General features: G+C 41.7%; 65 protein-coding genes (1 of these 65 running past the window's edge). 22 read left to right on the forward strand and 43 right to left on the reverse strand.

Going from position 1 to position 57,182, the window contains the following annotated elements; all coding sequences use genetic code 11:
- The 3 genes from thrS to G4P69_RS17800 all read left to right on the forward strand — a co-directional run.
- Positions 1-1,799 (forward strand): threonine--tRNA ligase (gene thrS, locus G4P69_RS17790; RefSeq protein WP_208350686.1); only part of this gene is annotated, 1,799 nt, incomplete at its 5' end.
- Positions 1,800-2,224: 425 nt separating this feature from the next.
- Positions 2,225-2,413: a hypothetical protein gene (locus tag G4P69_RS17795; protein ID WP_208345767.1), complete on the forward strand. Its 189-nt coding sequence runs from the start codon at positions 2,225-2,227 to the stop codon at positions 2,411-2,413.
- Entirely contained in the window at positions 2,398-2,700 is a 303-nt protein-coding gene (locus G4P69_RS17800; protein WP_208345765.1) for a type II toxin-antitoxin system RelE/ParE family toxin, read from the forward strand. Before G4P69_RS17795 ends, G4P69_RS17800 begins: the two co-directional genes overlap by 16 nt.
- A gap of 235 nt (positions 2,701-2,935) precedes the next feature.
- Here G4P69_RS17800 and G4P69_RS17805 read toward each other — a convergent pair whose 3' ends face one another.
- The 5 genes from G4P69_RS17805 to G4P69_RS17825 all read right to left on the reverse strand — a co-directional run bounded on the left by G4P69_RS17805 (position 2,936) and on the right by G4P69_RS17825 (position 8,558).
- On the reverse strand, positions 2,936-4,549 hold the full coding sequence (locus G4P69_RS17805) for an NAD(P)H-quinone oxidoreductase subunit 4 (RefSeq protein WP_208350790.1): 1,614 nt from the start codon (positions 4,547-4,549) through the stop codon (positions 2,936-2,938).
- 491 nt (positions 4,550-5,040) lie between these two features.
- Positions 5,041-5,973, reverse strand: a complete 933-nt coding sequence (gene thrB / locus G4P69_RS17810; RefSeq protein WP_208350688.1) for a homoserine kinase — start codon at positions 5,971-5,973, stop codon at positions 5,041-5,043.
- A 139-nt stretch (positions 5,974-6,112) separates the two neighbouring features.
- Entirely contained in the window at positions 6,113-6,463 is a 351-nt protein-coding gene (locus tag G4P69_RS17815; RefSeq protein WP_208350690.1) for a DUF1257 domain-containing protein, read from the reverse strand.
- A gap of 136 nt (positions 6,464-6,599) precedes the next feature.
- Positions 6,600-8,111: a stress-responsive protein Ycf46 gene (ycf46, locus tag G4P69_RS17820; RefSeq protein WP_208350693.1), complete on the reverse strand. Its 1,512-nt coding sequence runs from the start codon at positions 8,109-8,111 to the stop codon at positions 6,600-6,602.
- 93 nt (positions 8,112-8,204) lie between these two features.
- Positions 8,205-8,558 carry a hypothetical protein gene (locus G4P69_RS17825; protein ID WP_208350792.1) on the reverse strand — a complete coding sequence of 118 codons (354 nt, stop codon included), beginning with the start codon at positions 8,556-8,558 and terminating at the stop codon, positions 8,205-8,207.
- Between the two features lie 268 nt (positions 8,559-8,826).
- Here G4P69_RS17825 and G4P69_RS17830 point away from each other — a divergent pair, with 268 nt between their 5' ends.
- The 4 genes from G4P69_RS17830 (at position 8,827) to G4P69_RS17845 (ending at position 14,555) form a co-directional block, all read left to right on the forward strand.
- Positions 8,827-9,981, forward strand: a complete 1,155-nt coding sequence (locus G4P69_RS17830; RefSeq protein ID WP_208350696.1) for an NAD-dependent epimerase/dehydratase family protein — start codon at positions 8,827-8,829, stop codon at positions 9,979-9,981.
- Positions 9,982-9,993: 12 nt separating this feature from the next.
- Complete coding sequence (locus tag G4P69_RS17835; RefSeq protein WP_208350699.1) at positions 9,994-10,638, forward strand: DUF4291 domain-containing protein; 645 nt, start codon at positions 9,994-9,996, stop codon at positions 10,636-10,638.
- A gap of 5 nt (positions 10,639-10,643) precedes the next feature.
- Positions 10,644-11,780: a glycosyltransferase family 4 protein gene (locus tag G4P69_RS17840; protein WP_208350701.1), complete on the forward strand. Its 1,137-nt coding sequence runs from the start codon at positions 10,644-10,646 to the stop codon at positions 11,778-11,780.
- A 201-nt stretch (positions 11,781-11,981) separates the two neighbouring features.
- The gene (locus G4P69_RS17845) at positions 11,982-14,555 is read left to right on the forward strand and encodes an adenylate/guanylate cyclase domain-containing protein (RefSeq protein ID WP_208350704.1); all 2,574 of its coding nucleotides are present in this window, start codon (positions 11,982-11,984) and stop codon (positions 14,553-14,555) included.
- Between the two features lie 50 nt (positions 14,556-14,605).
- Here the strand turns inward: G4P69_RS17845 and G4P69_RS17850 are convergent, their stop codons facing one another.
- The gene (locus G4P69_RS17850) at positions 14,606-14,857 is read right to left on the reverse strand and encodes a DUF7219 family protein (RefSeq protein ID WP_208350708.1); all 252 of its coding nucleotides are present in this window, start codon (positions 14,855-14,857) and stop codon (positions 14,606-14,608) included.
- 413 nt (positions 14,858-15,270) lie between these two features.
- Between G4P69_RS17850 and purC the strand changes: the two genes are divergently transcribed.
- The 8 genes from purC (at position 15,271) to G4P69_RS17890 (ending at position 24,711) form a co-directional block, all read left to right on the forward strand.
- Positions 15,271-16,011 carry a phosphoribosylaminoimidazolesuccinocarboxamide synthase gene (gene purC, locus G4P69_RS17855; protein WP_208350710.1) on the forward strand — a complete coding sequence of 247 codons (741 nt, stop codon included), beginning with the start codon at positions 15,271-15,273 and terminating at the stop codon, positions 16,009-16,011.
- A 142-nt stretch (positions 16,012-16,153) separates the two neighbouring features.
- Positions 16,154-18,559: a BamA/TamA family outer membrane protein gene (locus G4P69_RS17860; RefSeq protein WP_208350796.1), complete on the forward strand. Its 2,406-nt coding sequence runs from the start codon at positions 16,154-16,156 to the stop codon at positions 18,557-18,559.
- 146 nt (positions 18,560-18,705) lie between these two features.
- Complete coding sequence (gene lpxC / locus G4P69_RS17865; RefSeq protein WP_208350713.1) at positions 18,706-19,566, forward strand: UDP-3-O-acyl-N-acetylglucosamine deacetylase; 861 nt, start codon at positions 18,706-18,708, stop codon at positions 19,564-19,566.
- 375 nt (positions 19,567-19,941) lie between these two features.
- Positions 19,942-20,472 (forward strand): 3-hydroxyacyl-ACP dehydratase FabZ, encoded by a 531-nt coding sequence (gene fabZ, locus G4P69_RS17870; protein WP_208350717.1) that lies wholly within the window; start codon positions 19,942-19,944, stop codon positions 20,470-20,472.
- 173 nt (positions 20,473-20,645) lie between these two features.
- On the forward strand, positions 20,646-21,464 hold the full coding sequence (gene lpxA, locus G4P69_RS17875; RefSeq protein ID WP_208350718.1) for an acyl-ACP--UDP-N-acetylglucosamine O-acyltransferase: 819 nt from the start codon (positions 20,646-20,648) through the stop codon (positions 21,462-21,464).
- A 119-nt stretch (positions 21,465-21,583) separates the two neighbouring features.
- Positions 21,584-22,741 carry a lipid-A-disaccharide synthase gene (gene lpxB / locus G4P69_RS17880; protein WP_208350720.1) on the forward strand — a complete coding sequence of 386 codons (1,158 nt, stop codon included), beginning with the start codon at positions 21,584-21,586 and terminating at the stop codon, positions 22,739-22,741.
- A gap of 63 nt (positions 22,742-22,804) precedes the next feature.
- Positions 22,805-24,166 carry a DNA cytosine methyltransferase gene (locus tag G4P69_RS17885; protein ID WP_208350722.1) on the forward strand — a complete coding sequence of 454 codons (1,362 nt, stop codon included), beginning with the start codon at positions 22,805-22,807 and terminating at the stop codon, positions 24,164-24,166.
- Entirely contained in the window at positions 24,163-24,711 is a 549-nt protein-coding gene (locus tag G4P69_RS17890) for a sugar O-acetyltransferase (protein ID WP_208350724.1), read from the forward strand. The genes G4P69_RS17885 and G4P69_RS17890 overlap by 4 nt, the downstream gene beginning before the upstream one ends.
- Positions 24,712-25,246: 535 nt before the next feature.
- Here the strand turns inward: G4P69_RS17890 and G4P69_RS17895 are convergent.
- Positions 25,247-27,739, reverse strand: a complete 2,493-nt coding sequence (locus G4P69_RS17895) for a UvrD-helicase domain-containing protein (RefSeq protein ID WP_208350726.1) — start codon at positions 27,737-27,739, stop codon at positions 25,247-25,249.
- 41 nt (positions 27,740-27,780) lie between these two features.
- Between G4P69_RS17895 and G4P69_RS17900 the strand changes: the two genes are divergently transcribed.
- On the forward strand, positions 27,781-28,752 hold the full coding sequence (locus tag G4P69_RS17900) for an SPL family radical SAM protein (protein ID WP_208350728.1): 972 nt from the start codon (positions 27,781-27,783) through the stop codon (positions 28,750-28,752).
- Positions 28,753-28,821: 69 nt separating this feature from the next.
- On the opposite strand, the gene G4P69_RS17905 is transcribed toward G4P69_RS17900, so the two are convergent.
- Complete coding sequence (locus tag G4P69_RS17905; protein ID WP_243902748.1) at positions 28,822-29,424, reverse strand: AAA family ATPase; 603 nt, start codon at positions 29,422-29,424, stop codon at positions 28,822-28,824.
- A gap of 216 nt (positions 29,425-29,640) precedes the next feature.
- Here G4P69_RS17905 and G4P69_RS17910 point away from each other — a divergent pair, with 216 nt between their 5' ends.
- Positions 29,641-29,931 carry a type II toxin-antitoxin system Phd/YefM family antitoxin gene (locus G4P69_RS17910; protein WP_208345928.1) on the forward strand — a complete coding sequence of 97 codons (291 nt, stop codon included), beginning with the start codon at positions 29,641-29,643 and terminating at the stop codon, positions 29,929-29,931.
- 47 nt (positions 29,932-29,978) lie between these two features.
- Positions 29,979-30,170 carry a hypothetical protein gene (locus tag G4P69_RS17915; RefSeq protein ID WP_243902979.1) on the forward strand — a complete coding sequence of 64 codons (192 nt, stop codon included), beginning with the start codon at positions 29,979-29,981 and terminating at the stop codon, positions 30,168-30,170.
- A gap of 82 nt (positions 30,171-30,252) precedes the next feature.
- Here the strand turns inward: G4P69_RS17915 and G4P69_RS17920 are convergent, their stop codons facing one another.
- The 32 genes from G4P69_RS17920 to rplC all read right to left on the reverse strand — a co-directional run bounded on the left by G4P69_RS17920 (position 30,253) and on the right by rplC (position 50,021).
- Positions 30,253-31,218, reverse strand: coding sequence for an aldo/keto reductase (locus G4P69_RS17920; RefSeq protein WP_208350730.1), 966 nt, complete (start codon positions 31,216-31,218; stop codon positions 30,253-30,255).
- Between the two features lie 181 nt (positions 31,219-31,399).
- Positions 31,400-32,500: a peptide chain release factor 1 gene (gene prfA, locus G4P69_RS17925; protein ID WP_208350732.1), complete on the reverse strand. Its 1,101-nt coding sequence runs from the start codon at positions 32,498-32,500 to the stop codon at positions 31,400-31,402.
- A 104-nt stretch (positions 32,501-32,604) separates the two neighbouring features.
- Entirely contained in the window at positions 32,605-32,847 is a 243-nt protein-coding gene (gene rpmE, locus G4P69_RS17930) for a 50S ribosomal protein L31 (protein ID WP_208350734.1), read from the reverse strand.
- Positions 32,848-33,000: 153 nt separating this feature from the next.
- Positions 33,001-33,417 (reverse strand): 30S ribosomal protein S9, encoded by a 417-nt coding sequence (rpsI, locus tag G4P69_RS17935; protein ID WP_208346482.1) that lies wholly within the window; start codon positions 33,415-33,417, stop codon positions 33,001-33,003.
- A gap of 5 nt (positions 33,418-33,422) precedes the next feature.
- Positions 33,423-33,872 (reverse strand): 50S ribosomal protein L13, encoded by a 450-nt coding sequence (gene rplM, locus G4P69_RS17940; protein WP_208346477.1) that lies wholly within the window; start codon positions 33,870-33,872, stop codon positions 33,423-33,425.
- A gap of 35 nt (positions 33,873-33,907) precedes the next feature.
- Positions 33,908-34,732: a tRNA pseudouridine(38-40) synthase TruA gene (gene truA / locus G4P69_RS17945; protein WP_208350736.1), complete on the reverse strand. Its 825-nt coding sequence runs from the start codon at positions 34,730-34,732 to the stop codon at positions 33,908-33,910.
- A gap of 120 nt (positions 34,733-34,852) precedes the next feature.
- A complete protein-coding gene (rplQ, locus tag G4P69_RS17950; RefSeq protein WP_208350738.1) occupies positions 34,853-35,203 on the reverse strand; it encodes a 50S ribosomal protein L17 in 351 nt (116 codons plus the stop codon).
- Positions 35,204-35,375: 172 nt separating this feature from the next.
- Complete coding sequence (locus tag G4P69_RS17955; protein ID WP_208350740.1) at positions 35,376-36,320, reverse strand: DNA-directed RNA polymerase subunit alpha; 945 nt, start codon at positions 36,318-36,320, stop codon at positions 35,376-35,378.
- Positions 36,321-36,684: 364 nt separating this feature from the next.
- Complete coding sequence (gene rpsK / locus G4P69_RS17960; protein WP_208346169.1) at positions 36,685-37,080, reverse strand: 30S ribosomal protein S11; 396 nt, start codon at positions 37,078-37,080, stop codon at positions 36,685-36,687.
- Positions 37,081-37,424: 344 nt separating this feature from the next.
- Positions 37,425-37,805 carry a 30S ribosomal protein S13 gene (gene rpsM / locus G4P69_RS17965; RefSeq protein WP_208350746.1) on the reverse strand — a complete coding sequence of 127 codons (381 nt, stop codon included), beginning with the start codon at positions 37,803-37,805 and terminating at the stop codon, positions 37,425-37,427.
- A gap of 80 nt (positions 37,806-37,885) precedes the next feature.
- Positions 37,886-37,999 (reverse strand): 50S ribosomal protein L36, encoded by a 114-nt coding sequence (gene rpmJ, locus G4P69_RS17970; protein WP_190567462.1) that lies wholly within the window; start codon positions 37,997-37,999, stop codon positions 37,886-37,888.
- 331 nt (positions 38,000-38,330) lie between these two features.
- Positions 38,331-38,555, reverse strand: a complete 225-nt coding sequence (gene infA, locus G4P69_RS17975) for a translation initiation factor IF-1 (RefSeq protein WP_006276978.1) — start codon at positions 38,553-38,555, stop codon at positions 38,331-38,333.
- A 183-nt stretch (positions 38,556-38,738) separates the two neighbouring features.
- Positions 38,739-39,293 (reverse strand): adenylate kinase, encoded by a 555-nt coding sequence (locus G4P69_RS17980; RefSeq protein ID WP_208346579.1) that lies wholly within the window; start codon positions 39,291-39,293, stop codon positions 38,739-38,741.
- Positions 39,293-40,606 (reverse strand): preprotein translocase subunit SecY, encoded by a 1,314-nt coding sequence (secY, locus tag G4P69_RS17985; protein ID WP_208350798.1) that lies wholly within the window; start codon positions 40,604-40,606, stop codon positions 39,293-39,295. Before secY ends, G4P69_RS17980 begins: the two co-directional genes overlap by 1 nt.
- Before the next feature lie 118 nt (positions 40,607-40,724).
- Positions 40,725-41,171 (reverse strand): 50S ribosomal protein L15, encoded by a 447-nt coding sequence (gene rplO, locus G4P69_RS17990; RefSeq protein WP_208350747.1) that lies wholly within the window; start codon positions 41,169-41,171, stop codon positions 40,725-40,727.
- Between the two features lie 139 nt (positions 41,172-41,310).
- A complete protein-coding gene (gene rpsE, locus G4P69_RS17995; RefSeq protein ID WP_208350749.1) occupies positions 41,311-41,835 on the reverse strand; it encodes a 30S ribosomal protein S5 in 525 nt (174 codons plus the stop codon).
- A gap of 49 nt (positions 41,836-41,884) precedes the next feature.
- Entirely contained in the window at positions 41,885-42,247 is a 363-nt protein-coding gene (gene rplR / locus G4P69_RS18000) for a 50S ribosomal protein L18 (RefSeq protein WP_208350751.1), read from the reverse strand.
- Positions 42,248-42,250: 3 nt separating this feature from the next.
- Positions 42,251-42,799 carry a 50S ribosomal protein L6 gene (gene rplF / locus G4P69_RS18005; protein WP_208346057.1) on the reverse strand — a complete coding sequence of 183 codons (549 nt, stop codon included), beginning with the start codon at positions 42,797-42,799 and terminating at the stop codon, positions 42,251-42,253.
- A gap of 28 nt (positions 42,800-42,827) precedes the next feature.
- Positions 42,828-43,229 (reverse strand): 30S ribosomal protein S8, encoded by a 402-nt coding sequence (gene rpsH / locus G4P69_RS18010; protein WP_208350753.1) that lies wholly within the window; start codon positions 43,227-43,229, stop codon positions 42,828-42,830.
- Positions 43,230-43,249: 20 nt separating this feature from the next.
- Complete coding sequence (gene rplE / locus G4P69_RS18015) at positions 43,250-43,798, reverse strand: 50S ribosomal protein L5 (protein ID WP_208350754.1); 549 nt, start codon at positions 43,796-43,798, stop codon at positions 43,250-43,252.
- A 63-nt stretch (positions 43,799-43,861) separates the two neighbouring features.
- On the reverse strand, positions 43,862-44,215 hold the full coding sequence (gene rplX, locus G4P69_RS18020) for a 50S ribosomal protein L24 (RefSeq protein ID WP_208350756.1): 354 nt from the start codon (positions 44,213-44,215) through the stop codon (positions 43,862-43,864).
- Positions 44,215-44,583, reverse strand: coding sequence for a 50S ribosomal protein L14 (gene rplN, locus G4P69_RS18025; protein ID WP_208350758.1), 369 nt, complete (start codon positions 44,581-44,583; stop codon positions 44,215-44,217). Before rplN ends, rplX begins: the two co-directional genes overlap by 1 nt.
- A 48-nt stretch (positions 44,584-44,631) precedes the next feature.
- Positions 44,632-44,880, reverse strand: coding sequence for a 30S ribosomal protein S17 (gene rpsQ / locus G4P69_RS18030; RefSeq protein ID WP_208350761.1), 249 nt, complete (start codon positions 44,878-44,880; stop codon positions 44,632-44,634).
- 6 nt (positions 44,881-44,886) lie between these two features.
- Positions 44,887-45,117 (reverse strand): 50S ribosomal protein L29, encoded by a 231-nt coding sequence (rpmC, locus tag G4P69_RS18035; protein WP_208346716.1) that lies wholly within the window; start codon positions 45,115-45,117, stop codon positions 44,887-44,889.
- A 3-nt stretch (positions 45,118-45,120) separates the two neighbouring features.
- On the reverse strand, positions 45,121-45,546 hold the full coding sequence (gene rplP / locus G4P69_RS18040) for a 50S ribosomal protein L16 (RefSeq protein ID WP_208346715.1): 426 nt from the start codon (positions 45,544-45,546) through the stop codon (positions 45,121-45,123).
- A 169-nt stretch (positions 45,547-45,715) separates the two neighbouring features.
- Entirely contained in the window at positions 45,716-46,471 is a 756-nt protein-coding gene (gene rpsC, locus G4P69_RS18045) for a 30S ribosomal protein S3 (protein WP_208350762.1), read from the reverse strand.
- Positions 46,472-46,504: 33 nt separating this feature from the next.
- Positions 46,505-46,861, reverse strand: a complete 357-nt coding sequence (gene rplV, locus G4P69_RS18050; protein ID WP_208350768.1) for a 50S ribosomal protein L22 — start codon at positions 46,859-46,861, stop codon at positions 46,505-46,507.
- Positions 46,862-47,035: 174 nt separating this feature from the next.
- Complete coding sequence (rpsS, locus tag G4P69_RS18055) at positions 47,036-47,314, reverse strand: 30S ribosomal protein S19 (RefSeq protein WP_208350771.1); 279 nt, start codon at positions 47,312-47,314, stop codon at positions 47,036-47,038.
- A gap of 130 nt (positions 47,315-47,444) precedes the next feature.
- Positions 47,445-48,308 (reverse strand): 50S ribosomal protein L2, encoded by an 864-nt coding sequence (gene rplB / locus G4P69_RS18060; protein ID WP_208350772.1) that lies wholly within the window; start codon positions 48,306-48,308, stop codon positions 47,445-47,447.
- Positions 48,309-48,401: 93 nt separating this feature from the next.
- Entirely contained in the window at positions 48,402-48,716 is a 315-nt protein-coding gene (locus G4P69_RS18065; RefSeq protein ID WP_208350773.1) for a 50S ribosomal protein L23, read from the reverse strand.
- On the reverse strand, positions 48,709-49,341 hold the full coding sequence (gene rplD / locus G4P69_RS18070) for a 50S ribosomal protein L4 (protein ID WP_208350775.1): 633 nt from the start codon (positions 49,339-49,341) through the stop codon (positions 48,709-48,711). The genes G4P69_RS18065 and rplD overlap by 8 nt, the downstream gene beginning before the upstream one ends.
- A 44-nt stretch (positions 49,342-49,385) precedes the next feature.
- Entirely contained in the window at positions 49,386-50,021 is a 636-nt protein-coding gene (gene rplC, locus G4P69_RS18075) for a 50S ribosomal protein L3 (protein WP_208350777.1), read from the reverse strand.
- Positions 50,022-51,129: 1,108 nt separating this feature from the next.
- Here rplC and ndhN point away from each other — a divergent pair.
- Entirely contained in the window at positions 51,130-51,606 is a 477-nt protein-coding gene (gene ndhN, locus G4P69_RS18080) for an NAD(P)H-quinone oxidoreductase subunit N (RefSeq protein WP_208350779.1), read from the forward strand.
- A gap of 22 nt (positions 51,607-51,628) precedes the next feature.
- Here ndhN and G4P69_RS18085 read toward each other — a convergent pair whose 3' ends face one another.
- Entirely contained in the window at positions 51,629-52,120 is a 492-nt protein-coding gene (locus tag G4P69_RS18085; RefSeq protein WP_208350781.1) for a GNAT family N-acetyltransferase, read from the reverse strand.
- Between the two features lie 461 nt (positions 52,121-52,581).
- On the opposite strand from G4P69_RS18085, the gene G4P69_RS18090 reads away from it, so the two are divergent.
- Positions 52,582-52,854, forward strand: coding sequence for a GlsB/YeaQ/YmgE family stress response membrane protein (locus tag G4P69_RS18090; RefSeq protein ID WP_208350783.1), 273 nt, complete (start codon positions 52,582-52,584; stop codon positions 52,852-52,854).
- Between the two features lie 573 nt (positions 52,855-53,427).
- Entirely contained in the window at positions 53,428-53,979 is a 552-nt protein-coding gene (locus G4P69_RS18095) for a DUF3172 domain-containing protein (protein ID WP_208350784.1), read from the forward strand.
- A 149-nt stretch (positions 53,980-54,128) separates the two neighbouring features.
- Here the strand turns inward: G4P69_RS18095 and G4P69_RS18100 are convergent, their stop codons facing one another.
- Entirely contained in the window at positions 54,129-55,163 is a 1,035-nt protein-coding gene (locus G4P69_RS18100) for an AMIN domain-containing protein (RefSeq protein ID WP_208350786.1), read from the reverse strand.
- Positions 55,164-56,029: 866 nt separating this feature from the next.
- On the opposite strand from G4P69_RS18100, the gene G4P69_RS18105 reads away from it, so the two are divergent.
- Positions 56,030-57,055, forward strand: a complete 1,026-nt coding sequence (locus tag G4P69_RS18105) for an HlyD family secretion protein (protein WP_208345173.1) — start codon at positions 56,030-56,032, stop codon at positions 57,053-57,055.
- On the opposite strand, the gene G4P69_RS18110 is transcribed toward G4P69_RS18105, so the two are convergent.
- A protein-coding gene (locus tag G4P69_RS18110; protein ID WP_208345172.1) for an AI-2E family transporter crosses the window boundary here: on the reverse strand, positions 57,033-57,182 show its 3' portion. It continues 957 nt past the right edge of the window; the window shows 150 of its 1,107 coding nt (coding positions 958-1,107); its start codon lies off the right edge, out of view; its stop codon occupies positions 57,033-57,035. The two genes, G4P69_RS18105 and G4P69_RS18110, sit on opposite strands and share 23 nt — an antisense overlap.

Raw genomic sequence — 57,182 nt, forward strand, 5'->3', positions numbered from 1 at the left:
AGCAAGTTGAAAAAATATCTTTACCTCGTACTAGCGAGTCTGAGTGGTTGAAAAAGATTCGTCACACAGCTTCTCACGTGATGGCGATGGCAGTACAAAAGCTATTTCCAAAGGCGCAAGTTACAATTGGTCCTTGGATTGAAAATGGGTTTTACTACGACTTTGATAATCCAGAACCATTTACTGAAAAAGATCTGAAAGCCATTTATAAAGAAATGGTTAAGATTATTAATCGTAAATTGCCGGTTGTTCGAGAAGAGGTTAGCCGAGAGGAAGCTGAGAACCGGATCAAAAAAATTAACGAACCTTATAAATTAGAAATATTAGCCGATATTAAGCAAGAGCCAATCACAATCTACCATTTGGGAGATGAATGGTGGGATTTGTGTGCAGGTCCTCATTTAGAAAATACCAGTCAACTTAACCCTAAAGCAATTGAGTTAGAAAATGTTGCGGGTGCTTACTGGCGTGGAGATGAAACCAAAGCACAGTTGCAACGGATTTATGCAACTGCTTGGGAATCGCCAGAACAACTGGCTGAGTACAAGCGGCGGAAAGAAGAAGCACTAAGAAGAGACCATAGGAAACTAGGTAAAGAACTGGGATTATTTATCTTCTCAGATGTAGTGGGACCTGGTTTACCCTTATGGACGCCTAAAGGAACTTTGTTACGGAATACTTTACAAGAATTCCTACAAAAAGAACAGCTAAAACGAGGTTATTTGCCAGTAGTAACACCTCACATCGCTAGAGTGGATTTATTTAAAACCTCTGGACACTGGCAAAAATACAAAGAAGATATGTTTCCGATGATGGCAGAGGACGAGGAAGCAAAAGCGTTGGAGCAAGGCTTTGTCCTCAAGCCAATGAATTGTCCATTCCATATCCAAATATATAAGAACGAACTGCGTTCTTATCGCGAGTTACCAATGCGACTAGCGGAATTTGGTACTGTTTATCGTTATGAGCAATCTGGCGAATTGGGTGGCTTGACGCGGGTAAGGGGTTTCACTGTAGATGATTCCCACTTATTCGTAACACCAGAACAGCTGGAGACGGAATTCCTCAACGTAGTGGATTTGACTTTGGCAGTCTTTAAGAGTCTTCAACTGAAAAACTTTAAAGCTAGGCTGAGTTTCAGAGATCCGTCGAGTGATAAGTATATTGGTTCTGATGAAGCGTGGGAAAAAGCTCAAGCAGCCATTCGTCGCGCAGTGGAAAAGTTGGAGATGGATCACTTTGAAGGGATTGGGGAAGCAGCGTTTTATGGTCCCAAACTCGACTTTATCTTCCAAGATGCTCTGGAACGGGAATGGCAATTAGGAACTGCCCAGGTAGATTATAATTTGCCAGAAAGGTTTGATCTGGAGTACGTTGCTGAAGATGGATCTCGCCAACGTCCAGTTATGATCCATCGCGCGCCTTTTGGTTCTCTTGAACGGCTGATCGGTATTTTGATTGAGGAGTATGCTGGAGATTTCCCGTTATGGTTAGCGCCAGAACAAGCAAGATTGCTACCAGTCAGTGACGCGCAATTGGATTTTGCTAAAGAGGTAGCGGCGAAAATGAGAGCAATCGACATTCGCGCTGAGGTGGATATGAGTGGCGATCGCCTTCCAAAAATGATCCGCAAAGCCGAAAAAGAGAAAATTCCTGTAATGATTGTGGTGGGAGCTAAGGAAGTTGAAACCAATACCTTGAGTATACGTACTCGGAAGTCTGGAGAACTGGGAGTTATCCCCGTTGATGAGGTTCTCCAAAAAATGAAGGATGCGATCGCCAACTTCGAGAATTTCTAAACCTCAGTACAATCGGCAGTATCCTTTGAGGACAATTACGTGTAAATTTAAATGACGATCAAGGCTTCAGGAGTCAGGAGTAAGAATTCAGAAGTCAGAATAAGTCTCGCTCTCAGATTTATACCTCTCTATCGATTCATTTAGCAGTCTTAAAGATTTGTTCTGGCTCCTGACTCCTGAATTCTTCTTATTCAAGACCGAAAAATAGTCTTCTTGGTTGTAAATCACAGCGTCTAAAGACTAGATTGTTAGTTTCCTCGTCCATAATGATGCAAGCCGCTGTGAAAAAATTGAACTCAAAACTTAAAATTGGTAATGTTGCTTCCCTAAAAAAGTAGTACTATTGTACTTTAGCACAATAGTACTACTACTCAACCCACTTAGTGTAAATGTGGGCTTCTGAGGTTTAAACTAAAGATAAGGCTATGCGTAAAGCAAAAGAAAAAGTTAAATCCCTGTTGAATAAATTGCCCGATGATTGCTCTATAGAGGATATTCAATACCATTTATATGTCATTAATAAAGTATGTCATGGTTTAGAAGTAGCCGAGACTGAAGGCACAATTCCACAGGAAGAAGCTGAAAAACGTTTAAGCAAATGGCTTATCAAGTAGTATGGTCTCCCAAAGCACTAGAAGATTTAGAAGCAATTGCTACTTATATTTCTCGCGACTCAGCTTCTTATGCTGCGTCGGTAGTTAACAAAATACTTGAAGCAACTCGTAACTTGGGTAAATTTCCTTTTTCAGGTCGGGTTGTTCCAGAATTCAGCGAAGATAATATCAGAGAACAGTTTGCATATAATTATCGGATTATTTATAAAGTTGATGATGATAACATCACAGTCGCAGCAGTGATTTATGGTAGAAGATTACTAGATAAGTTAGATACACAAACCTGACGAGTAGTATATATCAAGCACAATGCTTACACTACGTTTAAAAATTTCGATGCTACCCAAAATACGTTTGTAGGGGGAGTACAATTGTACCTCCCCCTACTGCTTTATATATTTCAAAGATTTTCTGAATCGGTATTAATTTGCGGGGAGTTAGGATAGTGCAGTTCCTAACTCTATAGCGGAAATGTATCCCTGGAAACTTTCTTGATAACACAAGCCCTTGCAGAACAGAGAATTACTCAGAGATATTCGTCAAACTTGGAACTTCAGAATCAGCTAATGTTGGAGTTGTAAAAATACGAGCATATAAACTCGATGGTTGCTGATCCGCCACAATAGGTAGAACATGACGAGCATGATCTGCTACTTCTGCTGTCTTCACATCATAAGTTTGTGTCGCCAATTTAGGGTAAAAACCAATCCCGATAATTGGAAGTAACAGACAAGCAGTGATAAATAGTTCACGGGGTTTGATATCTTTTACCACTGGATCTAGCACCAAACTCTCATCTTGGTTGCCATAGAACACTTGGCGTAAGAGCGATAGAAGATAAATAGGAGTTAAGATCACGCCAACAGCACTAAGCAATACAACCACGACTTTGAAGCTGGAACTGTAAACATCACTTGTGGCTATACCGAGAAACACCATCAACTCACCAACAAAGCCACTCATTCCTGGTAATGCTAGAGAAGCCATTGCACCAGCGGTAAATAGTGCAAATGTCTTTGGCATTACCTTACCGATACCGCCCATTTGATCCATCATCAAAGTGTGAGTACGCTCGTATGTCACACCGGAAAGGAAGAACAAGCAAGCAGCGATTAAACCGTGAGACACCATCTGTAGAACAGCGCCATTAACTCCAAGATCGGTGTAAGAGGCAATACCAATCAACACAAATCCCATGTGAGCGATAGAAGAGTACGCTAAGCGTCGCTTGAGATTTGTTTGTGCAAAAGCACAGAAAGCACCATAAATAATGTTTACTATACCTAGTATTAGCAGAACTGGAGCAAAGTAAACATGGGCGTTAGTCAACATTTCCATGTTGATGCGAATCAGCGCATAACCACCCATCTTCAATAAGACGCCTGCTAAAATCATTGAACCTGGTGCTGATGCTTCACCATGAGCATCTGGAAGCCAAGTATGTAGTGGAAAAATTGGCAGCTTGACACCAAAGGCAATTAAGAAACCAGCGTAGGCTAGTAATTCTAGGGCTTTGGGATATTGCCTCATTCCCAGAGTTGCCATATCGAAGGTGACAGTATCTCCAGCAAACGCCATTCCGAAAGCAGCGACTAAGATAAATATTGATGCAGCGGCAGTGTAGAGAATAAACTTGGTTGCAGCATAGCGGCGTTTTTGTCCACCCCAAATGGAAATTAGCAAGTACACAGGTACCAACTCTATTTCCCACATTAAGAAGAATAACAATAGATCTTGAGCAACAAACACACCAATCTGAGCGCTGTACATTACCAGCATCAGACCGTAAAATAAACGCGGCTTGGTTGTTACTTTCCAAGCCGCGAATATTGCGAGAGTGTTAATCAAACCTGTTAGTAGCACCAAGGGCATTGACAACCCATCAACTGCTACAGCCCAGCTCAATCCTATTTGTGGAACCCAAGGATATTTTTCTACCAGTTGGAACGAGTAGCTTTGAAAATCATACTTCAGCCAAAAAGCATAAATTGTTAATGCAAAGTCCGCGATCGCTACTCCTAAAGTGTACCAACGGACTGTTTTTCCATCTTTATCGGGAATCAAAGGGATGGCCATAGCAGCCATCAGGGGCAAGATAATAATGGTCGTTAACCATGGAAAATCAAGAGCATTCATCACTGACAATTATTTTGTAATTTCGTTTTAATTACATTATATTAAGCATATTTTACTTTTGTAAACGCATTTTTTGCCTGAAACATGAATTTTTCGATAAAAAAATAGTAATAATTACTTATTTATTGCCTAGTATTTATTCTATATGTCAATTTTTGTAAACTTTAAAGAAAGTGAATACTTTATCAGACGTTACATTACCATATGATTACGCTCTATTTTCAGGTTTAACTGAAATTAAAGTGGCACATAAGTTATTGATTATTGAATAGATATGTGTATTGCTAAAAAATTATTATATAAAGAAACGTAAATTGACCGTAGGGTGCGTTAGGCGCATTTTGAATATCATTTTTGACCATTTTCTGGACTTTTTGCGCCGTAATGCACCGCTATCAATGGTGCGTTATTAAGTTAGCGCACCTTAATTAATTGACAATTAAATTTATAAATTGCTCTGAACCCCAGTTCAAGGTGCTTTAAGGCTTCGCCTAACACACCCTACGGTCGCTTTTTGCACCTTGGGTATCAATAGAAAGCGATCGCACAACTGCTTCTACTCCCTCATTTTTCCAAGCTAAAGCCATTGCTGTTGCTACAGATTCCGCTTGGGACTTATTCGTCAAAGCCAATAACGTTGGACCAGCTCCACTAATTACCATGCCATAAGCACCAGCAGCAACCACTGCTTGATTCACAGCATCATAACCTTGAATCAAAGCTTTTCGGTAAGGTTGATGAAGTCTATCTTGCAAAGCAGCCCTTAACCAATCTTCTCTACCTGTTTGTAATCCGCGCAATAACAAACCTAAATGGGCTGTGTTGAAAATCGCATCTGCACGACTTACTTCAGTTGGTAAAACCCTTCGCGCTTCCTGGGTTGAAAGCTCAAAATTAGGAATTGCTACTACAGGAATCACATCATCAGACCAAGGAATCTCACAAATTTCCCAAGAGCTTTCCTGTGTTAACCCCGTCGCCGCTAAACGACAGCCTCCTAACAGTGCCGGGACTACATTATCTGGGTGTCCTTCTAACGCGATCGCCAACTCCGTCACCTGCGACTCGCTCAAGATTTCTCCACACAACAAATTAGCACCAAGCAACCCACCAACAATAGCCGTAGCCGAGCTACCCAAACCACGCGCCAGCGGTACACCAAGTTTAATGTCAATTTGCACAGGCGGCGGAGTCTGTTCCAAGTGTTGGTAAAACTTTACAAACGCCTGATACACCAAATTGCTGTCATCAGTTGTCACTTTTTGATATTCTTCACCAATAGCATTAATGACCAACGCTTCTGGAGTAGATTCAAGACGAGTAAACTGAAATTCGTTGTACAACGTTAAAGCTGCACCAATACAATCAAAACCCGGTCCCAAATTAGCAGTTGTAGCGGGTACGGTTACAGTAAAAGTAGGCAATTCAAAATTCCAGATTCAAAATTCAAAAATAAATAAACCTAGTTTCTAAAAGAAACCAGGTTTATCTTACCAAAAAAAGCGGGCTAACAGCTAATGACTGAGTTAACCCGTTAAGCTTTGGGAACGCGCTACAGAAATACTATTGCAATACCAACTTAACGTTGGCGTTTTGCAGACCGCGTTGTTTAACTTCAGTCAAGGTTTTGTTAACTGCATACTTTTGGTTGATGGAGTTGATCAACTCGGTTTGGTTGTGCTTCTTAGCAACGCCCCACAGGTCTGCGATTAGGTCAAAAGAACCATCGCTGTTGCGAGACCAACCTAGATCATACTCGCCTTCAAGAACTGCAACGATATCAGAGCGAACGCGCTGACCGTTGTAACCACGTACATCAGCCTCGGTCTTAACAGTGATACCCAAATCACGTAGAGAAGACTTGAGGATTTCTGCATCGGTGATCTTTGTACGTAGTGTGCTAAAATGAGACATTTGGGTTCCTCCAAAAGAGAAGAGATCGAAAAGGACAACGGTTTGTTTTAAGGTGCCGCGTATATCTTTACGCGGTTTTTTCGTAACTGCTAGCTTGGGTGCTAGCCTTTCCCCCTGTAGTAGCAGGAGAAAGCTTTTAGAACTCCATTCGCTGATACTCAGCGACGGAGGACGCTGCGGGTCGTGCTCGCTGTCTAGCCCAGTCTCTTAGGGCTGTTACCTGTTCTTGCATCGTGCGTGACAACGGCAATGTTGCTCTAATTGCAGCAATAATATCTAGTTGAGTGAACTCGCGATCTTGGGCAAAGGACTCGTACATAGCAGCCACAAGCGCTTGTTCAATTTCCGCCCCGGAAAATCCATCAGCTATTTTCGCCAGTTGTTCAAGATCAAATCTTGTGATATCTTTCCGGCGCTTGCTTAAGTGGATATTGAAGATGTCCTGACGTTCTTCAGGAGTAGGCAGATCTACAAAGAATATTTCATCGAAGCGACCTTTTCTCAAGAATTCTCCAGGCAAGCGTTCAACTCGGTTAGCTGTTGCCATAACGAACACTGGAGATTTTTTCTCTTGCATCCAGGTCAGGAATGAGCCAAATATTCGGCTAGATGTACCACCATCAGAATCACCAGAACCAGCACTCCCAGCAAAGGATTTATCTAATTCATCAATAAATAAAATTGCTGGAGAAATAGATTCTGCTGTTTTGAGAGCATTACGTAGGTTTGCTTCTGAACGTCCCACCATCGAGCCGTCATACACTCGCCCCATGTCTAACCGTAGCAGTGGTAAACTCCATAACCTTGAGGTCGTTTTGGCAATCAGAGACTTTCCGCATCCAGGAACACCTAGTATTAGCATTCCCTTTGGTTGGGGTAAGCCGTACTCTCTCGCTTTTTCTGTGAAAGCATTGGAGCGTTGCTTTAGCCACTTCTTTAACTCTTCCAAGCCACCAACTGCATCAATGGTTGCATCTTCTTCGATGTACTCTAGTATACCATTTCTGCGAATTAGTTGCTTTTTCTCAGACAAAACTATATCTATTTCATCTTCCGTTAGACGGCCTGTTGTTACCTGTGCCTTTCGGTAGACTTTTTCAGCTTCATCTTTAGTTAAACCCAGGGCAGCTTTTAGCAGCTTTTCTCTTGCCTCTGTTGTTAAACGTCGCCCACGATTTTGTTCTATGTGCTGTGTTAAAACTTTATTTAGTTCACCCATATCTGGCAACGGAAAGTCGAGAACGACTACTTCCTTTTCCAGTTCAATTGGTACTTGTTGCACAGGCGACATCAAAATGATGTTCTTCTGCATACCTTTGAAGCTGGCGATCGCATCTCGTAAAGATCTTGCCGTTGCCGGAGCATCAATAAAAGGATGTAAATCTTTAAGAATAAATATACCTGGCTCTCTTTGCCGAATTATCCACTCAATTGCAGCTTCGGGAGAAACCGTATTGTGTTGTGTAACGTTTCGAGGTTGACCGTACTCTACAATACCGTGAGTGACAGTCCAAACATATAAGCGCCTTTGTGGCTTTGATGTTTGTGCAATCGTGAAAATCGCCTGCTCAGCCCGCTCTTCCTCAGAGGTCACAAGGTATATTAAAGGGTATTGAGCCTGAACAAGGATATTGAGCTCTTCTTTCATATATCGACCTACTTGAGACCTTAAACAGACAGTACAGACATCGATTCTTCCCAATACTTGGGAATTATGAACGCATAATTCATAATTCCTAATCTAGCAAGGAACTAATTCTTCCTCGCTCTTTTGTTTTGTTTCGTCACATTCACCATGTTGCATATTGTCGATTGATAGGTGTTCCTGACCAATGATGCCAGGTTGATTGCCCAGACCCACTAATTCCCCATCTCGCAATACTAATGAACTCTCACAATTAGGACAAGAATAGACTCTATGAGTTCTTCCGTAGGAAGCTTCCTGCTCTTCGACTAATTCTGGGTTAGCCAAGTAAAACCCTAGAGCGCGTTCGGCAAGTTCTGACATAGGCTCGGAATCGATTGCTGAACGGATTTTTAACCTCTTGTGCAGTTCCGGTGATAAATACAAAGTAACCTTTTGCTTAGCTTGCATATAGCTTTTTAACAGTCTTACCCGGGTATGTATATCACGATATCGGCTCATTCTTGGCTTGTCAATACCCAATGACGCTTTAACGGCATTTTTGTAATGTTTCTTTACAAAGAGGATAATTAGGGAGAGATTTACAGCTTAGAAAAACGCGCCAAAGCTTTTGACAGAGACAATAGTTCTGTTTGTCCCTCCTAATGGTCATCTTTTAATGGTTAGATGGGGCACAAACCTGATAGATTTAGCTATCAGCGAGTAAAAACGGGTAACAATGAAAGTCCTGGTTATAGGTGGCGATGGCTATTGCGGTTGGGCAACCGCACTTTACCTTTCCAACCAAGGTTATGAGGTTGGAATTCTAGATAGCTTAGTGCGACGGCACTGGGATAACGAGTTAGGTGTTCAAACTCTCACCCCAATAGCACCAATTCAGCAGCGCATTCAGCGTTGGCACGATTTAACTGGTAAATCCATCGACTTGTTCATTGGCGATATTACAAATTACGAGTTTCTGAGCAAGGCGCTGCATCGATTCGAGCCAGAAGCCGTCGTGCATTTTGGTGAACAGCGTTCAGCACCTTTTTCGATGATTGACCGAGAACATGCTGTTTGTACCCAAGTGAATAATGTTGTTGGGACATTAAATTTACTGTATGCAATGCGGGAAGATTTCCCTAACTGTCACTTGGTAAAGCTGGGGACAATGGGTGAATATGGTACGCCCAACATTGATATTGAAGAAGGTTACATCACAATTGAACACAATGGGCGGAAAGATACTTTACCGTATCCCAAGCAGCCCGGAAGTATGTATCACCTGAGCAAAGTCCATGATAGCCATAATATCCACTTTGCCTGTCGAATTTGGGGATTAAGGGCAACAGACTTAAATCAAGGTGTAGTTTACGGCGTCCTCACTGAAGAAACAGGGATGGACGAATTGTTGATTAACCGTCTTGATTATGATGGAGTATTTGGTACAGCACTAAACCGCTTCTGTATTCAAGCAGCCATCGGACACCCGCTCACGGTTTATGGAAAAGGCGGGCAAACTCGTGGGTTCTTGGATATCAGAGATACAGTGCGATGTGTGGAAATAGCGATCGCTAATCCAGCCGAAGCAGGTGAATTCCGCGTGTTTAACCAATTTACCGAACAATTCAGTGTTGGTGACTTGGCAAATCTGGTGCAAAAAGTTGGTACTGGAATCGGACTAAAGGTGGAAATTAATCACCTAGAAAACCCAAGAATTGAGAGAGAAGAACATTACTACAACGCCAAAAACACCAAATTATTGGATCTAGGCTTACAACCTCACTATCTCTCTGATTCGTTACTTGATTCTCTCTTAAATTTCTCTATCAAGTACCAGAATCGAGTCGATTTTAACCATATTCTGCCAAAAGTCACTTGGCACAGAAAGTAGGATAACTCTTTCATGAGGCTGGTTACAAGACCTTATCTGGCTCAAGTGAGTCACTGGCCTAAAACTGGTCGTCATATTCTTGCACAGTATGACGATCAGTCCATAGTTGTTTATCAGGCTTATTCCCCAGCTATTGGTCATTTCGCCGCAACTCACGGTTATTTTGGTGGGGAATTTAAACTTGATCGGATGAGCTGGATAAAACCAAACTTTCTCTGGATGATGTATCGCTCGGGATGGGGTACAAAACCTGGGCAAGAGGTGGTACTAGCTATTCGGATTCAACGAGAGGCTTTTAATGAAATTTTAAAAGCAGCAGTGCATTCGGTGTTTGTGCCTGAACTCTATCCTAGCCGCATCGAATGGGAACAACAACTTAAATACTCACAAGTCCGCCTGCAATGGGATCCAGATCATAATCCATCTGGGGAAAAATTAGAGCGACGTGCTATTCAGTTAGGGCTACGTGGTATAGTCCTAGCTGCTTACGCACGCGATTGGATCGTGGACATTGAGAATATTTCAGAGTTCGTTTGTCAGCAACGGCAAACGAATGACTCGGAATTGATCACACCATACGAGACGGTTTACCCTGTTCCGAAAACCGAAATTGCTCACAAACTTGGAATAAATGAATATCCTGCCTGTACTGAATAGTTCTTATGCGAATTGCCCTGTTCACCGAAACCTTTTTACCTAAGGTTGATGGTATTGTGACACGCCTTAGCCATACCGTTGACCATCTACAGCGCAATGGTAACCAAGTACTGGTCTTTGCCCCAGAGGGTGGTATTTTAGAATACAAAGGAGCCAAAATTTTTGGTGTCTCTGGCTTTCCTTTGCCACTGTACCCAGAGTTAAAATTGGCACTTCCTCGTCCAGCAATTGGTCAAGCTGTGGAAGAGTTTAAGCCACATATTATTCATGTTGTTAATCCAGCAGTTTTGGGATTAGCAGGTATATTTTATGCCAAAATTCTTAATATTCCTTTAGTAGCCTCTTACCATACTCATTTGCCACAGTATCTTCAACATTATGGATTGGGAATGCTCGAAGGGTTGCTATGGGAATTGCTAAAGGCAAGCCATAATCAAGCAGCCTTAAATTTGTGTACCTCCACCGCGATGATGGAAGAACTAACAGCACACGGTATTGAAAGAGTCAATTTGTGGCAAAGAGGCGTAGATACAGAGACATTTCATCCTAGTTTAGCAAGTGAAGAGATGCGATCGCATTTGTCCCAAAATCATCCATCTAGTCCATTACTACTGTATGTTGGTCGCCTTTCCGCAGAAAAAGAAATTGAACGGATTAGACCAATTTTAGAAGCAATTCCTGACGCTAGATTAGCATTAGTCGGTGATGGTCCTCACCGTCAAGCATTAGAAAAACATTTTTTCGGAACAAATACCCATTTTGTCGGTTATCTATCTGGCAAAAAATTAGGTTCTGCCTTCGCTAGTGCAGATGCTTTTATCTTTCCTTCTAGAACCGAAACTCTGGGATTAGTGCTACTGGAGGCAATGGCGGCTGGGTGTCCAGTGGTAGCAGCACGTTCTGGGGGTATTCCTGATATTGTCTCAGACGGAGTCAATGGATATCTTTTTGAGCCAGAAGCAGATACAACTGGAGCGATCGCAGCTACTGTTCGTCTTTTAAAACAAAAAAAAGAACGAGAAATTATACGTCAAAATGCCCGTCAAGAAGCAGAACGCTGGGGATGGGCATCTGCCACACACCAGTTACAAACTTATTATCAAAAGATAATCTATTCTCAACAACTGGTAGGTGCAGCGTAGTAATGGGCATGGGGCAATGGGCATAGGGCATAGGGTAATAGGTGATGGGCAATGGGTGATGAGCATAGGGCAATGGGTGATGGATAAAAACTCTATCCCTATTCCTAGATTCTATTTTCCTGCTTCTCTACCCCATACCCCATGCCCCATTCCCTATGCCCATTGCCCCATTCCCTATGCCCCATTCCCCATGCCCCATCTATGACATACCTTAATTCTGGTAGCGTTCTAGCTAAATTAACTGAACTGAATCAGGTTAACTACACCCACACTTTACTACATCGTGTTAAAGACCTTTCTGTTAACGAATTTATTTGTTTACTAGACTTCATCACTGCTGAATTTCAACAATTCCTGAGAGCAATTGAACTGATCAATAATGAGGCGTTAGAAACTACCTTGGAAAAGGTGTTGCATGCTATTACGCTAAAAATTGGTCAAATTCTCCAAGCTGAACACACAACTATTTTTTTAGTTGATTACGATAAAGATCAGTTGTGGTCAAAAATTATTCGAGATAATACTGAAAAGCCTTTAGAAATTCGCATACCTATTAATGTTGGTATTCCTGGTCATGTTGCTAGTACATCTGAATATCTCAATATCGCTGAAACAACCACTCATCCTCTGTTTAGCTTAGAACTAGAAAAACAAATGGGCTACAAAATGCATAACATTTTATGTATGCCGGTTTTAAGCAGTAAAAACAAAGTTGTTGCAGTAGTACAACTAGCAAACAAAGCAGGAAGTCTTCCCTTCAATCATGAGGATGAGGAAAGTTTTCGAGATTTTGCATCTTCTATTGGCATTATTCTGGAAAGCTGTCAATCTTTCTTTGTAGCAGCCCGTAATCAGCGAGGCGCTACAGCTCTTTTACGAGCTACTCAAACATTAGGGCAAAGTCTCGATTTGGAAGCAACTTTGCGGATGGTGATGGAGCAAGCTCGAATTTTAATGCAAGCAGATCGCAGCACTTTGTTTTTGTATAGTAAAGAAGTGAACGAACTCTGGACAAAGGTTGCAGCTGCGGATGGCACAACAATGATCGAAATTCGCATACCTGCCAATCGTGGTATTGCCGGTTATGTGGCATCTACCGGTGAAGCACTAAATATAACCGATGCTTATAAAGATCCGCGTTTTGACCCGACTACGGATAAAAAAACAGGGTATTCAACTTGTAATATTTTGTGTTTGCCAGTGTTTAATTCGGCAAATGAATTGATTGGTGTAACTCAGTTAATTAATAAACAGCAAGGTAGCTTTACTACCTCTGATGAAGAATTTATGCGTGCTTTTAATATCCAAGCTGGAATTGCTTTGGAAAATGCCCGTTTATTTGAGAGTGTTTTATTAGAAAAACAATATCAAAAAGATATCCTGCAAAGCTTATCAAATGCTGTTATTTCTACAGATATGGAGGGCCGAATTGTCACCATTAATGATGCAGCTTTACAGTTACTTGGTTGTCCATTAGAAGAAGCTAATAGCAAATACAACAAACGTCTATGGGAAGAAAATTTAATTAATCGCTCGGTTTGGGAAGTTGTACCAATTGATAACTTACAAATGCGTCTGGAGGATAGTTTAAAAACTGGCGCAAAACATTTTGTTCCAGAGCAGAATTTGACAGTTGGATTGTCTCTGGCGACTTTGAGTACAGCGTCACAAAAAACAAGAGATGTTTATATTATGACAGTGCGCGATCGCACGCAGCCACATGTTGAGCTTCCCTGGAATCTACCGATAAACTCTGAGTCATCTGTACTGAATACTACTTATGTTAAGCAAATAGAACGCAGTGTGAATTTAACTGTTAACCCATTGACTAACCCAGAGGGTGGAGTGCGGGGAGGTTTGATAGTACTGGAAGATATCAGTCAAGAAAAACGCATGAAAACCACTATGTATCGCTACCTCACTCCTCGTGTAGCAGAACAAGTTTTAGCACTGGGAGAGGATGCTTTGATGGTGGGCGAGCGTAAAGAAGTTACCATCTTATTTTCCGATATCCGAGGCTACACGACACTTACGGAAAATCTTGGTGCTGCTGAAGTTGTTTCCCTACTAAATCAGTATTTTGAAACGATGGTAGAGGCAGTTTTTAACTATGAAGGTACTCTAGATAAGTTTATTGGGGATGCCTTAATGGCTGTTTTTGGTGCACCTTTACCTTTGTTGGAAAATCATGCATGGAGAGCAGTGCAGGCGGCTTTAGATATGCGCCATCGATTAGCAGAATTTAACCGACGGCGGATTATCCAAGAACAACCCCAAATTAATATTGGTATTGGGATTAGTTCAGGAGAAGTGGTTTCAGGGAATATTGGCTCTCGTAAACGTATGGACTACACCGTTATTGGAGATGGTGTAAATTTGAGTTCTCGCTTGGAAGGGGTTACTAAAGAATACGGTTGCGACATTATTTTAAGCGAGTTTACTTACCAATTGTGTAGCGATCGCATTTGGGCGCGTGAGTTAGACAAAATTCGTGTTAAAGGAAAACATCAAGCAGTCAATATCTACGAGTTGATTAGCGATCGTAATACTTCCCTCAACACTACTACACAAGAATTTTTATCTCTTTACGAAGCTGGACGTACTGCTTATTTAGCACGCAATTTTCAGGAAGCGATCATCCACTTTCAAGCTGCGAAAAACATCCGACCAAAAGACCAGGCTGTTAATATCCACCTTGAACGCGCTATGAACTACCTTCAACAACCTCCCCCAGATTCTTGGCAAGGAATCTCCACCATAATCACCAAAAGCTAATAGTTCTCTTTACTCCCCTCTGTGCCCCTGCTCCCCCGTCTCCCACTGCCTCACTTCTCTTGGTCATTACTAAAGGGATTATCACCAATTCCCAATTCTTTTTTTGACTGCCTCAGTTGTTGCCAAAGAGCTTTTATTTGGTGGTAAGCTTCTTCTGGAGATATTTTGCCAGATGTTTCTAGACTACAAATGTAAGTAATTTTTTGAGCAAATTCCTGCAAATTGGCGTTGAAAACTATGTTTTCTGGTTTGACTTGACCGTAGTACCGAGTACGAGGATAAAGAAAATCATCTTTATTCACTTTTCGTTTTCTCCATTAATGATATTAACGATCTCACTTTCTTGTAAAACCCTAAATTGAACTACCAGCACTACTGGTTCAGTCTCTTTGGGGATTAGTTATTTATTGGACTATATCTAGTTAATGAACTTTAGTGGACAAGGCTGCTAGAAAAGTATTAATCTATACTAAAAATTTTTTTTATACATTTTACCTGTTCAAATAGTTGGACAACCCAATGTAAACAAAGCTACAGACGAGAGTCTTCAGTGGAAATACTAGACTAATTAAGAGTTAAATGGGAAGTAATCGTAAGATATCAGGGTGCTAAAATTTTCAGGGATTAAATTTGTGCGTACTTAAACGACTAAAGATAAAATAGTTAAGCTTAAAAGTATGAATACTACCCGTTGCCCATAACTTTAACGTTGATCATGTCAGCCCATTCAAAAATATATGAAGGCAAAGCGAAAATCCTCTACACAACGGATGATCCAAACATTTTATTAGCTCAATTTAAAGATGATGCAACCGCCTTCAACGCCCAAAAGCGAGGAACGATTTTAGATAAAGGTGCTATAAACTGTAGCATTTCCAGTAAACTCTTTCAAGAGTTGGAGAAGTATGGTGTTCCCACTCACTATATAGACAACCCAAGCCAGAATCAAATGCGGGTGAAGTCGGTTAAGATTTTGCCATTGGAAGTGGTTGTCAGGAATATTGCTGCTGGTAGTCTTTGTCACCAAACAGGGTTACCTTTAGGCCAGGTGATCAAACACCCATTAGTGGAGTTTTATTATAAAAATGACTCTTTAGGAGATCCTTTATTGACACGAGATCGCCTCTATTTATTAGAGCTAGCGACTCCGGAACAAGTTGACACAATTACCCATCTAGCATTAGAAATCAATAATTTTCTAAGAGACTTTTTCCTGCGGTGCGGCATGACCCTAGTAGACTTCAAAGTAGAATTTGGTGTGGACGCTCAACAGAATCTGCTCTTGGCGGATGAAATTAGCCCTGATACCTGTCGTTTATGGGATACATCTACTATAAGCGACCCTGAACGCCGTGTTTTAGATAAAGACCGTTTCCGTAAAGACTTAGGAAATGTAGAGCAAGCCTACCAGGAGGTTTTACAAAGAGTCCTGAAAGCAGTAAATAGTAATAAATAAGTGTGTAAAAAATCAACTAAACTCGTGTGGATTGTCATTTGTCGTTTGTTTAGTGTTAGTTGTATTTTTGACCAATTATCAATGACTAATGACTAATACTACCTTTTAGTGGTGTGCGGAAGTGAAAAAAAATCTAAATAAAATGCGCGTATCTCCCATTTTAGCGACAGTGGTGGCAATAACAGCCCCTCTTAGCAGTTCGTTAAGTGCAAATGCACAAACCCTTGACGGCTCGAAAGAAAAAGCAAAGGTGTTTTCATCAACAAATCAGGAACACCGAATTATTAAGCTGTTACAACCTACGCCCGTATCCGTGGCGAACCCAGAGGTTATCAAATCAACCTTCAGCAGTATAAAAACAGCACAAAACCCTTCGCAAACAAGCCCTTCTATCGACATTTCTCCTTCAAATACCCCACAAAATAACATTCCAATTCAACGCAATCCTAACCAGATTGTTCCAAACACTCCACAAAATAACATTCCAATTCAACGCAATCCTAACCAGATTGTTCCAAACACCCCACAAAATAACATTCCAATTCAACGCAATCCTAACCAGATTGTTCCAAATACCCCACAAAATAACGCTCCGATTCAACGCAATCCTAGCCAACCTCCAGAGCAATCAGTCCCCCCAACAGCCCCAAACAGCATCTCACCCGAGCAAGAACAAGAATCGCAAGCACCCGAAACTCGTGTACTTGTTTCTGAAGTACAGATTAGATCTGAGATAGGACAACTCACGCCGGATCTAGAGAGCCAAATTTATAAAGTAATTCGCACCCAACCGGGGCGAACAACAACCCGCTCTCAGCTACAAGATGATATCAACTCCATATTTTCTACTGGGTTCTTCTCAAATGTTCAAGCAGTGCCAGAAGATACTCCTTTAGGCGTAAGGGTGAGCTTTGTTGTTCGACCTAATCCTGTTTTGAATAAAGTACAAGTTCAAGCAAACTCTGGTACAAATGTTCGATCAGTAATACCCCCTACTGCTGTAGATGATATATTTCGTAATCAGTATGGCAAAATCCTCAATCTACGAGACTTACAAGAAGGTATCAAGCAATTAACAAAGCGATACCAAGACCAGGGTTACGTTTTGGCAAACGTAATTGGCTCTCCACAAGTATCTCCAAATGGGGTTGTTACTTTGCAGGTGGCTGAAGGGGTGGTAGAAAATATTCGTGTTCGGTTCCGCAATAAACAAGGTGAAGAAGTAAACCAAAAGGGACAACCGATCCGTGGTCGAACTCAACCATATATTATAACCCGGGAACTGCAATTAAAGCCAGGACAAGTATTTAACCGCAATATAGTACAAAAAGACTTACAGAGAGTATTCGGACTGGGACTATTTCAAGACGTGAATGTTTCTCTTGACCCTGGTAGTGACCCAAGTAAAGTAGATGTTGTAGTGAATGTAGTTGAGCGCAACAGTGGTTCTATCGGAGCAGGTGCAGGTATTAGTTCCGCCAATGGTCTATTTGGTACTGTCAGCTATCAACAGCAAAACCTAAATGGGAGAAACCAAAAATTAGGTGCAGAGCTAGAGATAGGACAGCGAGATAGTCTATTATTTAACCTCCGCTTTACAGATCCTTGGATAGCAGGAGACCCTTATCGGACTTCTTATACTGCTGATATTTTCCGTAGGCGGTCGATTTCGTTGATTTTTGATGGTAAAAATAATAACATTCAAACCGTAGCTCCGAAAAATGCAGCAGCAACAGACGGAGATCGCCCTCGTGTTGTACGTCTAGGTGGAGGTGTAAACTTTACCCGCCCCTTGTCAAAAAACCCTTACGAAGCATCTGAGTGGACGGCTTCAGCAGGTTTTCAGTATCAGAGAGTCACAATTCAGGACTCTAATGGTAATAGTAGAAACCTAGGAAAGTTATCAACCTCAGGCGAGGACTGTATTGCAAATAAGGATTGTCTTAACTTGACTAAATCTGGAGGAGATAGCGACGATTTGCTGCTAGTACAACTCGGGCTTGCACGCGATCGCCGAAATAATCCACTTGTACCTACAAAAGGTTCGTTCCTTCGCTTTGGGCTTGATCAGTCAGTACCAATAGGATCAGGTAGTATTTTGCTTACCAGGCTCAGAGGTAGCTACAGCCAATATCTCCCTGTAAAATTAACCCACTTTAGCAAAAAGCCAGAAACTATCGCTTTTAACATTCAAGCAGGAACTATACTGGGTGACTTACCTCCTTATGAAGCCTTCACCTTGGGTGGTAGTAACTCTGTTCGAGGTTATGACGAAGGAAGATTAGGTAGTGGACGCACTTTCTTGCAAACATCTCTTGAGTATAGATTTCCAGTCTTTTCAATAGTCAGTGGCGCATTATTTTTTGACTTTGGTTCCGACTTGGGAACGAGCGATCGCGCCTCTTCATTGCTCAATAAACCTGGAACTGGCTTCGGCTATGGTCTTGGTGTGCGAGTCCAATCACCACTAGGCCCAATTCGCGTTGATTACGGTCTTAATGGCGACGGCGGTCACCAAATCAATTTCGGTATTGGGGAAAGGTTTTAATGAGAAGAATTCAGGAGTCAGGAGTCAGGAGCCAGAATGAAGTATATTGCAACTGGTCGATTAATAAAGGGCTTTCAAAATTTTGTTCTTCTGAATTCTGAATTCTGTCTCCTGACTCCTTTTTTAATAATGAGTTATTGACTATTATGCAACAATGCTCTTTAGCAGCGTCAATCACCCAAATAGGAGTAGGACTACATAGTGGTGTAAGCACCTGTGTCCGTATACTACCTGCACCACCGGGAAGTGGGCGGTACTTTGTACGGGTTGATCTACCAGAAACTCCAATAATTCCAGCACAAGTAGCGGCTGTTAGTCAAACTGTTCTGTCAACTCAGTTAGGCAAAGAAGAAGCTTGTGTTCGGACAGTGGAACATTTATTAGCAGCTCTTGCTGGAATGGGTGTGGATAATGCACGGATTGAAATTGACGGTTCAGAAGTGCCGCTTCTGGACGGTTCGGCAAGTATATGGGCACAGAGTATAGCTCAAGTTGGGTTGGTAGAACAAACTCTAGCTGTAAGGGAGGTTTCCCAACCAATAGAAGAGCCAATTTGGGTGCGCCAAGATGATGCGTTTGTTTGTGCTTTACCAGCACCAGAAACTCGCTTTACCTATGGCATTGACTTTGATTTACCTGCTATTGGTAACCAATGGCACAGCTTTTCATTAATTACTGAAGGAGCAAAAGCCTGTAATACTTTTGCTACCGAAATTGCTCCTGCCCGTACTTTTGGACTATTGCATCAAATAGAACAATTGCAGCAGGCTGGTTTAATTAAAGGTGGAAGCTTGGATAATGCTTTAGTTTGCGGACCACAAGGCTGGTTAAATCCTCCTTTAAGATTTGCAAATGAGCCAGTCCGTCATAAGATCTTAGATTTAGTAGGAGATTTGAGCTTACTTGGAAATTTTCCACATGCTCACTTCTTAGCGTACAAAGCAAGTCACAATTTACACATTCAACTGGCGCAAAAAATTTTGGATTTAAGAGTGGTTAATCATTAGTAAAATAAGCTCTCGGGTGACGCTCGTCCCGACGCTCGTTACTCGCTAACGAATCACGCTCCCACTTGTGAAGAAGGCGCACTCACCTGGGCTGGAAAACGCTTCCTGTGAAGGTGTCCTCCACGATGCAGTGGCTGATTAACAATCCAAAATTACGTCAGTTGCTACTGTAGCGCAAGTCGTCGTACAAGCATATACAAAGAGATTCTTGCTGAAAGACAACAGTCTGAAACGAGAATAGCTTCTTTAAAATGCGCGTTGTCTCAACAGACACACTGCTAAAGTCGCAAAGTCGAATCGAAGCAAGTATCCGTTGAAACCTTCATCCCTCGACTGGCTAAACTTTTTGCAAAAACTAAACTTAAAATAGAGTCAATGTCAAGCGTCACAGAAATTAATACCGCCGATATTCCTGTATCCGCATCTACTCAATCTCAGTCAGATAATGTTACAAATAACCCATCTGACAAAAAAGTTATTTTCACGGTAGAACAGATTCAGCAACTGTTACCTCACCGCTATCCCTTTGCGCTTGTAGACAGGATTATTGACTATGTTCCAGGGAAGAGTGCTGTTGGTATTAAAAACGTCACGTTTAATGAACCCCATTTTCAAGGGCATTTTCCAGGGCGTCCTCTAATGCCAGGAGTACTGATTATAGAAGCAATGGCACAAGTTGGCGGAGTTGTTATGACTCAATTGCCAGAATTTGATGGTGGACTTTTCTTATTTGCTGGTATAGATAAAGTCCGCTTCCGCCGTGAAGTCGTACCAGGTGATCAATTAGTGATGACCTTGGAACTGTTATGGGTAAAACAACGTCGTTTCGGTAAGATGCAAGGTCGTGCCGAAGTTGATGGTCAACTCGCTGCCGAGGGCGAATTGATGTTTTCCGTAACCAAGTAAAAAATTGTTTAGTAGTAAAGACACCATTAAAGTGTGTCTTTACTGAGCCATAAATTATCGATTTTGACTTTTGACCTCCCCGCAGGGGCTGGCAGTCCTCACACAAACAATCAGCTAACTTCGGCCATAAAAATACTTAACTCTCAGCATTAGACTGTTCTGGAGATGCACCCTTGAAGACACTTATTCATCCAACTGCTGTAATTCATCCAAATGCGGAACTCCATCCTACAGTACAAGTTGGTGCCTATGCTGTGATTGGAGGACAAGTGAAAGTTGGTCCTGAAACTGTTATTGGCGCTCACGTTGTGCTAGAAGGACCTCTCGAAATTGGAATGCGAAATCAGATTTTTCCTGGAGCCGCTATTGGGATGGAACCCCAGGATCTGAAGTTTGTGGGAGAACGCAGTTGGGTGAAAATTGGGGACGATAACTTGATTCGCGAGTACGTCACCATCAATCGTGCTACTGGTGCAGGTGAAGCCACTACGATTGGCAACGGTAATTTGCTAATGGCTTATGCTCATGTAGCTCATAACTGTGTAATTGAAGACTTTGTAGTGATTCCAAATTCTGTAGCGCTAGCAGGTCACGTTTATATAGAGTCAAGAGCAAGGCTTGGCGGGGTTTTGGGTGTCCATCAATTTGTACACATTGGCAGAATGTCAATGGTAGGAGGTATGGCTCGAATCGACCGAGATGTGCCTCCATATATGCTAGTTGAAGGAAATCCAGCACGAGTGCGATCGCTCAATCTTGTTGGACTTAAACGATCTGGTCTTGATCCAGTCGATTTACAAATCCTCAAAAAAGCCTTCCGTATTCTCTACCGTTCTGACTTAACTTTTAAGGAAGCTTTGGAAGAACTGGAAACGCTAGGTGACACCGAGGAGTTACAAAACCTTCGTCGCTTCCTGCTACTTTCCCAAATGCCAGGAAGACGCGGTTGCATCCCCGGTAAAGGCAAAAAAGCCCTCGTTAATGATGACTAATTCGTCTACCTCGCCCCGCTTTCTAACTTTTGAACGCCAGTTGCTTCAAGTCGGCAAAGCCGCCCAACGCACTGGCTCCTTTTGACTTCCCCAAAGGGGCTGCTCCCTCTTAAGAAAAAATGCGAATATTTATCAGCACTGGTGAAGTGTCTGGCGATTTACAAGGATCATTGTTAATTGCTGCTTTGAAGCGCCAAGCAGCGCAATATGACTTGGAATTAGAAATTGTGGCGTTAGGTGGGGAGAAAATGGTTTCTTCTGGCGCTACCCTTATTGGGAATACCACAAGTATTGGTTCTTTTGGTTTGTTAGAATCAGTACCTTATATCTTGCCTACTCTCCAGCTACAGCGACGAGCGATCGCCTATCTCAAACAGCATCCACCTGATTTGGTTGTGCTGATCGACTATATGGGACCAAATCTGGCGATCGGCAAATATATTCGTCGTCATCTTCCACAAGTACCAGTGGTCTATTATATTGCGCCACAAGTTTGGGTTTGTCCAATTACTCCTCGTGATACATCTCGTATTATTGCTGTTAGTGACAAGCTATTAGCTATCTTTCCCGGAGAAGCACGTTACTTCCAAGAGCAAGGAGCAAAAGTTACTTGGGTAGGACATCCATTGGTAGATAGAGTAAAGGATTTCCCCAACCGAGAAGCGGCACGTAGTAAGTTGGGAATTCTAGATGATGTCAAGAGTATAGCGCTTCTGCCCGCCTCCCGTAGTCAAGAAATCAAATATCTCTTGCCAGTCATGTTTCAGACTGCTCAGATTATTCAAAATAAATTCCCTGATGTGCATTTCTGGATTCCCCTTTCTCTGGAAATTTACAGGAAATCAATTGAACAGGCGATACAACAATATAATATAAAAGCTACCGTAGTATCTGAGCTACAAAAAGAAGTCTTAGCGGCTGCTGATTTAGCAATTACTAAGTGTGGTACCGTCAACTTAGAACTAGCACTGCTAAATGTGCCACAGGTAGTTCTGTATCGCGTTCACCCTTTCACTTATTGGGTTGCTCGAAAAATTTTAAAAATTGCTTTCCCCTTCGCTTCACCCACGAATTTAATGGTGATGAAGCCGATTGTGCCAGAGTTTATCCAAGAACAAGCAACACCAGAGAATCTTTCTCAAGCAGCTTTTGAATTATTACAAAATCAAAAGCGTCAACAGCAAATGCAAGAAGATTACCAGGAAATGCGACAAGCTATAGGAGAAGTAGGAGTGTGCGATCGCGCTGCTAACGAAATTTTGCAAATGATCAAATGATATGATTAGACATATTGCTGCGTTAATTTAACATCACACTTCACAAATTCAACACCAGTCAACATGATTGACAGTCCTAAGCAAGAAAGACCTATAGCTGTTGATTTATTTGCTGGTGCTGGTGGTATGACTCTTGGTTTTGAGCAAGCAGGGTTTGATGTGCTTGCATCTGTTGAAATAGATCCAATCCATTGCGCTACACACGAATTTAATTTTCCTTTTTGGAGTATTTTTTGTCAAAGCGTAGTAGATACTACAGGAAAAGAAATTAGAAGCCGTTCAAGTATTGGTGGTAGAGAAATTGACGTGGTATTTGGTGGTCCACCATGTCAAGGTTTTTCCGTGATAGGTAAACGTTTTTTTGATGATCCTCGAAACTCTCTTGTCCTTGAATATATCCGGTTAGTTGTCGAGTTACAGCCGAAATTTTTTGTCATGGAAAATGTTAAAGGAATGACCATCGGCAAACAAAAAGAATTTCTCACAGAAATCATCAACCAATTCGAGGCAAAAGGTTACAAAGTATGCAAGGATTATAAAATATTAAATGCTTCTGAATATGGTATTCCGCAAAATAGAGAGAGATTATTTTTATTAGGTTGTCGCGATGATTTGGAACTACCAGAATATCCAGCGCCAATTACCAAACCGGCAAAATCAACTCTTCGGCTTCCCTCGGCTTCTCCGATAGGAGAGGCCGAAGCTTCAAAAAAATCTAGTTTTCCTGATGATTTGCGACCAACTCCCACAGTATGGGATGCACTAAAAGATCTGCCCGCAATAGAACAATACGTAGAACTTTATAAGCGAGATTGGGTAACTGCTGATTTTGGTAAACCTAGCGATTATGGTAGACAACTGCGAGGTTTTTCCTCTATAGATAACAACTATTTATACGAACGTATATATGACCATAGACTACTCACCTCAAGTCTAAGGACAGAACACTCTTTGGAATCGATAACAAGATTTTTTTCTACTCCTCATGGCAAAACAGAGCCAATAAGCCGGTTATATAAACTAGATCCTCAAGGAATTTGTAACACACTTAGAGCAGGAACTCCTAGTAATAAAGGAGCTTTTACGTCTCCTAGACCTATACATCCATTTATCCCAAGATGTATCACTGTACGTGAAGCTGCACGGTTACATTCGTATCCAGATTGGTTTAGATTTCATGCAACCAAATGGCATGGATTTCGACAAATTGGAAACTCTGTTCCACCTTTATTAGCTAAGGCGATCGCGTCAGAGATTATCAAAAGTCTAAAAATGAAACTAACTAAGCCTCTTACTATACAAAATTTAGGTAATCAGAAATTACTAACTTTTGATATGTCAGAAGCAGCTAAATATTATGGCGTAAATCCGCAAGTCATTGAACCTAGATTAAGAAAAACAAAGCCAAAGGAAAGTGAAATATGAAGAGTGAAAAAGAAAAGATGCTGGCGGGTGAACTCTACAAATCTGAAGGTGAAGAACTTGCTGCTGACAATAAGAGAGCGTCTGAATGGCTCAAAAGATATAATTCCTCTCTAACGGAAGGACAGCAGAAAAGGGAAGAGCTTTTGAGAGAGCTATTTGGATCTGTAGGGGAAGGAGTAAATATTCGTCCACCGTTCTATTGCGACTACGGATATAACATATTCATCGGAAAAGGTGTTTTCCTGAACTTCAATTGTGTCATTCTTGATGTCGTTCGGGTCACAATTGGAGATGGAACTCAGATCGGTCCAGGTGTCCAGATTCTAACGGCTGACCACCCACGGGAGCCAGAACTGCGATCGCAAATGCTTGAATTCGGACGACCAATCGCGATCGGTTCCAATGTGTGGATCGGAGGTGGTGCTATGATCCTTCCTGGTGTTACCATCGGCGACGATGCTATTATTGGCGCGGGAAGTGTTGTGACTCGAGATGTCCCAGGTGGTGCGATCGCATTTGGAAATCCTGCTCGTGTGAAAAGTTAAAATCATCCAGGAAACTCCAGAGCAGGGAAATTAGTGCTGAGTCTCAAGAATTAATTGCTGTTTTTGTACTTCCATGGTGCTGGCTAACTCTGGGACGACACCTTATTTTCATACTGCCTTTAGTAAATGCATCATCACTAGCTTTACTCGACCAAATATAAGCGCTCCAAATCTTTCTCTTAAGAGAGCCAATTGAGCAGACTTGTCAACTTTGTCTAAATTGACACTTTTATTTGAGCTTTTTGTTTTCCATGACTTAACTTTTTTAGCACCTCTAACTACTAATGGTGCATTATACGAAGTTGCCTTAGATCGTATTATTTGCCTGAAAGCCAGTCCAGTCACAAATTGAAGGTGCGTTACGGCTTCGCGTAACACACCGTACGTTTAATTTACATTTCTTCATATACTTTCAATTTTTCATAAACAATCCTATCTTTGGAAACTTCGTATTACTTTACAAATCTGGTATAAGAAATTTAGGATTACTACTTTGATATTTATTTGAAAAATCTTTCTATTTAAATGAGAGTCGTTAATTATCTGATAGATCTTCTATATCTTCAAAAAATTCTTCTAAGTCTGGCTCTTTGCAAAAATCAGAATACTTATCTTTTGTTTCTTGATCCCAAAAAATTAATCTTTCTCTATCAAGAGTTCCAATTATTTTTTTGTAAATATCAGTAATTTCTTCTGAGAGAGCAATAATTAATATACTTGATGTACGAGTGAGAATTGTATAAACAATTTCTTCGGCTTCACTTTCATTATCTATGCTCTTTCTAACAGACCATAAAACGCATTCTTTTTCTAAACCTTTTATTCTTAAAATAGTATCTGTTTCTGAATTAACATTCATCTTTTTAAGAGCATAACAAAGGCTTGAATCTTTTTCTAAGATAGTAATTTTTTTCAAACCATAAGCATCCTGATAGGTTTCAAATATTTCCTTAATTTTTTTGGTAATTGAATCTACAGTTATTGCAAATACTACTATTGGTCTAGCTCCAGGTGGCGCACCCTTGTAAGGCATAATTTCATTTGGAGATATATCTGTCTTTCTATTTCTATGTTTGTCGATAATTTTCTTTGATAGTTTTCTAATACACTCACTAATTCTGTAAGGTAGCCTGTATGAACTCTCTAAATGGAAAATTTGCCGCCTTGCCATATCAGCTTTTCTAGTAAGACCAGAGTAGCTAGTCCCAAGATGTACAGATTGAGCTGAATCCCCAGCGATTACTAGATTATCCGGTTTCTCGAGCAACTGATAGAAAATTTCAAAATCTGCTCGTGTACAGTCTTGAAATTCATCAACAAATATATGCGTAAATAATCTTTCTTCTTGAATTTCTTTTAATTGATCTAAGAACTTAATTCTAATTATTGTAAAATTATGAATGTTTTTTTCTTTCAATAGATTGTAGTAACGTTCTAGACATTCCCAGATTACTTCTCTTTTTATTTCTTGCAAACTTGGTTTCTTACCTCTTCCATACCTTTTTTTATTTAAATAAGCTTCTTTAGTTCTATAATCGAGTCCATAAAAAACTCTATGGAACTCATCTATAATAAACTCTATATTCATTACGTCATCATATTGATTTTCTTTGATATTATGCTTTTGTCTCACTTGTTCAATAATTTTGTTGATGTTTTCCGTAATAAATCTGCTATGAGGTGTTCTTCCTAATATTTTTCCTAGCCGAGTAGGAAGGACATCAAAATGCATTAATCTAATATTAGGATAATTCAAAGAATAAAACTCGAATTGACTTGTTTCCTCTCGCTCACCTTGGTTAGTACTGTCGACTATTCTTCTACATTTATTAGAATCAAGAATTTCTTCTAGCCAATCTCCTAGCTGTCCTATCAAACCCTTATTAAAGGTAGTTAAAAGTATTTTCAAAGATGGATCGTAGTCGTTTTGATCTACTAAATTCTTAATTCTTTCAGTAATTACTATGCTTTTACCACTTCCAGCAGAACCAGTTATGATAGCTGGTCTATTAGAATGCTTAGCTGCCTTTTTCTGAGCTTTACTTAGCTCAATTTGTTTTCGTTCTTTAGTAGGGGGGCTATATATATCTATACTTTGAATACTCTGCTTAGTATCAGATACATTGACCAAAGTCATTTGGTGAATAATTTGCCTCCTAAAAACTTTTCCTGTAAAACTACGATCATCCCACCTAGCTCTACGCTTTAAGCCCCTAATATTAAGCTCTATTCTATATTTGTCTCGACTTTGGTTAACAAAACTCATCTCACCATCAAATAATTTAGCGTTTGAGTATTTTTCCTCAAGCGTGTAGCCACATGCATTAAGATTTATTCTTTGTAAAAATTCTCTCTTTATTGCCTGATTTGACGTCAATAAAATTAGATAAATTGGCTTACAGCTTAGGATTAATTCAACAAAATTATTGGTAATAGATTCTTGATTTTCTATACTATCAAATAGATAACTTGCGGATATCCAACAATTTGAATTATCTAAATTATTTGAATTATTCCAAGAGTTGATGTTATACTCGAAGAGAATATCAGAGCATTCGGTGTAATAACTTACAAATTTTTCCCAGAGTAATTGATGATACTGAAGCATAAATGGACTATTATCTATATTTATAACTTTCAGTTTAGGAGTAGTAATATTTAAGAATTTCATGCCTGCATAAATTAAACCAATTCCCCACTGTATAGCCCCAGTACCGGCTCCTAAATCAAAAATATCAATCTGTTGTTCTGTATTTTCAGAAAAACATTTGATCAGATAGTTAAGGCAAGTATTTACTCTCCGCCCGTGATACCATAGGGAGTAAACAAAACCTACACATGGTCTGTCGTAACATAAGTCTTTACCGCGAGATAAAGCATATTGTTCTTGCTCCGATTCTTGAATATCAAAACTAAAGTTACTAAGAGTATTTTTATTATTTTCAAAATAAGCATCAGCAGTCTTAGCTATAATTTCATCCAAATGTTTTTGCTGTTTAGAAATCCAGCTTAATAGTTCTTCTCGCATAGAATAAGTTAAACTTCCAAGTATTTATATAAAAGGAGCTTATGAAAAAGCGACCAAAAGAAGACAGCGAACAACTTTCGTTATTTTCTTTGCAAAATTCAAGTGATAATACTAACGGTAATTTCACTGATAATTTAATAAGCCAAGTAGAATCACTAGGTAAAAAAAACTCACAACCATCAAATATTGGTGCTGCGAAAGTCCATTATATAAACAGTAAAAGCCTACTGACTACTTCAAGTGGCTTCATAGGCTTGTATAAGTTTACTCTGAATCCATATACTGGTTGTACTTTTGCCTGTGATTATTGCTACGCTCGCTTTTTTGCTGCAACTTTTGACGAACAAAACACCTGGGGTGATTGGGTCAAAGTAAAAGAAAACGCTGTTGACTTGTTGAAGCGGGCGCGTCGTGCGAAATCTGTAGAAAGGCGACTTCAGGAAGGTGACACAATTTATATGTCCAGTGTCACTGATCCTTATCAGCCCATAGAACACAAAGCAGGTTTAACTAGAAGAATTCTGGAAGAACTTATCGAAATTCAGCCTCGTATTACTATTCAAACACGCAGTCCAATAGCTTTACGAGATATTGACTTATTTCGCAAATTTAAACATATCCGTATTAACTTCACTGTTACTACTGATTCCGAGGATGTTCGCTTACGGTATGAACCTCATTGTCCTGCAATTGAGGTGCGTCTGAAAGCTGCTAAACAAGTTGCAGAAGCTGGTATTCCTATTGGTATTTCAATTAGTCCCATGCTACCAATTAAAGATGTTGAAAGGTTTGGTCAGCGTGTAGCTGATTTAAAAGCTGCCGAGTACGTCACACAATTTTTTAAACCTACTCGTTCTCGTTTTAGTGCTGGTAGTTCACCAGAATCTCTTCAAAAAATGAAGGAAGATAACTGGACTCAAGAAAAATACCAAGAAGTAAGAAAGACTTTGATTAATATTCTGGGTACAGAATATCCATTACTTGAAGGAAATGAAGGCTACGCACCTGCATAGAAATTAACCTTTATCTAAAAAGAATTTTTATTTCTTTACATGCGTTGGAAATGTGAAAAATACAATCTCTCATCCCAGTACCCCGGCTGCGAACAGGGAACCAAGGTCGATACTTCCCTGCCAATTTTGTAAACGCGGGTGTTTATTGCCTGGAATTGCCTCTGCTCCATTTTCCTGACTACCTCGCATCACAATCACTGATTTCAATTCAGTATATGCTAACACTACAGTAAAATGAGTAGATACCCAAACTTGAGAATCATACACCGAACTTAAAGATTGTAATACTACCTCAATTGCTCTAGGGTGAATCCCATTTTCCGGTTCTTCTAAGAAAATTAAACTATGTGGCTGAGGCAGATAGGGCAAAATGGTCAGTGCTAAAATATGCAGCGTTCCGTAAGATAACCCTGAAGAAGTCACAACATGATCACCCCAATACGTTAATTTTAGGTAGGCGTGATAATCTTCTTCACGTTGAATTGCTTCTATTGCCACAACATTAGGCAAAGCCATTTTTACATGTTCTACCCAAGACTCAAATAGCTCCGGCTGTTCCTGTTGTAAATTCAGCACTAACCAAGGCAGATTAGCGCCATCTGGACGTAATGTTTTAGGCTGACCAGGCGGACAAGCTTTCCGCAGCACTGACCAACTTGGTTCGTAACGCATTACCCCTTTTTCTAAGAAATTCCTGAACCCTTGTTACCTGTTATGTAACACTAAACATTTTTGGCTTTAAATGTCAATGAGTATTTAACAGTATCCTGATACTGTATTTTGTAAGATTTACTGTTTGCTTAGTGCAATCCTAGTAGTGAGGATACTGACTTTGACAATATATTTTCAAATAATTAACATAGAATTATCAGTTATTTTTATGAAAATATGACTCTTAGCCTTCGTAACATTTACCCACTGTCAGAATTTCAGCGCGGTGCCAAAGCCTTTTTAGAAAAGCTTAGAGGAACAAAAGAACCTATTATTCTTACTGTTAACGGTAAAGCATCTGTGGTTGTTCAAGATGCCCAAAGCTATCAGGAACTGTTAGATAGGCTAGAACTTTTAGAGACAAGCGCAGGAATTCGCAAAAGTCTTGAGGAATTTGAGCTTGGCTTAGGTATACCCCTAGACCAAGCATTCGAGCAACTGCGAACAAAATATGACATACAAAGTTGAAATTTCGCCAACTGCGGTTGCTGGAAAAATTCCCTAACCGCTGTCCCATGTCACCGGAAAGCGAGTACATGGGTATAGAAATACGGCAGCTACTTTACAAAAAGCAATTTCGCATTTTGTTCACTGTTAGTGAGGCTTTAGAGGAAGACCGAGGGATTGTTCGCGTTCATCGAGTTCTTCATGGCTCGCAAGAAAGGTTACGTCATCCCAAACAACTATTAGATGATGACGATGAGTAACTTAATAGTTCAGGACGGACTACCTACATCTTCACATGAGAGTGACACGCCTGCGTGCTGTAAAACTAAATCACGCTATTGATCAGCCCCAAGCGCGGAAAAATGTACTGTCTTCCCAGATACTAGCGGTACGTTGCTCGATCGCACCTAATTCCTGTTTTCCCAAAGGCTTAAAAGCACGTGCTATCTTGACATTAGATTCTAATTGTGCTGGGTTTTCAGCCGCAATTACGCAACAATCAACTCCTGGTTGAGATAAGCTATATCCCATAGCTTGATGCATTCCTTCCAATCCACCCGGTTTAAACAGGCGACCGTAGGCTGGTACTTTCATAGCAATAACACCTACTTTTTTTTGCCGTGCTAGTGGTAGAACTACAGGGAGGAATGGTTGTGGGTGATGTTTATCAGCAGCGTTTACGGGTATTAATGTTGTGTGGAAGGGATAGCGACGCAAGCCTTCAGCAATCACTTGTGGGTCATGATGTCCGGTGATACCAACAAAGCGCACTACTTTCTGCTGGATTGCTTCTTGTAGTGCGTGAATTGCACCAGATGAACTAAAGATGGTATCAAGATCTTGGCGTGAAGAGACGTGATGTATTTGCCATAAATCAAGATGATCTGCACGAAGACGTTTGAGCGATCGCTCTAATTCTCTCCATGCACCATCCCGATCTCGTTTATCTGTCTTACTCGCTAAAAACAGCTTTGAGCGTGATGGTGGTAAAACTTTCCCTAAATAATCTTCACTTGGTCCATAATCGGCTGCGGTGTCAAAGTAACGGATTCCAAGTTCAAGTGCTTTTTCAATAACAGCTGTAGCTTCTTTTTCTTTTCCTTCAGCAGATAACGGAGTTTGACCAGCTCCACCTAAGCCAAAAATGGGAACTTTCACGCCTGTACGTCCCAATACTCTTTCTAGCATTGTTCCTGGTGGTGTAGCTGTGTTGCTTGGATCTTGTTGCAGGGTAGTGCTTCCTGCTATACCGCCAGCAACGGCGACAGTGCTAATTATAAACTTGCGCCGCGTCGTTCTTGCTGTCATAACTCACTCCTCAACTTTGGGGTAAAGACTAGGGAGAAATTACTCCCCTTCTTTGATGGTAGGACAGCAAAACTACCGATTCACGAAAATTGAGAATTTTTAATTCCGAAAAGGCGCATTAGGAGTGTGGTGCGTTACGACTTTCCGTCTAACGCACCAAACCCTTATAGGTAGGGCATTACTAATTATTAGTAATAGAAGCTGCTAGTTCAGCCAAGCGTTCTTGTTGATCTAGAGAGATACAAGCTTGAATAATTGACTCTAAGTCGCCTTCTAGAACTCCGTTTAGCGGGTAGTTTTGGTTAAGACGGTGATCGGTAACGCGGTTATCTTTATAGTTAAAAGTACGAATTTTTTCAGAGCGTGATCCTGTACCGACTTGCGATCGCCGCATAGAAGTCACAGCTTCTTGTTGTTCGCGTAACTTCATCTCGTACAACTTTGCCCGCAGGATTTGCAACGCCCGTTCTTTGTTTTGTAACTGGCTGCGCTCTTCTGTACAGAAAATGCGTATACCTGTAGGTTTGTGGTACAAGTCAGCTGCTGTTTCAACTTTGTTGACGTTTTGTCCACCAGCACCGCCAGAACGAGCTGTGGTCATTTCAATATCTTTTGGATCTATGTGAATTTCTACGTCATCCACTTCCGGCATAATTGCCACAGTCGCTGTGGAGGTGTGAACTCGTCCGCCAGCTTCTGTTACTGGCACACGTTGTACACGATGTACTCCTGCTTCAAATTTTAACTTACTATAAACGCTGTCACCTTGAATTTCTAGAATGGCTTCTTTAAAGCCACCCATTTCAGCCAACGACTCACTTACCAGTTTTACTTTCCAGTGCTGAGAGTCAGCGTATCTTGAGTACATTCGTACTAAATCCCCTGCCCAAATACTAGCTTCATCGCCGCCAGTACCTGCACGAATTTCCAACATAATATTTTTGTCATCGTTGGGGTCACGGGGTAGCAGAAGTATTTTCAGGCGATTTTCTAAATATTCTATTTTCTGTACTAGTTCTTCTACTTCCAGTGCTGCCATTTCTTGCAGTTCTGGATCACCTTGAGATTCTTTAAGTACTTGACGCGCGCCTACTAACTCTTCTTGAGAAGTTTTCCAGATGTCATAAGTATCGACAACTTCTTCTAAAGAAGAACGAGCCTTCGCGACTTTTTGATACTCATCTGGATTTTTAGCAGTATCAGGGTCGGCGAGGCGACGGGTCAATTCACTAAAAGTTTGTTCAACAGATTTTAGCTTCTCCAGCAAATATACTTCAGCCATGATGAGTGCGATCGCTCCTTAAAAATAGCAAATTGGCTCCAGCATTAAATACAACAATCGACCCAGCCAATGGAGGGTCGTCGTTACAAGCTACAGCCGAACCGCTACTTTTTCTTTTTGCCGCCGGTGGTTTTGCCGCCTTCGGTCATGCCGTACTTGCGGAGGAAGCGCTCTACGCGACCCTCGGTGTCAATAATCTTCTGAGTACCAGTGTAAAAAGGGTGGTTTCCAGACCAAACATCTACATGTAATTCTGGCTTAGTAGAACCAACAGTCATAACAACTTGACCGTTGCAGTATACCTTAGCCTCTGGATACCACTTAGGATGAATATCAGGTTTAGCCATTGTTCCTAATTGTGGTGTATCTATTATCAATTATAGCTTTTAGCTGTTCAATTGAGCAATTGGGATTGGGGATTGGCGATTGGGGATTGGTGATTGGGGTATCATAAGAAATTCTTTCCCGGTACCCAGTCCCCAGTCCCCAGTACCCAGTCCCTAACGCTTGGAGTACTGAGGAGCTTTGCGAGCTTTGTGTAAACCGTATTTTTTGCGCTCTTTTGCCCGAGGATCACGGGTGAGATAGCCTTCTGTTTTTAAAGGTGGGCGGTTATCGGGGTCAAGTTGACACAAAGCCCGAGCCACTCCTAGACGAATGGAATCAGCTTGTCCGGTTATACCACCGCCTTCAGCTTTGACCAAAATGTCATATTCATTTTCCAACCCTAGAGTTTCTAAGGGAGCTTTAATCACTCCAAGATAGTTGGCATTGAATTGGAAATAAAGGTCTCCAGGTTTGCCATTAACAATCAGTTGACCGCTACCTGGAACTAGACGTACTCGTGCTACTGCGGATTTGCGACGACCAGTACCCCAGTACATGGCACGACCACTATTGGTATCTACTGCTTGCATTCGATTTATTCTCCTGGAATTGTCTGAATTTTTAACTCTTTGGGTTTTTGTGCTGTATGGGGATGAATTGGGCCAGCGTAGACTTTTAGTTTAGTAAATAACTGGCGTCCCAAGGTATTCTTGGGCAGCATACCCTTCACAGCATGTTCAACAATCCGTTCTGGTAAACGCTGTTGTAATTTTGCAAAGGTTTCCGTTTTCATCCCACCAGGACGACCGGAGTGACGACGGTAAACTTTTTGGGTACGCTTTTTACCCGTAACGGCAACTTTTTCTGCATTGATGACAATAACAAAGTCGCCTGTGTCTAAGTGAGGGGTATAAATGGGTTTATTTTTGCCTCGCAAAACCATAGCGATTTCGCTTGCTAGGCGACCAAGTCTCTGGTCGGTGGCATCTACTACGTACCACTCACGCTCTAGCGTATTGACAGGAGGAAGGTATGTTTTGTTCATTGTTTTTTATTAAGGGTTGTGCTATTCAATAACTACTAACCAAAGATAAATTTAGGCTGGGTGTCGTACCAAACTTCTGTAGGAAAAGGAAAATCTAGATAGCCAACTCTTAACAAGCATAAGCCATGAGCAGGCGCAGCATATTTTACTTCTTCTCGGCGTTGGTGTTGCCAAATATCGGTGAAGTTAGCAAGTGTTCTTTGTTTGGAACCTACCTCAATCAGCATTCCCACCAATAGCCTTACCATCCCGTATAAAAACCCATTTGCTTGAATCTCTATATAGACAAATGGTCCATTTCGATAACACTCTGCTGCTTGTACATCTACCCAGGAATGCTTACGTGCTGAATTTGCGCGATGAAAAGCCGCTAAGTGATGGCGTCCTATCAGAGGTTCGAGAGCAGCCTGAATAAGTGATTCATCTAGTGGTGCATGATAGTAATGCCAACTAAAGGCGCTAGCGAATAAGTTGGGTAGTTTTTCAGTATAAAGTGTGTAACGATATCGTCGATACACAGCACTAAAACGAGCGTGCCAACGGTTATCTACACTTGCTGAAGCCGGAATAAATATATCTTTGGGTAGGTAACCGTTAAGAACCGTTGCCCACTTGTTAGCAGGAATTTTACTTACAGCGTCGAAGTGGGCTACTTGAGCTGCAGCATGAACTCCGCTATCAGTACGTCCTGCACCATGTAGTGTCACATGCTCGCCGAGCACTGTTGAAATAGCCTTTTCTATCTCTTCTTGAACACTACGATGATGTGGTTGCCGTTGCCAGCCGTGAAAGTGAGTGCCCAAGTATTGGATTACTAGGGCAACTCGCTCTCTTGATATAGGCTGGGGGCTTTCTAACATAGCAGGGGAGCAGGGGAGCAGGGGAGCAGGGGAGCAGGGGAGCAGGGGAGCAGAGGAGCAGAGGAGCAGGGGAAGAGAATTATGAATTCTGACTTCTGACTCCTGAATTCTGACTCCTTATTAAACTAATTCAATGATTGCCATTTCAGCATTATCACCACGACGAGGCACTGTATGAAGAATGCGGGTATAGCCTCCATTACGGTTAGCATAACGAGTAGGTGCTTGCTCAAACAGAGCATGAACCAATTGTTTGTCGTAGATGTAGCCGAGAGCTTGACGGCGTGCTGATAGTGAGCCGTCTTTTGCTAAGGTAATCATTTTATCGACTTCTGATCTTAGAACTTTTGCTCGAACTAAAGTTGTGCTTATCCGACCATGACGGATCAGTTCAGTGGCTAATGCTCGTAATAAAGCACGACGCTGATCTGTTGGTTTGCCTAGTTTTTTAACCCGACAACTGTGACGCATAATTTTTTTAGGTATTAGATGTTAGGGGTTGGGGCAGTTATCAGTTATCAGTTATCAGTTATCAGTTATCAGTTATCAGTTATCAGTTATCAGTCAAGAATAATGTGTTTATACGAGCGCGAAACACCGCATTATATCGGTGATAACTGATAACTGTTTACTGTTCACTGATTTAAGCTGGTTTGGATCTTTCCTGGGGTAAGGTAATGCCCAAACGTCGCTGTAATGCTTCAACTACCTCTTCTGCTGATTTCTGACCAAAGTTTTTAATTTCTAGCAGGTCTTCTTGGGTATAATCCAATAAGTCTGCCACAGAGTTAACTTGTGCTCTCTTGAGACAGTTATAAGCCCGAACAGACAATTGTAGTTCTTCGATAGGAATTTGAGCAGTTGGATCGTCTGGAATGTCGGATCCTATATCTGTTGGTTCCAGAGAAATATCTTTCAGTGGGTTGAACAGATCTACTAAGATAGCAGCAGCGCTAGAAAGAGCTTCCTGAGGAGTTACACTACCATTTGTCCAAATTTCCAACAGGAGTCGGTCTTTTTGCATCCCGGTATCTCCACGGGCTTCCTCGACGCTGTAGTTAACTTTTCTAACTGGCATGAATACGGAGTCTATTTGGAGAAAGTCTAAAGATGTAGCTTCTTCACGACCCCGCTCGACAGTACGATATCCTTTACCTCTCTCAATCCGAAACTCCATTTCTAGCTTTGCTCCTTCTGATAGAGTCGCTATATATTGGGTTGGATCGATAATTTCTACTTCACTGGGTAAATCAAAATGGGACGCATTGACTACCGCTGGACCCGTTACGAGTAGCCTACCAATTTGAGGCTGCGAGGAATAGTTTTTTAGAACAATTTCCTTCATTCTCATAAGGATTTCCAGCACGTCTTCTCTGACGCCTGGAACTGTGGCAAACTCATGGGTAACGCCTGCAATCCGCACAGCAGTTACAGCAGTTCCCTCTAAATTTGACAGTAAAATTCGTCTTAGAGCATTACCAACAGTTGTTCCTTGACCACGCTCCAGGGGTTCCAGAATAAATTTACTGTACTGGGTTCTATTTTCTTCAGTATTAGATTCTACACATTCAATTTGAAACTGCGCCACGGAGTAGCCTCCCTTGTCTTAAGGTCCTGCTAGCAGGCAAATCAATTGCCTCCCGAATTTATTTAATGTCCTAAAGGTCTCGGTTTATCAAATCTATGTTTATTAATGAGATTGGATGTCCCTAAGAGTCTGTAGGCGTTTATTTTGTTTTGGGTTTTTGAAGTTTATTTGTCTTCTTGGGGGAAGACACTACGCTTCTACGGAAGGCCACCATCCCTTTGGGAAAGTCAAAAGTCAAAAGTCAAAAGTCAAAAATGACACACTCCATTCGTTCATCCTGCATTCTGACTTCTCTCTTCTGACTCCTTTTTTGATGTGACTTTCTTTGTGAACTTTTTGTCCTGATTTCCTAAGCAGTTTCGGTCTAAACTCGACGACGCTTGGGTGGACGACAACCATTATGAGGAATCGGTGTTATATCCCGAATAAGCGTGATTTCTAAGCCTGCTCCTTGAAGTGCCCGAATAGCAGTTTCTCGACCTGCTCCTGGACCACTTACCATAACCTCAATTTGGCGCATTCCTTGATCAATTGCTCGGCGTGCTGCACTTTCAGCGGCAGTTTGCGCTGCAAAGGGTGTTCCTTTTTTCGCCCCTTTAAAACCGCTAGAACCTGCACTTGCCCAAGAAATCACATCCCCATTTTGATCAGTAATGGTGACAATGCTATTGTTGAAAGTAGACTGGATAAAAGCAATCCCGTTTGGAACGTTCCGTTTTTGCTTTTTACTTCCAGTTTTTTTAGTTGGTTGTCTCGCCATATGAGTGTAGTTTAGATTAAAGTAAAACTTGGTGTTAGTTGTTGGTTAAGCGTTGTGGTTTGGTAAACACCTAAAGGGCTGCTTTCCTTGGGGTAGCTGAAGGAAATTTTGGAGAGTTGCTCAAAAGTCTTACTAACCCTTCGTTTGACGCTCTCTACGACGAAGCGAGCTAACGCCAGTTCCAGTCAGGCAACCTACCTACCCTACGATATGGTAATAGCTCCCATGTGCGTAGCAAAGAACTTAACCAGTAGCTTGCTAGGGAAAGCCTTCGTTCTTGAGGGCTACACCACTTCCTGCTATACACTAATAACCTGTTAGCACGCTTTCCAGCGCAAAAAGTATTATTTGCCTGGTGCCTTTTTCTTCCCAGCCACTGTCTGCCTTCTCCCACGTCGAGTTCTGGCATTGGTGCGAGTTCTTTGACCTCTTACTGGCAAGCCCATCCGGTGACGACGCCCTCTGTAAGTGCCAATTTCTATTAAGCGCTTGATGTTCAAGCCTTCCCAGCGTCTCAAGTCACCTTCGACTTGATAGTTCTCTTCTACTTCTGCTCGTAGGGCTGCTACGTCGGAATCGCTTAAGTCTTTAACGCGAGTATCTGGGTTTACGCCGGTAGCAGATAAAATGTCTTTTGAGCGCGATAACCCAATTCCGTAAATATAAGTTAGACCGATTTCGACGCGTTTATCACGTGGAAGGTCTACTCCGGCAATACGTGCCACAATGAATATCTCCCTATACTGCTCTTTATTGGTTTAATTTTTGTGCTTTATTCAGTTGTTTTCTACTGAATTTCTTGGCGCTATCCTTGACGTTGTTTATGCTTGGGATTTATACAAATCACCATTACTCGACCACGTCGCCGGATCACGTTACACTTTTCACAAATTTTTTTGACTGACGCTCTGACTTTCATTTTCTGAGTTACTCCAAATATAGAAACATAACATTTTTTGAGAAATTATGCAATTAAATATTTCTGAAAAACCCAAGGAAATGGATTTATGATACAATTCTTTACATAAAATCAGTTGCTCCTGTGCGAAATTGACGTTTGATTCTATACTTTCTCCGGTTGTAACAGGTTAAATTTATATAGACTCAGAATCCTATCTCGACGCCTGGAGTAAAATAGATGTAAGCTAAGTAATGAAGGCTGGGATCTACTACATGCAAGAGCGGGAAAAACAGTGTTAGATTATACTAACGTGATTTGTTTACCTCTGGAATAAAATTCGACTATTAATCTACTTTTTACGCAGTCGGTAAGTGATTCTGCCCTTGGTCAGGTCGTAGGGCGTTAACTCTACCTTGACGCGATCGCCAGGTAAAATCTTGATATAGTTACGGCGGATCTTACCGGAAATGTGAGCTAACACATTAAAGCCATTGTCTAGGTCAACACGAAACATTGCATTTGGCAGTGATTCAGTGACCGTACCTTCCATTTCAATTAAGTCTTGCTTAGACAATTTGTTTTATCCTCAAATCAACAGTCTCAGGTTAAGTTGCAGCCGTTTCATCTGCAAAAGAACATATTTCCGAAAATATATCAACGGTTTATTAATATATCTTATCAAAATTCACCTATATCTTGCTTGGGCTAGGTAGTAGTAGTTAGCGATACTGTGGTAGCAACTAACTACTAACTCCAGCTACGAAGCAATTACCTTTTTTATTTCATCAGTGACTTCTTCTTGGGATTGATTGCCATTCACTTTCAAGAGTATGAGGCGATCGCTGTAATAATTAATCAGTGGCGCAGTTTCATTCCGGTAAACTTCTAAGCGTCGCCGAATGACTTCTTCAGTATCGTCTTTTCGTCCCCGTTCTAGTAACCTTTCTACAACAACATCATCAGGCACTTCGAGGTTAATGACCTTGACCCCACGATGAGCTAGTTTATCTAGTAATTGCTCTAAAAACGATGCTTGATTAACAGTACGTGGAAAGCCATCAAGAAGCCAACCCGAGTTAGTGTCCGGGTGACTAAGCCGTTCAGCAACCATATCCTCTACGAGTTTGTCAGGAACTAACTCTCCCCTATCCATATAACTTTGAGCCTCGACACCTAAAGGAGTTTGCTCTTTTAAGGCTTGCCGCAATATATCTCCCGTAGAAATATGGGGAATACGCCAACCATCAGCTAATGTTTTAGCTTGAGTTCCTTTACCAGATCCAGGCGGTCCCAAGAAAATTAATCGCGTCACTATTGTTTTACCATTCCTTCATAGCGCTGAGAGATAACGTAGGTCTGAATTTGTTTTGATGTATCAATTGCCACACCGACTAGAATTAACAAAGAAGTAGCACCTAATCCCTTAAAGGTTGGCACTTTCAAAGCTGTTTCAACGGCGGTTGGAATAATAGCAATCAAACCCAAAAATATAGCACCTAAGAAAGTGAGCCGATTTAACACCCGCTCAATATACTCACTTGTTGCCTTACCTGGACGAATCCCAGGAATACTAGAACCCATTTTCTTCAAGTTTTGTGCTACATCCACTGGGTTTACAATCAACGAAGAATAGAAGTAGCTAAAGAAAACAATTGAAACTAGGTAAACAATCGCATACACCCATGCTCCTGAACCGCCAGGAATGAGATATGTTCTAACGATGTTTGAATATTCTGGATTCTTGATAAAATTTTCTACCAAAAGAGGCAAACTCAGGATGGCGGCTGCAAAAATAATTGGCATAACTCCGCCCTGATTGAGTCGTAGAGGTAAGAAACTACGTTGTTCAGCCAAAACCCGACGACCTACTTGACGACGAGCTGAAATAATTGGGATGCGACGCATTCCTTCCTGTACAAACACAATTCCAACAATTGTGGCAAGGAACAGCAACAGTAGAACAACAACGCGACCTACTGTTTCTCTACTTCCAGATTCCACAAATGAAATCGTGTCACCCAAAGCTTTTGGCAATGTGGCGACAATGTTGACAAAAATCAACAAAGATGCTCCGTTACCCACACCCCGCTCTGTAATTACCTCTGATGCCCACATTACGAACATCGAACCAGCCACGAGAGCGATCGCTGTTTCCGCAACGAACAAAGCATCATAATGAAAGGCAAAAGGCTTAAGCCAGAAAGCTGCTAGGAATGTACTTTGAATAATTGCCCAACCCAGAGACACATAACGGGTAATCTGGGAAATTTTACGCCTTCCTGCTTCACCTTCATTTTTCTGTAAATTTTCTAAAGATGGGATAGCAGCAGTCAGCAATTGGATGATAATCGAGGCGTTAATATAAGGCAATATTCCTAAAGCAAAGACTCCCAAAGCCGAAAGTCCACCTCCAGAAAAGATATCCAAAAAGCTTAATATCTGGTTATTGCCTCGGATTGCTTCAGCAAACTGCGCTCGATTAATTCCAGGTATGGGTATATGTATACCCATACGAATCAAAAATAAAATACCCAAAGTGACAAGTAGCCGACCTCGCAAGCCTGCGGCTTGCGCCATCTGCATAAAAGTTTCTTGAGCTGTTGGACCTTTATCTCGACTGATCATAGTCATAGAGAGTTACCTTGATAGTGACGTGAGGCGCAACACCTCCGGGGAAGTCAAAAGTCAAAAGTCAAAAGTCAAAAGGACTCCTGAATTCTGAATTCTGAATCCTGACTCCTTTTCACTGTACAACTTCACAACTCCCGCCAGCTGCCTCAATTTTGCTACGAGCTGTACCTGTAAAAGCCGCCGCTTGCACGGTGAGAGGAACGTTTAATTCTCCATTCCCCAAAATTTTCAAGGGTCCCTTTGACGCAGTTAGAATACCTGCTTCCTTTAAGGAAGTCAGTGTAACTGCTGTATTAGCAGGAAGGGAGGCTAGCTTTTCTACATTAATCGTAGTGTACTGCTTACGATTAATCAGGGGGAAGCCTTTGAGCTTAGGTATACGGCGGTACAATGGCTGTTGACCACCTTCAAAACCGGGTCTAGTGCTGCTACCAGAGCGAGCTTTCTGACCACGCATCCCTTTACCTGCACTTGCGCCTTGACCTGCGGCAACACCCCGACCTAAACGACGGGGGCGTTTCTTAGAGCCTTTTTGCGGTCGAACATCATTTAGTCTCATAATTGAAACATTAATTTACAATTCGTAATGTTTATTTACATTCTTTAGTTATTGCCTTGTGAGTGTATTTTCCACATCACCAGCAACTCAGACAATATTAATTACATTGCCCCATGCCCCATGCATGCCCTATGCCCATTTAAATGTAAAGTTTTTCAATGGGAATGCCTCTGTCTTCTGCTACTTCTCCAAAGGTACGGAGTGTGGATAGAGCGTTAACTGCTGCTCTCGCATTGTTCAGAGGATTATTAGAGCCAAGTTGCTTAGCTAGGATGTTACGAACTCCTGCAAGCTCAAGTACTGTTCTAACAGCACCACCTGCGATTACCCCTGTACCTGGTGCAGCGGGACGCATGATGACTTTAGCACCACCGCCAGTACCATCTACTGGATGAGGAATAGAGTTAGATTTGGTGATGGGGATGTCAATAAGATGTTTTTTGCCATCGGCGACACCTTTTTTCACAGCACCAATTACATCTGAGGCTTTACCTACTCCAACGCCTACTTGACCGCGTTCATTACCGACAACAACGATCGCGCGGAAGCTGAGTTTTTTACCACCTTTAACAACCTTGCTTACCCGACGGATCTGAATGACCCGTTCTTGCCAATTGGTTTCTTCTTTCTTCGTACGGTTAGCTTTACGACGATTTGTTGCCATAATATGTACCTTGTGTCAATAGTCAATAGTCTCGAGACTTTTGACTGATTTAAAAGTTTAAACCAGCTTCACGTGCTGCTTCAGCCAATGCTTTGATACGACCGTGATAAAGGTTACCACCACGATCAAAAACGACTTTCGTGATGCCTTTTTCGAGCGATCGCTCTGCTATCAACTTACCTACTGCAACAGAAGCATCACAAGTCCCACCTGAAGATAACTTCGACTTCAAGTCTGGTTCTACAGTTGAGGCTGCCACTAAGGTATGATGTTGCGTATCATCAATCACCTGAGCATAAATATGCTCATGAGAGCGAAATACACACAACCGTGGACGCTCTGGAGAGCCATTAACTTTACCACGGACGCGTCGATGGCGACGGTGCTTTGATTCTCTACGAGTCAGCTTCATTTTTTACTTCTTACCACTCTTACCAGTTTTTCCAGCTTTACGTCTTACCACTTCACCTGCATAGCGAATACCTTTACCCTTATAAGGTTCTGGCGGACGAACATCGCGGATTTTAGCGGCTGTGTTACCTACCACTTCTTTGTCATAGCCACTAACAATAACGTTAGTGTTATTTTCTACAGCGAACTGAATCCCATCCGGGGGAGCAATGTTCACTTGATGGCTATAACCCATGTTCAAAACTAAGTTTCGACCTTGGACTTGTGCGCGGTAGCCAACCCCTTGAATTTCCAAACGACGCTGAAAACCTTTGGAAACTCCTTCCACCATATTGGCAACTAAGGTACGGCACAAACCATGTAATTGTCTTGAAGTGCGGGAATCATCCCGACGCGCGACCTGCAACTCTTCTCCTTCTTGGGAGACAATTACATTAGATGGTAGATCACGGGAAAGTTCACCTTTAGGACCTTTAACAAGAACCTTTGTGCCATCAAAACTTACTTGTACCTTGGCGGGAATCGTAATTGGACGTTTACCAATTCGAGACATAACTCTCCTTTTGTTTAGTTATTAACCACTACCAAACGTAACAAAGTACTTCACCACCCAAGTTTTGACGCCGTGCTTCTCGGTCGGTCATAATACCACTCGGTGTAGAAATAATGGCAATACCAATACCACCTAATACCCTTGGCAATTCTTTTTTGTTGGAGTACACGCGTAAACCAGGTTTACTGACTCGCTTCAAGGTGTTAATAAGTGGCTGGCGATTTTTACCCTTATATTTCAGGGAAATCACTAGGTTACGTTTTACACCTTCTCCTGCTTCTTCAAATTCTGAAATAAAACCTTCTTCTTGTAGTACTCTAGCAATACTACGTGTCATTTTTGTCGCTGGCACTTGTGTAGTTTGATGCCGCGCTAGGTTTGCATTGCGGATGCGCGTTAGCATATCTGCAATTGTGTCGTTTGCCGCCATCGATCCCTCTTTAAATGAACTTATTGATCCCGAAAAGGCATTCCCATTTCTTTGAGTAAAGCACGACCTTCTTCGTCATTCTTAGCTGTGGTGATGATCGAAATATCCATACCACGGACTTGATCGATACTGTCGTATTCTACTTCTGGAAAAATCAGTTGCTCCCTGACACCCAGAGTATAATTACCACGACCATCAAAGCTTTTAGGACTAATACCGCGAAAGTCACGGATTCTAGGTAATGCCAAGCTGATTAAACGGTCAAGAAAGGCGTACATCCTTTCACCTCGTAGAGTGACCATGATACCAACGGGCATACCTTGACGAATCTTGAAGCCAGCGATCGCCTTCTTAGCTCTTGTAACTACGGGTTTTTGAGCGGTAATTAGTGCAATCTCATTTATAGAAGCTTCGAGCGATTTAGCATTCTGAGCTGCTTCTCCTAAACCTCGGTTAACAGTTACCTTCACCAACTTTGGCACTTGATGAATGTTGGTGTACTGAAAGTCCTTCATTAGTTTAGGAACTATTGTCTCGTGATATACCTTTTTGAGTCTTGTCGTTGCCATAGTTTTAGTTTCGATGATCTCTGGGCTTGGTCAGAGAAAATGATAGTTGTTATAGACACTAAGCTATTTATCAAGAATTTCGCCAGTTTTCTTAAGCATCCGTACTTTCTTACCTTCTTCGGTGAAGGTGTAACAAATGCGGCTTGCAACGTTTTGCTTAGTTGAGTAGAGCATTACGTTAGAACTGTGGATTGGTGCTTCTTGAGTGACAATGCGTCCAGATTCACCTTCTTGCTGAGGTTTAACGTGCTTAGTTTTAATATTTACACCTTTGACAACGACTTTACTAAGTTCAGGAAGAGCTTTAATCACTTCACCAACTTTGCCTTTGTCTTTCCCAGCAATTACCTGCACGGTATCTCCAGTTTTAACGTGCATTTTATAGAAGACTTTTGGCTGAGGCTTTTTAATACCCATTACAATACCTCCGGAGCCAGAGAAACTATTTTTGTGAAGTTCTTGTCACGTAGTTCCCGTGCGACTGGACCAAACACCCGCGTTCCTCTAGGGTTACCATCTTTGTTGATGATAACAGCGGCGTTGTCGTCGAAACGGATACTCATCCCACTGTCTCTATTGATATTGTGGCGAGTACGGACAATCACAGCTTCCACAACATCTGATTTTTTCACAGCCATGTTGGGAATAGCGTCTTTAACAACGGCGATAATTTTATCGCCCACAAAGCCATAACGGCGGTTACCTGCGCCTAAAACGCGGATGCACATCAGTTTACGAGCACCGCTGTTATCTGCGACATTAAGATACGTTTGAGGTTGAATCACTGGTTTTTTTCCTTCTTTTTGTTGTTAGACAACTAACAACTGAGAAATTTAGCTATTTCTGACAGTTAAAATTTCTGTCACTTGCCAGCGTTTTGTTTTACTCAGGGGTCTAGTTTCCTGAATACGAACGCGATCGCCTATTTTGCACTTATTTTCTTCATCGTGCGCTTTGTAACGCTGGGTGTTAACGACAATTTTGCCGTATTTAGGATGGGGAGCGCGGTTTTCTACAGCAACAACCACCGTTTTTTGCATTTTATCGCTAACTACCAAGCCAACTCGTTCCTTAACTGCCATAATCTCCTATTCTTCCTTAGCGGGTTGTTGACTTGCTGCTGATCTTAAACGTTCACCCTCTACTGTTAGTAATTGAGCTAAACGATGTCTAGCGTGTCTGAACTGGTGAGGTTTTTCTAGTTGTCGAGTTGCTTTTTGTAGACGTAGTTGAAATAGTTGCTTCTTGACGGCAACAATTTCATCAGCGAGTTCTTGATCACTTAAACTTCTTGCTTCTGAAATCTTGGGAAAAGCCATAACTTACACCTGTGGCTCTTCTTGAGAGCGCAAAATGAACTTAGTTTTGATTGGTAATTTATAAGCTGCTAAGCGCATCGCTTCACGAGCTGTTGCTTCGGGAACACCAGCAATTTCAAATAAAATCCGTCCTGGTTTAACCACAGCAACCCAAAACTCTGGTGAACCTTTACCGGAACCCATCCGGGTTTCTGCGGGACGCATCGTTACAGGCTTATCTGGGAAAATACGAATCCAGATTTTACCACCCCGTCTGATATAACGGGTCATTGCTCGACGAGAAGCTTCTATTTGACGGGAGGTTATCCAAGCTGGCTCTAAAGCCTGGAGCGCAAAATCTCCAAAATTTAGGGTGCTACCGCGTGTAGCCATTCCCTCCATCCGTCCGCGCTGTTGTTTGCGAAATTTCGTTCTTCTAGGACTTAACATGATTCGTTAATAAAAAAGAATTCAGGAGTCAGGAGTCAGGAGTCAGAATAAGCGCGTGAATTCTTTAGATTGGCGAGCGAATGAAGGGTTTAAAATCTTCATTCAAATGCCACAAGCATTTTTTTGACTTTTGACTTTTGACTTTTGACTTTTGACTTCCGCAGAGCGGTTATCCTTCATTTGAACGGTCTTCAAATTGTTGGCGACGTCTTTGTTGTTGACGGCGGCGGGGTTCACGTTCGCGGTTTGATGGTGGTGGGGGAACTTCTTCCTGTCCTGGAATAATTTCTCCTTTAAACACCCAGATCTTCCTGCCAAGAGTCCCCGCGACTGTTTGGGCTGTGGAGTAAGAGAAGCCAGTGTTAGCCCGTCGCGTGTGTAGAGGTACTCGACCTTCACGAGTCCACTCTGTTCGAGCAATTTCTGCTCCGTTGAGGCGACCACTCACTTGAACTTTGATCCCTTGTACACCAGCACGTTGAGCACGTTGAATGGCTTGTCTTACAACTCGGCGGAAAGAAACCCGGCGTTCCAACTGCTGAGCAATGTATTCAGCAATTAAGTAAGCATCAGCGTCAACTCGTTGAACTTCAACTACGTTGATACGAATTTGGCGATGACTACCTAACAGTTGCTGTAGTCCGGTACGTAATGATTCGATTCCTTGACCACCACGACCAACGACTACACCAGGTCTTGCTGTGCGTACTTCCAAATCAATTTGGTCTGCTTTACGCTCAATTCGAACTTCAGAAATTCCAGCATTGTTTTGAGCGTATCTACCCAGTTTTTCTTCTATATATCCACGGAGTTTGTGGTCTTCTTGTAAAAGTTCTGGATAGCGATCAGGAACAGCAAACCAACGGGATTGATGTTCTTGGGTAATACCTAAACGGAAACCTACTGGATGAATTTTCTGTCCCACAAATACTTCCTTCTTAATTTTTTATAGATAGGTTTATTCACCAGCAGCAGCAACAGCCACGGTGATGTGACACGTTGGTTTGCGAATCTGGTAAGCGCGACCTTGTGCTCTTGGCTGGAATCGTTTTAATACGGGACCTTGATCAGCGTATGCTTGGGTAATTATCAAGTCAGCTCGATCTAACCCAACGTTATGCTCAGCATTAGCTGCGGCGCTTCTGAGAACCTTCAACACTGGTTCGCAGGCTCGATAAGGCATAAATTCCAGGATAATCAGAGCATCGCGGTATGAACGCCCCCGAATTTGGTCGAGCACACGACGCACTTTAAAGGGGGACATGCGCACATAACGAACGATCGCCTTTACTTCTTTTTTAGTATCAGTAGCCATAATTTCTCCATTTTTATTAGTTGTTAGTTTTCATTAGCTACTAACCACTAACAATTAACTATCTACTACCCTTTTGCGGAAACCAAGCTACTAATTGAAGCAATCATAAAGCCCAGTATAAAAGCTATTTAACTTTTGACTTTTGACTTTTGACTTTTGACTTCCGCGAAGCGGTTATCTACCTGCTTTTTTGTCGCTCTTAGAGTGACCTCTATAAGTACGTGTAGGAGCAAATTCTCCCAATTTGTGTCCCACCATTTGGTCTGATACAAAAACTGGGACGTGCTGACGACCGTTGTATACAGCGATGGTATGACCTACCATGTCGGGCAAAATTGTTGAAGCCCGCGACCAAGTTTTTATAACTTCTTTTTTGTTGCTTTCGTTGAGCTTTTCAATTTTCTTTAAAAGATGGTCCGCAACGAAAGGACCTTTTTTTAGAGAACGACCCATAGTTTTGTTAGATGTTGGTTTGTTAGTGGGTGTTAGTTGTTAAAAATAACCAAATCAGACAGTATTCAGTTATCAGTTATCACCGCACAATACGCCTTGCTTACTGATAACTGTTGACTGTTCACTGTTTTTATGACTCGCGACCACCGCGACCACGCTTAGAAGATTTACGGCGACGACGTACAATCAACTTGCTACTTGGTTTCTTAGGCTTGCGTGTCTTTAAACCTAAAGCGGGTTTACCCCAAGGTGTTACAGGTCCGGATCTACCGATTGGTGCTCTACCCTCACCACCACCATGTGGGTGATCTACTGGGTTCATTACGCTTCCTCTCACAGAGGGACGGCGACCTTTCCAGCGGTTGCGCCCTGCTTTACCTAAACTTAGGTTTCTAGCTTCAATGTTACCGACTTGTCCAATAGTGGCGTAGCATTCTCTACGCACCATGCGCACTTCTCCAGAAGGTAACTTGAGAGTAACATAGTTACCTTCTTTTGCCACAAGCTGAGAGCTAGCACCAGCAGAGCGAACAATTTGACCGCCTTTACCTGGTTTAAGTTCTACGTTGTGGATGGTGGTACCTAAAGGAATGTTAGCCAGGGGTAAAGCATTCCCGTCTTCAATGGGAGATTCTGGTCCAGCAATAATTGTTTTGCCGACAGTCAAACCATTGGGCTGGATTATATAACGCTTTTCGCCATCTTGGTATTCTACGAGGGCAATTCTTGCGTTGCGGTTAGGATCGTATTCGATCGCTATTACTTTAGCAGGTATACCGCGCTTATCCCGCTTGAAGTCGATAATACGGTAAAGACGCTTGTGTCCACCACCACGACGACGGCTGGTGATACGCCCTTGATTATTCCGACCTTTGGAGCGATGTATATGTACTGTTAGAGATTTTTCAGGCTCGGTTTTTGTGATTTCCGAAAAATCGGATATTGTTACCTGACGAGTACTGGGAGTATAAGGGCGAAAAGAACGAGTACCCATAATTCTTGTTAGTTATTAGTTGTTAGTTGTTGGTTGTTTGGTTGGTTGTTAATTTGGTGACTACTAACCACCAACTTTCAACCACCAACTGAATTAAACGTCTGGGAATAAAATTTGTCTAACCTTTTCTACATCGGATGCAGCAACTGTAACGATCGCTCGTTTATATTGCGGTTTGTATCCAATAAATTTGCCAACACGCCGCTTTTTGCGCGGTGGGTTGAGGGTATTTACTTTTTCGACCTTGACATCAAATAGATTTTCAATGGCGGCTCTTATTTCTGGCTTAGTTGCTTTTGGAGTCACTTCAAAAGTGTATTTGTTTTGCTCCATTAATATAGTCGCCTTTTCAGTCACTATTGGGCGACGCACTAAGTCGGCTAAGTAGCGGGGGTCAAAGTTAGTCACTGTAGACCTCCTGAATTTTTTCAAGTGCTGATGCAGTTACGATTATTTTCTCTGCGTGGAGCAAATCGTAAACATTTAGCTGATCTGCGCTTAGTAGCTTCAAATTCTCGATGTTACGAGCTGACAAATAAATATTGTCTGGACACTCTGCGAGAATTAACAATGTTTTCTTATCTAGTGCAGCGCCCCAACGAGCGATCGCGCTCACCAAATCTTTTGTTTTGGGACGTGATAGCTGTTCGCTAAATTCTTCTACCACAATCAAATCGTCTACGCGATCGGCAAATGCTGTCCGCAGTGCTAGACGACGCTCTTTGCGGTTCATCTTTAGGTTATAGTCTCTTGGCTTTGGTCCAAAGATGACACCACCACCACGCCACAGTGGTGAACGAATAGAACCAGCACGAGCACGACCAGTACCTTTCTGACGCCAAGGTTTACGACCACCACCTCTAACTTCGGAGCGGGTTTTTGTACTAGCGGTTCCTTGGCGAGCATTGGTCATTTGTCGTACCAAAGCGCGGTGCACAATATGAGCCGCTGTTTCTTTTTTGGCTACTTTCAAGTCGAGCGTTTTTTCTCCGACTTGCTCTCCTTGCCAATTTTTAACTATACACTCAACCATTTTTGTTTGTTGTTACTAGTAGGTTGTTGGTAGGCACTTATTAACTACTTACCAACTTTCTTTGCAGGCAGAATACTCAAGAGCGCTCCAGCTTTACCAGGAACAGCTCCTTTGATCAGCAATAAATTACGTTCTGGATCCACTCGCACTATGGTCAATTTGCGAATTGTGATACGTTTACCACCCAAGCGTCCTGCCATCCGCTTTCCGGGATAGACACGACCGGGAGTTGTACCCGCACCGATAGAACCAGGCGCTCTGTGGTTTTTGGAACCATGTGACATAGGTCCGCGACCAAAGTTATTGCGTTTCTGGTTACCTGCAAAGCCGCGACCGATACTTGTACCAACTACGTCTACAATTTGACCGGCTGAAAAAATATCAGCTTTTATTTGCTGACCTAAAGAGTAATCACTCTCATTCTCTATGTGATACTCCTTCAGATGACGCACTGTTGGGGCAGAGGATTTTGCAAGATGACCCAACAATGGTTTGTTCAGAGCCTTTGGCTTCACTTCGCCATAGCCTACTTGAATGGCGGAGTAACCGTCGGTCTGTTTTGTTTTAACTTGTGTAATGGTGCATGGTCCCGCTTGAACAACGGTCACAGGAATAGCTACTCCCGCTTCGTCGAATATTTGGGTCATGCCCAGTTTGGTGCCGAGAATACCTACAGACACAGTTACTGGCTCTCCTTGTTTAGCTTTTGTTGCGGATGCTTATTTTTGGGAATAACAGGTATGAAGTCTATACTGCTTAGGTTTAGCAGATGAAACTTCCGCGCTGTCTGCACCCATTTCTACTTTGTTGGTAGTTTCTACCAACACTTTAATCAGAAAAGCTAAAGTAGCCTTCCTAACTTCCGGATTTTTTTTGCAAGGTTTTGTAGCTTTGCGCTTTGTGCAGCATTGCTGTCATCCAAGCAATTGCTCTGGCACTTTTAGTTGTAGTAGGACTTAAACGAACTGCTATCCGCTTAGTATCCATTAACTGAGACTTACGTCCCGCTGAAAACGAACATGACTGCTCAGATTCTACTATACTAACTCTACCGTGAAAGTACACACCACTGAATAGGATACTCCACTCAGTGGGAGTTCCCTTGTTTGATTTACTCCGCCTTCTTTTAGAACAAGTCCGAACCTAGTTCATAAAAGGTTTTACAGAGCAGTTGGAGGTTTAGGTGTTTTCCCTAACTCCTGTAACCCTTTAAGGATTACCCTTATAGCCACCCCGCTTTTCAAGGTGGGCTCTTCACTTTAGCATTGGTCTTTCAACCAAAGACTTCTAAGTTAATGACTACTTCAATGTGTTTTTAGTTTACCAGCCTTTTAAGATCATTCTGTGCCAGTTTACCCTAATTTGGAATTTATTAACCAACTTGTCAAGGTAAAACCAGCATAAAAATGCAAGATGGCATTCTAATTCTAATCTTTAGTCACAATCTAATAGTTTAGCCCATCTATTTATATTTGTCTAGAATTTTTTTAAAATTGGGCATGGGGCATGGGGCATTGGGCATGGGGCATGGGGCATTGGGCATGGGGCATTGGGTAAGAACTTTATCTCTATAATTCTATTTTCCCGTTTCTATACCCCGTACCCCAAATATCTAAATTTACTTTATTTTGTAGTCCGGGCATCCTGCCCGCTTCAGTAATAAAGTAGGGAGCTTTCCGAGTCCCACTACCGTCTTTTTGCAAAATTGGGATGCTCCTGTGCCCGATGCCCCATGCCCGATGCCCCATGCCCCATAATATAGAAGTGGGATAACACAATAATCAATCTATGGCACTGATTACCACTGGCAACGGTTTAATCCGCGATTTGGAAAAATTTGGCGCGCTTGGTGTTTACGTACCTCTAGAAGGAGGTTTTGAAGGTCGGTACAGAAGGCGACTACGTGCAGCAGGCTATGTGACTCTTCACATTAGTGCTAGGGGTCTGGGCGACGTAGCAGCCTATCTCACTGGAGTTCATGGAGTTAGACCTCCTCATCTGGGTAAAAAAAGTACTGGTAGTGGTGCAGCAGTCGGCTACAGATACTATGTACCACCAATAGTTACTTACCAACTAGAACAGCTCCCACCAAAGTCAAAAGGCTTGGTGTTGTGGATTATTGAAGGATATATCCTTTCAGATCAAGAGCTTGAGTTTTTGGCTAATTTGCCTAAACTTGAGCCACGAGTGAAAGTTGTCATTGAAAAAGGTGGCGATCGCGCCTTCCGGTGGACACCTTTAGAAAAAACTCTGCTAGCCAGCTAGTAACAAGAGGAGAGTAGGTGACTCATTTACTCTCCTCTACTAATTGATCTAACTCTTTGAGCATTTCTACAGTACTAATCCGAAAACCACAGGATGCAAACAATCGCCTTGCTGGTTGATTAACAGCCGCCGTGTCTAAGCGAATTTGCTCAATACCTATCTGACGAAAGTGTTCAACAGCCTGCATGATCATATCGCGCGCAATTCCTTTACGGCGATATTCTGGCTCAACCCAAAGATCGTGAATGAATGCAAATTCTTCTAGAATGTAAATTGGTGTTTCACTTTCAACTGTTGCTATCAAAAATCCTACAAGTTGATCCTCATCTTCAGCTACGAAAAATACGCCGCGTTCATCAGTAATTAGTTGCTTCAAAAATCTCTCATAACGCTTTTCGGGATCAAGAATAAAGTTAAACTTGGCAGAATCCCAAGATTCGTATAATATACAAATTTTTGTAACCATTGGTAGGAGTGCGGGTATGTCTGTAGGTACAGCAGAGCGGATAGACATAGCATCGAAAAATGCTCTAATTTAGTTGTACAAAGCCACAGAGCTATCTTACCGTGAAATTAAATCCGCTAACACACCGTTATCTTATGAATTCAATTATTTGAGACGATCTCATTAAAAAGCCCAATTCAGAAATGAGCTTAATTCTTCAAGTAGAGGAGGGCGATAATCGAAAATGCATATACTGCAATTACTAAGCAAGAATTTTATCAGTCCCTAGTCTTAGACCTGCTGGGGGCTTTTTTTTTGCTAAAAGGATTGAGGAGGAGCCCAAAGCTAAGATCTCGCTAGTTCTGGACTCATCACCCCAATACCCGATTCTGGCTTCTGAATTCTAATACCTTCTTTAATTCTTACTTCTGGTTAATTCGTAATTAGTACTGTTGGTAGATTAGATGTCAATCTTGTGAATGTTAATGTGTATTTGTTACTAAAAAACGTTTATCAAATAAAGAAGAACAATGAATATTCTTGCTTGGATTGTGTTAGGTCTAATTGCTGGTGCTATTGCCAAAGCTATCTACCCCGGTCATCAAGGTGGTGGCATTTTGGGAACAATTATCCTAGGAGTCATTGGTGCATTTGTTGGTGGTAGTCTAGGCGTATTCTTTAATACGGGACGCTTCGCTCTGGCAGCTTCAACTCTCAGCATTCCTGGTATTCTAGTAGCAATTCTTGGTGCAATAGTTGCTATTTTCATCTGGAACCTGTTGACTCGTAGCAGTACCGTGTAATTAATCCAATCGTACTCACTTTATACTAAAACACAGGGAATTCATCACAATATATATTCTCCCTGGACTTAAATAAAACACTAGCGCCGACTGTATAGGTTGGCGCTATTATTTTTATTGCTTTCTTGTGGTTAGGATTTTTGAGGCAGTTTGCGGTCTAGTACCGCAAGGCGGAATTCGCTCATTCAAAATTCGAAATTCTGTTAGGAATACGGCGTAGGCTTTTCAGAGATTTTGAATGGTATGCTTATTTACGCCGCGCTGTACTAGGTTTTCTGGGCGTGCAAAGTTGCTGTCCTCCCCGAATATTGGCGTTGTGTTAGGACAAAATCTGTAATGCACCGAAGCATTGGGGTTGAGCCTTACTCTTGGAGCTAAGACACCCGAAATTTTTTCACCAAATCAGATCGAATGACCAAAGCACTACGCCAGCAGTTGTGGTTAAATTTCAGAGAAAATACCTCAACTTGAAAAAGAGGGAGACAAAGGCACGCAAAAATCGTCATACTTAGAGGAGGGAGAGCAGTTAAAACCACTCCCTGCCATTCAAAACCCAAAGTTGATAAACCAACAATGAGACGTAAATATAGTGATAGATCCACAAATACTTCTAGACCATCTTCTAAATCGTCTGCTTTTCAAGGCTCTATATTTAATTTAACGACTATAGCAGTTTTGGCAGGGGTACTGGTTTTAGGAATAGGTATTGGTATTGCTTTTAGCTCTACAGCTACATTTACCCCTGCTAATGTGGCTTCTCGCGAGTATATTGATACGAAAGCCCCAAACCCTGAACTTTGCGTCCAGTACGGAGCTAGCGCTGTGGTGATGGACGCTAGACTATTCGTAACTTTCAACCCGTTCAACGTGTACGTTGCTCAGCCTAACATGCGCCCTGGATGTGTTTTACGTCAGAATAACTGGGCAATTTTAGAGCAACGAAAGCTTGTAACAAACGAACAAGAAAGAGAATGTAAGAATCGCTTAAACACCTTCGGCTACACGGGTGATTTGAATGGCGATAAACCTGATATTAGATGTATTTACCAAAACGAAGCTGCTCAAAACTTCTTTACCAGTCAGCCAGGAGCAGTTGCACCCCCGCAGGAGACGCAGAGATTTTAGGAAGAGTGAGTAGGGAGTAGGGAGCAGGGGAGCAGGGGAGCAGGGGAAGCAGGGGAGCAGAGGAGCGAATAATACTCAGTCCTCACTGCCCAATGCCCAATGCGCAATGCCCCATGCCCAATGCCCCATGCCCCATGCCCCATCCCCATTTACCGTATAGATTTTGGGATAGGTTGACCAAAGTTAATTACGTTGGGATTGAAAGAATTTGATGGAGAGTTGGAGATAGTTGGAACTGGAAACTCTGGTGTAGACGTAGTATTTACATTGCCAAGATTTGTTGGTTGAGTTGGGAAATTAGCTGGGGGAAGGACGGGGTTATTGGGTAATTGAGCAGAGTTTCTAGGAGACAGGGGTGGTACGCTCACAGTCGGCATTTGCTGGACATTGGAGTAACTTGGGGGCAAATTGGTGATTGGCGGGGGTACATTGAAGCTCGCTGATTGTTGAGCATTATAACTATCCTTACTTAAGGATTGGTCAGTTGGGGGCTGGGGAGGGTTATAGCTACCTGTCCTAGAAGGTTGGTTATTTGGGGGTTGGGGAGGATTATAGCTACCTGTCGTAGAAGATTGATTATTTGGTAGTTGTGTCGCACTAGTTGTTGGCAATAAATAGTTGGCTTTAGACGGATATTTTGTTGATGGTAAAGGCGTACGGTAACTGGTACGAAAAGGACGTAACACCCAATGAGTAGGATTGTTTAAGGAAATAGGTTGCAGTTTTACCTGCTTTGGATCTACAAAAGTTCCTGGTGCAACATCCATAACAATCCGAGTTACACCGGTTTTTAATTGTGAAACGCGAATACTTTGAATTGTTCCGGAATAATTTTGTCTAGTGGGTACAGAACCTAACTTAGTAGCTGGTAAATCCACAACAATACGAGACGGTTGAGGAAGGTAGAAGTAGTGAGGTTTTGAGGCTGCTGAGAGAGTCATTTCTAGTTGCGACGCTTTTGGAACAAAGCGCCAATCCTCAAGTCTTGCTGTTGGTTTAGTCTCAGTGCTGACTGTTTCGACTTTTTGTGTCGCTGGTAAGCGGGTTAAATTCTTTTTTGGTTGCGCTGGTTTTTCAGCATTGCAGACTGTTCCGAGAGTCAGTGCTAGGCTTAAACCCAAGAAGATTATGGAAAATACCTCCTTGTTAAGGGATGAAAATTGTCTATTTAATCGGTTGTTCATGTTCCTCTTGTCTAACTTTTAGCTGTTAGTAATTAGCTGTGTTTCAATGGTTATTAAATTGGTCAGTACTTAGTTGTGTTTTAGAACTCAATCAAAAAATTGTTATCTCTGTTACCATCTCTAAAATTAGAGAGCTAGATGTATCATAGTTTACTAATAGCCTGAGATCAAGTATGAGTGTCAACTTATCTTGGTTATTAGGGAAATATCCGTGTACTTAATCATGAAATTTGCTTGTTAGACTACAGCAGTTCCTGTCGATATTTGTGTAATATTTTTAACACTTAGATCTGCAAGTAAAAACCCGGATTGAGGTTTGTCAATGTAAATGTTAATTGTTATTACAATAAATCAACCGTCTCACAGCTTTATGTATCTCTTCAAGAAACTGAAAATCAGAGAATTAATTTTGCTACATGCTGGCCAAATATTTATGTTTGAATAAAAATAAGAATAAATACGAAGTACTATTAGCGGGTTTGATAATGTTGATACTATCCTCATTCAACGCTGGGAACAAATATAACTCTTGGAGAGACTAATTGAGTAGTCCTAGGGCAGAATGAAGAATAAAAAAAAGCTTACTTAATTAAACACTTTGTTTGTCTATCAAGAGTTACTTATCTTCACCAATGAAGTTAATTGTGCCTACCTACTTAACTGATATTTTACTCAAGTTTAAATTTTATCTTGATTTACCTGCCTACCGTAGTCATACAACAAGGCACAAGTAGAACGAAGTTCTATACTCCAAGCTCTTTACTGATTTTTAATGGTAGCTTTTTTTGCTCGCCTGTTTTACTAGTTTGCTGATTATCAATGTTTCTGCAAAAAATTCTCTATTGGTGCTTAGATTCAGGTTCCTTATGAAACGCCTAAATTCTTCAGAACAAACCAAGCAAGTCCCAGATTTAAAGAAGGGAGTGATAGATGTCGCTCCCACAGACTCAAACAATAACGTTGCCAAACCTCGCCCAAGTAGTAGACCTCTGCTATTAAAATTGGGATTGGGAGTTGTGTTAGGTGCAGGAGCGATCGCAACTGGAATATACGGATACCAGTATAATAACCAGCACCCCGGAAGGTATCAGAAAACCGATAACGCCTACGTTAGCGCAGATATTCAACCGCTATCTTCCAGCATAGGGGGAAGAGTGACCAATATTGCTGTTAGTGAAAACCAAGTGGTTTCTCCTTCAGATGTATTGGTTACCCTTGATCCGCGTGATTACCTCATATCTTTAACGCAAGCAAAAGCATCTTTAGAATTAGCTAAACTCCAAGCTGCATTAGCCCAGAAAAATCTCGATAATTTAGTACTTAATGCTCCTGAACCAGAGCCAATACCAGCTAAGAATAGCCAAGCAAAACAGGCTGCTCAAAAACGCAGGATGATACAAGCTAAAAATATTAGCCAGCAAAGGGAGATTAATCAGCAAAAGTACAAGGCAGCACTAGCTGCGATCGCGCAAAAGCAAGCGGATGTAAAAAAAGCCGAACTCCAGTTATCTTATACAAACATCAGCACCCTAGTTGCAGGAAAAGTTAGTAATAAAAATGTCCAATTAGGGCAAATGATACAGCCAGGACAAACCCTAATGACGATAGTGCAACCGGATCCCTGGATTGTGGCAAACTTTCGAGAAAATCAGTTAGAAAAAATACAGCCTGGTCAAAACGTAGATATTAAAATTAATGCTTTTCCTAGTCGGCATTTTAAAGGTAAAGTAGACAGTGTGTCACCACTTTCTGTTGGCAATCAACCCACAGGTAATACCAGTGATAAACAACGAATTCCAGTCAAAATCTTATTTGATAAACAGAGTATTCAAGGTTATGAGTCTCGAATTATTCCAGGGATGTCAGCCGTTACGGTTGTGGATACGAAGTGATCACGTTAGTGTCGTTTGCTTGTGAATTCTCAGCAGTATTATCGCCTTCGCTAGGAATAGAAGACCATTTGTCTAACAAATCCTTAATAACAGCAGTTACAGGTACAGCAATCAGCAATCCCAATAC

Origin of the sequence: Aetokthonos hydrillicola CCALA 1050 (assembly GCF_017591665.1) — a bacterium.
Lineage (GTDB): Bacteria > Cyanobacteriota > Cyanobacteriia > Cyanobacteriales > Nostocaceae > Aetokthonos > Aetokthonos hydrillicola.

Bases quoted from the DNA above. Each gene is read 5' to 3' on its own strand.
- G4P69_RS17795 (WP_208345767.1), top strand. From the start codon at position 2,225: ATGCGTAAAGCAAAAGAAAAAGTTAAATCCCTGTTGAATAAATTGCCC.
- G4P69_RS17800 (WP_208345765.1), top strand. From the start codon at position 2,398: ATGGCTTATCAAGTAGTATGGTCTCCCAAAGCACTAGAAGATTTAGAA.
- G4P69_RS17805 (WP_208350790.1), bottom strand. From the start codon at position 4,549: ATGAATGCTCTTGATTTTCCATGGTTAACGACCATTATTATCTTGCCC.
- G4P69_RS17815 (WP_208350690.1), bottom strand. From the start codon at position 6,463: ATGTCTCATTTTAGCACACTACGTACAAAGATCACCGATGCAGAAATC.
- ycf46 (WP_208350693.1), bottom strand. From the start codon at position 8,111: ATGAAAGAAGAGCTCAATATCCTTGTTCAGGCTCAATACCCTTTAATA.
- G4P69_RS17825 (WP_208350792.1), bottom strand. From the start codon at position 8,558: ATGCAAGCTAAGCAAAAGGTTACTTTGTATTTATCACCGGAACTGCAC.
- G4P69_RS17830 (WP_208350696.1), top strand. From the start codon at position 8,827: ATGAAAGTCCTGGTTATAGGTGGCGATGGCTATTGCGGTTGGGCAACC.
- G4P69_RS17835 (WP_208350699.1), top strand. From the start codon at position 9,994: ATGAGGCTGGTTACAAGACCTTATCTGGCTCAAGTGAGTCACTGGCCT.
- G4P69_RS17840 (WP_208350701.1), top strand. From the start codon at position 10,644: ATGCGAATTGCCCTGTTCACCGAAACCTTTTTACCTAAGGTTGATGGT.
- G4P69_RS17845 (WP_208350704.1), top strand. From the start codon at position 11,982: ATGACATACCTTAATTCTGGTAGCGTTCTAGCTAAATTAACTGAACTG.
- purC (WP_208350710.1), top strand. From the start codon at position 15,271: ATGTCAGCCCATTCAAAAATATATGAAGGCAAAGCGAAAATCCTCTAC.
- G4P69_RS17860 (WP_208350796.1), top strand. From the start codon at position 16,154: ATGCGCGTATCTCCCATTTTAGCGACAGTGGTGGCAATAACAGCCCCT.
- lpxC (WP_208350713.1), top strand. From the start codon at position 18,706: ATGCAACAATGCTCTTTAGCAGCGTCAATCACCCAAATAGGAGTAGGA.
- fabZ (WP_208350717.1), top strand. From the start codon at position 19,942: ATGTCAAGCGTCACAGAAATTAATACCGCCGATATTCCTGTATCCGCA.
- lpxB (WP_208350720.1), top strand. From the start codon at position 21,584: ATGCGAATATTTATCAGCACTGGTGAAGTGTCTGGCGATTTACAAGGA.
- G4P69_RS17885 (WP_208350722.1), top strand. From the start codon at position 22,805: ATGATTGACAGTCCTAAGCAAGAAAGACCTATAGCTGTTGATTTATTT.
- G4P69_RS17890 (WP_208350724.1), top strand. From the start codon at position 24,163: ATGAAGAGTGAAAAAGAAAAGATGCTGGCGGGTGAACTCTACAAATCT.
- G4P69_RS17895 (WP_208350726.1), bottom strand. From the start codon at position 27,739: ATGCGAGAAGAACTATTAAGCTGGATTTCTAAACAGCAAAAACATTTG.
- G4P69_RS17900 (WP_208350728.1), top strand. From the start codon at position 27,781: ATGAAAAAGCGACCAAAAGAAGACAGCGAACAACTTTCGTTATTTTCT.
- G4P69_RS17905 (WP_243902748.1), bottom strand. From the start codon at position 29,424: ATGCGTTACGAACCAAGTTGGTCAGTGCTGCGGAAAGCTTGTCCGCCT.
- G4P69_RS17910 (WP_208345928.1), top strand. From the start codon at position 29,641: ATGACTCTTAGCCTTCGTAACATTTACCCACTGTCAGAATTTCAGCGC.
- G4P69_RS17915 (WP_243902979.1), top strand. From the start codon at position 29,979: ATGTCACCGGAAAGCGAGTACATGGGTATAGAAATACGGCAGCTACTT.
- G4P69_RS17920 (WP_208350730.1), bottom strand. From the start codon at position 31,218: ATGACAGCAAGAACGACGCGGCGCAAGTTTATAATTAGCACTGTCGCC.
- prfA (WP_208350732.1), bottom strand. From the start codon at position 32,500: ATGGCTGAAGTATATTTGCTGGAGAAGCTAAAATCTGTTGAACAAACT.
- rpmE (WP_208350734.1), bottom strand. From the start codon at position 32,847: ATGGCTAAACCTGATATTCATCCTAAGTGGTATCCAGAGGCTAAGGTA.
- rpsI (WP_208346482.1), bottom strand. From the start codon at position 33,417: ATGCAAGCAGTAGATACCAATAGTGGTCGTGCCATGTACTGGGGTACT.
- rplM (WP_208346477.1), bottom strand. From the start codon at position 33,872: ATGAACAAAACATACCTTCCTCCTGTCAATACGCTAGAGCGTGAGTGG.
- truA (WP_208350736.1), bottom strand. From the start codon at position 34,732: ATGTTAGAAAGCCCCCAGCCTATATCAAGAGAGCGAGTTGCCCTAGTA.
- rplQ (WP_208350738.1), bottom strand. From the start codon at position 35,203: ATGCGTCACAGTTGTCGGGTTAAAAAACTAGGCAAACCAACAGATCAG.
- rpsK (WP_208346169.1), bottom strand. From the start codon at position 37,080: ATGGCGAGACAACCAACTAAAAAAACTGGAAGTAAAAAGCAAAAACGG.
- rpmJ (WP_190567462.1), bottom strand. From the start codon at position 37,999: ATGAAAGTCAGAGCGTCAGTCAAAAAAATTTGTGAAAAGTGTAACGTG.
- secY (WP_208350798.1), bottom strand. From the start codon at position 40,606: ATGATCAGTCGAGATAAAGGTCCAACAGCTCAAGAAACTTTTATGCAG.
- rplO (WP_208350747.1), bottom strand. From the start codon at position 41,171: ATGAGACTAAATGATGTTCGACCGCAAAAAGGCTCTAAGAAACGCCCC.
- rpsE (WP_208350749.1), bottom strand. From the start codon at position 41,835: ATGGCAACAAATCGTCGTAAAGCTAACCGTACGAAGAAAGAAGAAACC.
- rplR (WP_208350751.1), bottom strand. From the start codon at position 42,247: ATGAAGCTGACTCGTAGAGAATCAAAGCACCGTCGCCATCGACGCGTC.
- rplF (WP_208346057.1), bottom strand. From the start codon at position 42,799: ATGTCTCGAATTGGTAAACGTCCAATTACGATTCCCGCCAAGGTACAA.
- rpsH (WP_208350753.1), bottom strand. From the start codon at position 43,229: ATGGCGGCAAACGACACAATTGCAGATATGCTAACGCGCATCCGCAAT.
- rplE (WP_208350754.1), bottom strand. From the start codon at position 43,798: ATGGCAACGACAAGACTCAAAAAGGTATATCACGAGACAATAGTTCCT.
- rplX (WP_208350756.1), bottom strand. From the start codon at position 44,215: ATGGGTATTAAAAAGCCTCAGCCAAAAGTCTTCTATAAAATGCACGTT.
- rpsQ (WP_208350761.1), bottom strand. From the start codon at position 44,880: ATGGCAGTTAAGGAACGAGTTGGCTTGGTAGTTAGCGATAAAATGCAA.
- rpmC (WP_208346716.1), bottom strand. From the start codon at position 45,117: ATGGCTTTTCCCAAGATTTCAGAAGCAAGAAGTTTAAGTGATCAAGAA.
- rplP (WP_208346715.1), bottom strand. From the start codon at position 45,546: ATGTTAAGTCCTAGAAGAACGAAATTTCGCAAACAACAGCGCGGACGG.
- rplV (WP_208350768.1), bottom strand. From the start codon at position 46,861: ATGGCTACTGATACTAAAAAAGAAGTAAAGGCGATCGTTCGTTATGTG.
- rpsS (WP_208350771.1), bottom strand. From the start codon at position 47,314: ATGGGTCGTTCTCTAAAAAAAGGTCCTTTCGTTGCGGACCATCTTTTA.
- rplB (WP_208350772.1), bottom strand. From the start codon at position 48,308: ATGGGTACTCGTTCTTTTCGCCCTTATACTCCCAGTACTCGTCAGGTA.
- rplD (WP_208350775.1), bottom strand. From the start codon at position 49,341: ATGGTTGAGTGTATAGTTAAAAATTGGCAAGGAGAGCAAGTCGGAGAA.
- ndhN (WP_208350779.1), top strand. From the start codon at position 51,130: ATGGCACTGATTACCACTGGCAACGGTTTAATCCGCGATTTGGAAAAA.
- G4P69_RS18085 (WP_208350781.1), bottom strand. From the start codon at position 52,120: ATGTCTATCCGCTCTGCTGTACCTACAGACATACCCGCACTCCTACCA.
- G4P69_RS18090 (WP_208350783.1), top strand. From the start codon at position 52,582: ATGAATATTCTTGCTTGGATTGTGTTAGGTCTAATTGCTGGTGCTATT.
- G4P69_RS18095 (WP_208350784.1), top strand. From the start codon at position 53,428: ATGAGACGTAAATATAGTGATAGATCCACAAATACTTCTAGACCATCT.
- G4P69_RS18100 (WP_208350786.1), bottom strand. From the start codon at position 55,163: ATGAACAACCGATTAAATAGACAATTTTCATCCCTTAACAAGGAGGTA.
- G4P69_RS18105 (WP_208345173.1), top strand. From the start codon at position 56,030: ATGAAACGCCTAAATTCTTCAGAACAAACCAAGCAAGTCCCAGATTTA.